Origin of the sequence: Isoptericola croceus (assembly GCF_029382255.1) — a bacterium.
GTDB lineage: Bacteria > Actinomycetota > Actinomycetes > Actinomycetales > Cellulomonadaceae > Isoptericola > Isoptericola croceus.
Window position 1 is genome coordinate 966246 of sequence record NZ_JARLLG010000001.1, and the last position, 57671, is coordinate 1023916.

Here is a 57671-nt window from a genome sequence, read left to right on the forward strand (position 1 = left end):
GGACGCGGTCGGCGTGGTTGAGGAGCGTCACCAGGATGTCGCCGACGACGACGGCGTCCAGGGCGGAGTAGACGTCCTCGATGATGCGCGGGGCGTCGCGCTGGATCGGCAGGTTGGCCTCGCCCGGGAAGCGGGTCTCGAGGTACCAGACGTTCCACTCGTCGAAGGAGATGGTGATCCTCTTGTCGGACCGACGCTCGGCGCCCACGGCGTCGGCGGAGGCCACGACGCGGTCGATGAACCGGTCCATCGCGGTGCCGGAGGCGAGGAAGGAGGCGCGGTCGCCGTCGTGCTCCTCGTAGTAGGCGTGCATGGAGATGTGGTCGACGATGTCGTAGGTGTACGACAGCACCGTGCGCTCCCACTCGCCGAACGTGGGCATCTGCATCGAGCTCGAGCCGCACACGACGAGCGAGATCGACGGGTCGACGAGCTTCATGGCCTTGCCGGCCTCGGCGGCGAGCTTGCCGTACTCGTGGGCGTCCTTGTGGCCGATCTGCCAGGGGCCGTCCATCTCGTTGCCGAGGCACCAGAGCTTGACGCCGTAGGGCTTCTCCCGCCCGTTGGCGATGCGCAGGTCGGCCCAGCGCGTGCCGGCCTCGCCGTTGCAGTACTCGAGGAGGGCTGCCGCGGCCACCACGCCGCGCGTACCGAGGTTGACGGCCATCATCGGCTCGATGCCCTCGCGCTCGGCCCACTGCAGGAACTCGTCGGTGCCCACGAGGTTCGGCTCGACGGTGCGCCACGCGAGGTCGAGGAACGGCTTGCGTTCCTCGACGGGGCCGACGGCGTCCTCCCAGACGTAGTTGGAGACGAAGTTTCCACCGGGGTAGCGCACCATCGGCACGCCGAGCTCGTGGATGAGATCGGCGACGTCGCGACGGAAGCCGTGCTCGTCGGCCTGCGGGTGCTCGGGCTCGAAGATGCCGGTGTAGACGGCACGGCCGAGGTGCTCGACGAACGAGCCGAACAGGCGGCGGTCCACGGCGCCGCGGCGGAAGTCGGGGTGCAAGGTGATACGGGCGTCAGCCATGTTCTCGGTGTTCCTCTGCGAACGGAGCGGGATGTGCCGTCGTTGGTTACAACGATGTAGAGTGAATCACGACACGGGTGTCCGGCACCAGTCGAGGGATCGTGACCTACGCTGTGTCCGACGACGAGGAGGTGTGCGCGTGGCAGTGACCATGCACGATGTCGCGGTCCGTGCCGGGGTGTCCATCAAGACGGTCTCGAACGTCGTCAACGCCTACCCCCACATCCGGCCTGAGACGCGTCAGCGCGTCCAGGAGGCGATCGACGAGCTCGGCTACCGGCTCAACACCACCGCGCGCAACCTGCGGACCCGGCGAACCGACATGATCACCCTCGCGGTCCCGGAGCTGTCGCTGCCGTACTTCGCCGAGCTGGCCGACCGGGTGATCCGTGCCGCGGAGGAGCAGTCGCTGACGGTGCTCATCGAGCAGACGGGCGGATCGCGCGAGCGGGAGGTCGACGTCCTGACGGGCAAACGCCGTCAGCTCACGGACGGTCTCATCTTCTCGCCGCTGGAGCTCTCCCAGGCGGACCTCGCCCTGTTCGACGTCGACTTCCCGCTCGTGATCCTCGGGGAGCGCGTCTTCGACGCCCCGGCGGACCACGTCACCATGAACAACGTCGCGGCCGCTCGCGCGGCCACCGTTCATCTCGCCTCGCTCGGTCGGCGGCGGATCGCGGTGGTCGGTGCCCACGAGGGGGAGGAGCTCGGTTCCGCGGCGCTGCGCACCGAGGGCTACAAGCAAGGGCTCGCCGAGGCCGGTCTGCCCTTCGACCCGGAGCTCGTGGGGGAGGCCGGCCTCTGGCACCGGTCGACGGGCTCGGAGACGATGGGCCGGATGCTGGACGCCGGGGTCCAGGTCGATGCGGTCTTCGCGCTCAACGACGCGATGGCGCTGGGCGCACTGCACGCCTTGCACGCCCGCAACCTCGACGTGCCGCGGGACGTCGCGCTCATCGGCTTCGACGACATCGACGACGTGCGCTACTCGGTGCCCACGATCAGCTCGGTCGACCCGGGCAGCGCGCAGATCGCTCGCACCGCCGTCGACCTCCTCGTGGAACGGATCGCGGGTCCCTCGGAGCGCGGCTACCGGCGGGTGGTCCCCGCGTCCCGGCTCGTCGGCCGCGAGTCGACGGGTGACGTGGCCGAGGGTGCGCCCGAGCAGATCGTCGCGGAGCTCGAGGGCGGTGTCGAGGAGGTCTCGACGCTCCTCGACAAGACCGCCTGACGTCCTGCTGGGCACTGCGCAACGGTTCGTGGCTCGCCCTGCCGTGCTTCGTCGCGCCCTGACTGTGGACTCGTGACTTCGTCTGCAACTTGCTGTACGTTTTCAACACGGCTTGCAGGCGTGGGTCTCAGCGCGCACCCGGGCCGTGAGCACCGCCCGGTGAGGACGCCGGGTGGCAGCAGGGCCGACGAGCGGCCCCCGACGAAGGAGCGCAGCAATGAAGCTCGCACCACCAGCATCCGTGGCCGGACGGTCACGACCCCGCCGAGCACTGGCCGGGCTGACCGCCGTGATCCTGGCCGGCACCGGGCTGCTCGGTGCGGCCGGGCCTGCTACCGCTGCGACACCGATGCCCTCCCCGATCGTGGACTCGAAGAACGGACGCGGCAACGTCATCCTCAACCTGTTCCAGTGGACGTGGGACTCCGTGGCCGCCGAGTGCACCAGCACCGTCGGCCCGGCCGGCTTCGGGTACGTGCAGGTCTCGCCGCCGCAGGAGCACATCCGCGGCACCGAGTGGTGGACCTCGTACCAGCCCGTCAGCTACCGGATCGAGTCCAAGCTCGGGACCCGCGTCGAGTTCCAGGAGATGGTCGACACCTGTGCCGAGGCCGGCGTCGGTGTGGTGGTGGACGCCGTCGTGAACCACACGACCGGGGCGAACGTCGGGTCTGGCGCCGGCGTCGCCGGCAGCTCGTTCGGTGTCGACTCCTTTCCGGGGATCTACTCCGCCCAGGACTTCAACGACTGCCGCTCGAACATCTCGAACTACGGTGACCGATACCAGGTGCAGAACTGCCGGCTGCTGTCGCTGCAAGACCTGCGGACCGGTTCCGAGCACGTCCGCAACACCATCGCCGCCTATCTCGACGACCTCCTCGGCATGGGGGTCGCCGGATTCCGCATCGACGCGTCCAAGCACATCCCGGCCGCCGACCTCGAGGCCGTCAAGGCCAAGCTCTCCGACCCGGACGTCTTCTGGGTGCACGAGGTGATCGGAGCGGCCGGCGAACCCATCCAGCCGGCCGAGTACCTGGGCAGCGGTGACTCGCACGAGTTCGACTATGCCCGCGAGCTCAGGTCACGGTTCGACGGGAGCATCAAGGACCTGCGCACGATCGGGGACGGCAAGCTGCCCTCCGGGAGCGCCGGCGTGTTCGTCGACAACCACGACACCGAGCGCAACGGCGAGACGATGAACTACCGGTGGGGTGCCAAGTACACGCTGGCCAACACGTTCATGCTCTCGTGGCCCTACGGGTCGCCGACCGTCTACTCCGGCTACGAGTGGGACGACAAGGAGGCCGGCGCGCCGGGGGCGACGGACACCACAGTCCCGGACGCCGACTGCACCGCGGGCTGGACCTGCACCCAGCGTTGGACCGAGATCGCCGGGATGGTGGGGTATCACAACGCTGTCGAGGGCATGCCGGTCACCGACTGGTGGGACGACGGCAGCAACCACATCGCCTACGGTCGCGGCCAGGTCGGCTACGTGACGATCAACAACAGCGGCTCGGCCGCCACCCGCACCTACCAGACGTCGCTGCCGGCCGGGACCTACTGCGACGTCGTCGCGTCGTCGGACTGCTCCTCGTCGTACGACGTCTCCTCCGCCGGCACCTTCACCGCGACGGTCCCCGCCTATGGTGCGCTCGCGCTGCTGTCCGGCGACCCCGAGGGCCCGGCCGGCCCGGAGGAGCCGGTCGAACCCGGCGACGACGCGACCACCGTGTACTACGCGACCGACGCCGGCTGGGAAGACCACAAGATCCACTACCGGGTCGGCGACGGGACCTGGACCCAGGCGCCGGGCGTCGACATGGACGCGGCGTGCACAGGCTGGGTCTCACGGCAGGTCGACCTCGGCGGTGGATCAGGCCTGACGGCGGCCTTCAACGACGGTGCGGGCACCTGGGACAACAACGGCGGGCAGGACTACGGGTTGTCCGGCGCGCACGTCGCCGTAGCCGCGGGCACGGTCGTCCCCGGCAACCCCTGCGAAGGGTCCGGTGGGGACGAGGTGACCGCCGCGGAGACGTCCTTCACCGTCGAGGCGACGACGACGTGGGGGCAGGACGTCTATGTCGTCGGCAGCATCCCCGCGCTCGGTTCATGGGACCCCGCTGCCGGGGTGCCGATGTCCGCCGACGCCTACCCCCTCTGGAGCGCTTCGCTCGAGGTCCCCGCCGGGACCACCTTCACGTACAAGTACGTCAAGGTCGACGGCGCGGGCGTCGTGGTCTGGGAGAGCGGCGCCGACCGTAGCGCGACGGTCGGAGAGGACGGAACCCTGGCCGTCAGCGACAGCTGGAGGTAGCGCGCCGTGCGGGAGGTCGCCGACCGTGCGGCCTCCCGCACGACCGCGACGTGTCAGCGCGGCTGGTCGGCGTCGAGCCGGTCCAGGCGGTCGCCGACGAGCCTGCCCGTCGCCCACAGCCCGAAGGACGCCCCGAGCAGCACGGCGGCGAGCGGCAGGAAGGTCCAGGCGATCCAGACCACGAGGACCACCACGAGCACCGCGGCCGTGGTGGCGGGCCCGAGCAACGGAGTGAGCAGCAGGAAGCGCCAGGTCTCGCCGAACCCCCGCTCGTAGCGCAGCACCACCCGAGGCCAGTACGTGAGGACGACGGTGGTCCACACCAGGGCGAGGACCAGCCCACCGAGGAGCACGGCGCGAACAGGGCCCGTCATGAGCGTGACCGCGACGCCGTCGAACCACAGCAGCACACCGACCACCCAGAACGGTGCGAACAGGGCGTTCCCGCGCCAGAACCCCGCGCGCCACACCCGCCAGAAGGTGCGCCACGGCGTCGGTTCGTCGGTCATCCGCGCCACGACGGCACTCCCGGCGCGCAGGGCCGGCCCGGCCCCGAGCAGGACGCCGCCGGCCAGGGTGCCGAGCAGCACCATGACGTTGACCTCGACGAGCAGGGTGACCCAGCGCAGCACGTACATCACGCCGCCGGCCCAGCCGGGCACCTCGGCGTCGGCGACCCGTTCGCTCGCCGTGGCGCGCGGGTCGTCGGCGGGTCGGTGCTCCTGGCTCACGCGGCTCCTTCGTCGAGGCGGGTGGCGAGCACCACCCGACCGGTGTCGTCGAGCGCGGTCAGGACGAGGGTCGACCGGCCGCGCACTGCGTCCCACCCAGGATGCACGACGGCGGCGACCTGCGCGCCGTCGTCGTCCCGCCAGGCGAAGCGACCCTCCCCGAGGGGGCGGACGTCGTGCCGTGCGGCGAGCTGCCGGACCGTGCCGGGCTGGACGCCGACGGGTTCGGTGCCCGGTTCGAGGACCTCCCACGTGCCGGCGAGCACCGCGGGATCGGAGGGCCAGCACGACGTGTCGTCGGTCTCCCTGGCGGCACCGGCCCACGGCTGCGGGCTGATCAGCGGCCAGCCGTCGTGGGTCCACACGAGTCGCCGCACCTGCAGGCGGTGCTCGGTGGGAGCGTCGGCGTCCCGGACGTGGTGCACGAACACCTGGCGGGTGCCGCCGTCGGGCAGCGTCTCGGTGAGCACCGAGCCGTGGCCGGGGGCGAGGAGGCCAGGCCCTCCGGCCAGCCGGTGACCGGCCAGCACCGGCACGCCGACGGACCACGGGGGAGCATCGACGTCGGTCATCGTCCGGCCGGTGCGGTCGTGGAAGGGGCCGTCGACGTGCGTGCCGACGGCGGCGCGCACGTGGTAGCTCGAGGCGAGCGAGTCGTAGGAGACCAGCAGTGCCCACCCACCGCCCGGGCGGGGGAGGACGAAGGCGCCCTCCACAGCGCCGTTGTCGACGTGCGGCGCACGCCGAGCCACGAGGGTGCCGGGGTGGTCGGTCAGCCCGCCGGGCGTCGCCGAGGCGGCTGTTCCGGCGGTGAGGAACCCGGTCGCCGGATCCAGCGGCAGCACGTGGATGCCACCGAAGAACGAGCCGTACACGAGCCACTGCCGGGCGCCGTCCGTGACCACGTTCGCGTCGATGGCGTTGGGGTGGCCCGTGCCGGCCGGGGGCGCATGGTGGGTGGAGGAGACCACCAGGCCCTCGTCGCGCCACGGACCTGCCGGGTGCGGCGCCGACGCGAGGCCGATGGCGGAGCGGCGCGAACCGAAGCTCGAGGCCGAGTAGTACATGCGCCAGCCGTCGCCCGACGGCGTACGCACGACGTCCGGTGCCCACAGGCCCTCCGCCCCGGCCCAGGCGGCGGCCGGCGCAGGGACCCCGTCGAGGGCCCAGCCGTGGAACGTCCAGGCCACCAGGTCGTCCGAGCGCCGCACCTGGACTCCGCCGCGGACGGGTCCGTCGTAGCGGGCGTCCGTGGAGAAGCACCAGTACGTGCCGTCGTCGTCGCGGACGACGGTGGGGTCGTGGACGTGTCGTCCGGCCCACGAGGCGGTCTCGGGTACGGGCCTGCCCGGCCCCCCGTCCGCCAGCTCGACGGGGGGCGTGCGGAGCTCGGTCATCTCAGCCCTTGGACCCGGTGAGCGCGATCGACTCGATGATCTGCCGCTGGAAGATCAGGAAGACGACGACGATGGGCAGCAGCGCGACGACGGACGCGCCCATGATGAGCGGGTAGTCGCGCTGGGTGGCGTACTGCACGTTCATGCTGGCGATGACCACCTGGAGGGTCTGCCGCTCCGGGGTGCGCAGGTACAGGATCGGCGCGAGGTAGTCGTTCCACACCGCCATGAACCACAGGATGAACTGTGCGGCGATGGCGGGTCGGATGATCGGGAAGATCATGCGCCAGAAGATCTGCCAGAACGACGCGCCGTCGATCTTCGCGGCCTCGATGAGCGAGTTGGGCACGCTCTCGAGGTACTGCCGCAGGAAGAAGATGACGATGATGTTGCCGAAGATCGCCGGGACGATCAGGGGCAGGAGCGTGTCGACCCAGCCGATCCGGGCGAAGATGACGAACTGCGGGATCATCAGGGTCGGGAACGGGATCATGATGCCGGTCAGCAGCCCGATGAAGATGGTGTTGCGGAACGGCAGGCGCATCTTGGCGATCGAGAAGGCCGCGAGCGAGCAGGTGAGCGTTCCCAGGATCGTCACCGAGAACGTGACGATCGCCGAGTTGGCGAAACCGGAGAGGATGTAGGAGTTGTCCCACATCCGCACGTAGGTGTCCCACTGGGGGACCTCCGGGATCCACACGGGCGGCAGTGCGAAGACCTCGAGCTGGGACTTCAGGGACGTGGAGAACATCCACAGCAGCGGGGCGAGCATGAAGATCGCGCCGCCGGCGAGGACGACCCACACGACGGTGTCGGCGATGCGTGTGCGCGCTGTGCGGCTCAGGTCCATCGTGGTCGTTGAGGTGCTCATGAAATGTCTCCCTGGCCTCAGTCGAGGACGAAGCTGCTGCGCTTGTTCAGCCGGAACTGGATGAGCGTGATGATGAAGATCAAGATGCCCAGGACGATCGCCATCGCTGTGGCGTAACCCATCTGCTGGTACTGGAACGCCTGCCGCCAGATGTGGAACACGGCCGACGCCGTCGAGTACTCGGGCCCACCGCCGGGCGTCATGATCTGGATCTCCGCGAAGATCTGCGCGCTGGCGATGATCTGGGTGACGACGAGGAAGAAGGTCACGGGGCGCACCATCGGCAGCGTGATGGCGCGGAACCGCTGCCAGGCGCCGGCGCCGTCGAGCTCGGCCGCCTCCATCAGCGACCGGGGCACGGCCTGGATGGCTGCCAGGTAGAGCAGCATGGAGTAGCCGAGGCCCTTCCACACCATCATCAGCGTGATGGCGGGCTTGGACCAGGTGGCGTCGGCGAGCCAGTTGGGGCCGTCGATGCCGAGCAGACCGAGGAACTGGTTCACCAGCCCGAAGTCACCGTTGTAGGCCCACTGCCACAGGATCGCGACCGCGGCGATCGAGCAGATCACCGGGATGTAGTAGATCGTGCGGAAGACCGTCAGGCCCACGAGGCGGCGGTTCATCGCCAGCGCGAGCGCCAGGGAGATGGCCAGGCCGATCGGGATGCCGACCAGGTAGAAGATCGTGTTCCACATCGACTGGTGGAACCGGTCGTCGGTCAGCAGGTTCGCGTAGTTCTGCAGCCCGATGAACTCCATCGCGCCCAGACCGTTCCAGCGGGTCAGGGAGGCGTAGAGCGCGAACAACACTGGGTACAGGATGAACAGCAGGTAGCCGAGCACGGGCAGCGCCACGAAACCGAGCGCCCACTTCTGCTCGTTGCGGTGGAGCCGCGACGTTCCCCCGCCGGGTGGGGCGCTCTTTCGTCGGGCGCCGGATCGGCGCGCGGCGGTGGCCAGCCCTGCGGTGGCCGGGGTTGCGGTGGAGGTCATCGCAGACTCCTTCGTCCAAGTCGTACGGATCGGGTGCGGCCGCCGCGCGGCGGCCGCACCCGGGGGCGTCAGTCGGTCTGCGCGTTCTGTTCCGCGGCGCGGGCGGCATCCTCGTTGGACTGGTCGAGGAGGGCCTGCATCCGCGGCTGCACCTCGGCGAGGTACTCGTCCGCGGGACGGACGCCGTCGACGACCGGCTGGATGTCTACCCACAGCTCGTCGTACCACGCCGCACCGTAGGTGAACGCCGCCGGCATGGCGCGGCCGTAGTCCTCGGCGATGTCGAGGAACTCCTGGCGGTTCGCGGGCTGCGCGTCGTCCGCGCCGGCCCACTCCTGGGCCGTGTCGATCCGGTTCGGGATCTGGATGTTGGCCTCGATCAGGGTCTCCTGGGCGGCCTCGTCCGTGGAGAGGTAGGTGACGAGCTGGACGGCCTCGTCCGGCATGTCGGACGTCGCGGAGACGCCGATGCCGAGCGAACCGACCCAGGCGGCAGTCTCGCCGGTGGTGCCGACGGGCCAGGGCATGAGGTCGTACTCGAAGTCGAGCTCGTTGTAGACGCTCATGTCCCAGGGGCCCACGGGGAAGAACCCGATCTCACCGGCCATGAAGCGCTGGTAGGTGTCGAGGGTCTGGGCCTGCTCCGGGTTCGGCGTGACGCCGTGCACGGTCGTGAGGTCGGTGAAGTACTGCAGCGCCTCGGCGAACTCCGGCGTGTCCACGGTGACCTGCGTGCGGTCCTCGTTCGTCCAGTCGCCGCCGTTGCTCCACACGAACGACTGCAGGTTCCACTGGACGTTGAGCCCTGTGCCCCACTGGTCGATCTCGCCGTCACCGTCGGTGTCGACGGTGATCTCCTGCAGGACCTCGAGCCAGTCGTCCCAGCTCAGCGGCACGTCCGGGTCGGGCCGCTCGACGCCGGCCTCCTCGAGCATGGTGGCGTTGTAGCCGAAGGCGAAGGGGCCGATGTCCTTCGGCAGGCCGTAGAGGCGGCCCTCGGGCGTGCCCTGGAGCGTGCCGTCGTAGCGGTAGGAGTCGACGCCGTACTCCCAGATGTTGTCGAGGTCGACGCCGAGCTCGGCCACCTGGTCGGTGATGTCCATGAGGATGCCCTCGTTGACGTACGACTGCAGGTTGGCCTGCTCGATGTAGAACACGTCGGGGACCTGGTTCCCGGCGATGGACGCCTGGAGCTGTGTGGCGTAGTTGTCCGGGTCGGACACGACGACGTCGACCTCGACCCCGGTGTCCTCGGTGAACCGGTCGATGGCGGCCTGGTAGGCGGCCTTCTCGTCGTCACCGCCTCGGAACATGAAGGTGAGGCCGTCGGACGAGCCGCCGCCACCGGAGCTGCACGCGGCAGTGCCGGCGACGATGAGCCCGGCGACTACGCCGGCGGTCAGGCGTGACTTCTTCATCACGGGTCCTCTCGTTGAGCCTTGACGCGTCCCGGGGCTGGTCGTGGTGCTGCGACTCCCGATCCGCTTTACATCGATGGAGAGCCACCGACGGGAGCAACGGTGACACGCGCCGCGCCCTTCGGTCAAGTGCGCTGGGTCACGGATGTACAACGATGAAGAGGGCGGTTTTGACCCGAGGGCCTTGACCGGGCACGATCCCTTCTACAACGATGTACCACGAGAGGACGCACCATGCCACGCAGCGACCGATCGGCCCGCCCGCCGATGGGCTGGAACTCCTGGGACTCCTACGGCACCACCGTGACCGAGGACGAGGTGCTCGCCAACGCCCGGTTCATGGCCGAGCACATGGCCCACGTCGGGTGGGACACCGTCGTCGTGGACATCCAGTGGTTCGAACCGACGGCACGGGCAGGCGGGTACAACGACGACGCACCGTTGTGCTTCGACCACCGTGGGTTCCTGCAGCCCGTGGTCGGGCGGTTCGCGTCCGCGGCCGACGGCGCGGGTTTCGCCCCGCTCGCCGCCGCGGTGCACGACCTCGGCCTGAAACTCGGTGTCCACCTGATGCGAGGCATCGCCCGCCGGGCGGTCGAGGCGGACCTGCCCGTCGACGGGACCTCGTACTCCACGAGCGACATCGCGGACACCGCGAGCACCTGCCCGTGGAACAGCGACAACTACGGGCTCGACCACTCCCACCCGGGTGCCCAGGTGTGGCTCGACGCCATGATCGACCACGTCGTCGGCTGGGGCGTCGACTTCCTCAAGGTCGACGACATGCTCGCGCCGTACCATGCCGACGCCGTCGAGGCGCTCGCGCTCGCCGTGCACAGAGCCGAGGAGAAGTACGGCCGCAAGGTCACCGTCTCCCTGTCTCCCGGCACCGACCTCTCACTCGCCCACCTCGAGCACCTGCGGGCGCACGCTGACATGTGGCGCATCTCCGACGACCTCTGGGACCGTTGGGAGGACGTCCACGACCAGCTCGGCCGCACGGCCCGCTGGGCGCCGCACGCCGGACCCGCCGGATGGCCCGACGCGGACATGCTCCCGCTCGGTCGCATCGGCCTGCGTGCCGAACGCGGCGAGCCGCGCGACTCGCGTCTCACCACCGACGAGCGGCGGACCATGCTCACGCTGTGGTGCCTGGCCCGCTCGCCGCTCATGGTCGGTGGTGATCTGCCCACCTCGGACCCGGACACGATCGCCGACCTCACCCACGCCGGCGTGCTGGAGGTGCTGCACCGCTCCACGGGCGGCCGCGAGCTCCTGCGCGAGGGGGACACCGTGCTCTGGGCGGCCGCCACCGAGGGGCACGCGCCGACGCGCTGGGCCGGCATCTTCAACACGGCACCGGACCCACGGCGCATCGAAATCCCCCTGACCTCGGTCGTGGCTGCGGCCGCTGGGGTGACCGACGTGTGGTCGGGTCAGCCCGTCGCCGTGCACGACGGCGTCATCGCCGTCGACGTCCCCGACCACGGCGTACGCCTGCTGCGCCTCGACCCCCGATGACCTCGCCGCACGATGATCTGGAGTGCCCCATGACCAGCCCGACCACCACCGCCGAGGCCCCCGCGCCGGTGCGCCACCGGCGTCGGCTCGTCGTCGCCGTCGTCGCGCTCGGTGTGCTCCTCGCCGGCACCGCGGTGACGCTCGGCGTGCTGCGGCCCTGGGAACCCGCGCCCGAGCCGTTCGCCCTCGACGGCGACCTCGGGACCCACGACCCGGCGATCGTCGTCGGTGGCGACGGCGAGGCCTGGTTCGTCTACTCCACCGGTGATCCACGCCGCGGCCTCGGTGCACCGATGGTGCACCGGTCCGACGACGACGGACTCACGTGGGAGCGCGTGGGGCCGGCCTGGTCGGCGGACGAGGACCCCCGGTGGGTACGTGAGTCGATCGACGGCGTCGAGCACTACTGGGCTCCCGAGCTGATCGAGCACGACGGCACCTGGTACCTCTACTACTCCGCCTCCACCTTCGGGTCGAACACGTCGGCGATCGGGCTGGCCACCGGGACCACGCTCGACCCGGCCGACCCCGACTACGGCTGGACCCACCAGGGCGCCGTCTGGCGCTCCGAGGCGGGCGCGACGAACTACAACGCGATCGACCCCGGGGTCGTCGAGGACGCCGACGGCGCGCCCTGGCTGTTCTTCGGGTCCTTCTGGGGCGGGATCCAGGTGCTGCCGCTCGAGTGGCCGTCCGGCATGCCGTCCGCGGGTGCCGAGCCGGTCATGGTCGCCACCCGCGCGGGGGTGCCGGAGAACCAGGTCGAGGCCCCGTACGTCATGGAGCGGGACGGCTGGTACTACCTGTTCGTCTCGTGGGGCAAGTGCTGCTCCGGCGCCGACTCGACCTACTCGATCCACGTGGGGCGCTCGCAGGACGTGACGGGACCCTTCCTCGACGCCGAGGGCAAGGACATGGCGCGTGGCGGCGGCACCCTCGTGCTCGCCACCGAGGGGCCCATGATCGGGCCGGGCGGGCAGTCGCTCGACGAGGGGCACCTCGCCTACCACTTCTACGACGGGGACTCCGGCGGTGCCTTCCGTCTCGCGATCCAGCGGCTCGCGTGGGCGGACGGCTGGCCGGTGGCGACCGCGGAGGTCCCGGAGCCGTGACGCGACGAGCCGGACCGGACTGGACCAGGCTGCTGCCGGGCGGGTGGATCGGTTAGGATCGCCACGTCGCGACTGGCGTACAGGTGGATCACCACCGGGGAGCGACGCGCTGTGCTGACGACGGGTCGGTCGCCTGGGCCCGGTCGTTCACCGAGACACGAGTTCGTCCGACACAGCAGGAGACGCCGCCATGAGCACGCCCGACCCCACGTTCAACGCCCCTCTGTCCGAGGTGGACCCGGAGATCGCCGCCGTCCTCGACGGTGAGCTGGCCCGCCAGCGCGACACCCTCGAGATGATCGCGTCGGAGAACTTCGTGCCGCGCGCCGTCCTGCAGGCCCAGGGCTCGGTCCTGACCAACAAGTACGCCGAGGGTTACCCGGGGCGGCGCTACTACGGCGGCTGCGAGCAGGTCGACATCGCCGAGAACCTCGCCATCGCCCGCGCCAAGGAGCTGTTCGGTGCCGAGTACGCGAACGTCCAGCCGCACTCCGGCGCGCAGGCCAACGCGGCCGTGCTGCACGCGCTGATCAACCCGGGCGACAAGATCCTCGGTCTTGAGCTGGCCCACGGCGGCCACCTCACGCACGGCATGAAGATCAACTTCTCCGGCAAGCTGTACGACGTCGGGGGCTACGGCGTCGACCCGCAGACGCACCGCATCGAGATGGACGAGGTGCGCAAGCGCGCCCTGGAGCACCGCCCGGACGTCATCATCGCCGGCTGGTCCGCCTACCCGCGCCAGCTCGACTTCCCCGCGTTCCGCGAGATCGCGGACGAGGTCGGCGCCAAGCTCTGGGTGGACATGGCGCACTTCGCGGGCCTGGTGGCCGCCGGGCTGCACCCGTCCCCGGTCCCGCACGCCGACGTCGTCTCCTCCACGGTGCACAAGACGATCGGCGGCCCGCGCTCGGGCTTCATCCTGGCCAAGGAGGAGTACGCGAAGAAGCTGAACTCCGCCGTGTTCCCCGGCCAGCAGGGCGGGCCCCTGATGCACGTCATCGCGGGCAAGGCCGTGGCGTTCAAGCTGGCGGCGTCGGAGGCCTTCAAGGAGCGTCAGGAGCGCACCCTGCGCGGCGCCCGCATCATCGCCGAGCGGCTGTCCCAGGCGGACGTCGCCGGCACCGGCGTGTCGGTGCTGACGGGTGGTACCGACGTCCACCTGACGCTGGTCGACCTGCGGAACTCCGCGATGGACGGCCAGCAGGCCGAGGATCTCCTGCACTCGGTCGGCATCACCGTCAACCGCAACGCCGTCCCGTTCGACCCGCGCCCGCCGCGCGTCACCTCGGGCCTGCGCATCGGCACCCCGGCACTCGCCACGCGCGGGTTCGGCGACGCCGAGTTCACCGAGGTCGCGGACATCATCGCGGCCGCACTGCGCGACGGCGAGAGCGCGGACACCGAGTCCCTCACGGCTCGGGTCGCGAAGCTCACCGCGGACTTCCCGCTGTACCCGGAGCTGGCTCAGTGACGGCACAGAAGCTGGACGGCAAGGCGACCGCCACCACCATCAAGGACGACCTGCGCCGGCGTGTGGCGACCCTGCGCGAGCGGGGCATCGTGCCCGGGCTGGGCACGCTCCTGGTCGGTGACGACCCGGGCTCGCAGTGGTACGTCGCGGGCAAGCACCGCGACTGCGCCGAGGTGGGCATCGAGTCCATCCGCGAGGACCTGCCTGCCGACGCCACGCAGGCGGACATCGAGGCCGCGGTGGCGCGTCTCAACGCCGACCCGGCGTGCACCGGCTACATCGTGCAGCTCCCGCTGCCCGCCGGCATCGACACGAACCGGGTGCTCGAGCTGGTGGACCCGGCCAAGGACGCCGACGGCCTGCACCCGACCAACCTCGGGCGGCTCGTGCTGCGCGTGGGCGAGGAGATCGACTCGCCGCTGCCCTGCACGCCGCGGGGCATCGTCGAGCTCGTCGAGCGGCACGGCGTCGACTGGGCCGGCAAGGAGGTCGTCGTGCTGGGCCGCGGCGTGACCGTGGGCCGGCCGATCGGGCTGCTGCTGACCCGTAAGGCCGTCAACGCCACCGTCACGCTGACCCACACGGGGACGAGCGACCTGCCGGCGCTGGTGCGGCGTGCGGACGTCGTGGTGGCCGCCGCCGGGGTCGAGGGCCTCGTCACGGCCGAGATGGTCAAGCCCGGCGCCGTGCTCATCGACGTGGGCGTCTCGCGCCGGACGGACCCGGAGACCGGGAAGTCGCGCGTGGTCGGCGACATCGCCCCGGAGGCCCGGGAGCGGGCGTCGTGGTACTCGCCGAACCCTGGCGGCGTGGGTCCGATGACCCGCGCGATGCTGCTCGCCAACGTCGTCGAGACGGCGGAGCGTCAGGCCGGCTGACCGCCGTCGTCACCCGTCGTCGTCGGCCGCGCCCCGTGCGCCGGTGCCGACGACGACGGGTGGTCCCCTCTGCCATGATGTCCTGATGACCGCGACGAGCCAGCACGGGTGGATCGCTGACCCCGGAGAGCTGCTCAGAGTGAGGAAGGGCTTCCGGCTGGCCGACGTCGACCCGGACGCCACACCCGGCTATGACGGGCGCAAGAAGCACGGCCGTGCCGACCTGCGTGCGGGCACGGACGAGCTCGCCGCCCTGCAGGAGCGCCTGTTCGCCCAGAGTCGGGTCGACCCGTCGACCCCGGCTGTGCTCCTGGTCCTGCAGGCGATGGACTCCGCGGGCAAGGGCGGGATCGTGCGTCACGTCATCGGGGCCACCGACCCGCAGGGCATCCACCTCAAGGCGTTCAAGAAGCCGACGCCCGAGGAGCTGGGGCACGACTTCCTGTGGCGCGTGGAGAAGGAGGTGCCCGCGGCCGGGTTCATCGGTGTCTTCGACCGCTCGCACTACGAGGACGTCCTCATCGGTGCCGTGCGAGAGCTCGCGCCACCTGCGGAGATCGAGCGCCGTTACGACGCGATCGACGGCTTCGAGAATCGGCTGAGGGACTCCGGCACCCGGGTGCTCAAGGTGATGCTCCACCTCTCGTACGCCGAGCAGAGGTCGCGCCTCATGGAGCGGCTCGACCGGCCCGACAAGCACTGGAAGTACAACCCGGGGGACGTGGACGAGCGTCAGCTCTGGCCCCGCTACATGGACGCGTTCCAGACGGTGTTCGACCGCACCTCGACCGAGCACGCTCCCTGGTACGTCGTGCCTGCGAACGCGAAGTGGTACGCGAGGCTCGCGGTCCAGACGTTGCTGGTGGGGGTCCTGGAGGACATCGACCCGCAGTGGCCCTCGGCGACGTACGACGTGGAGGCGGAGAAGCGGCGTCTGGCTGCGACGTGACCTGCCGATGAGTTCGCCCGGTGCGCGGCGTCATACCTCTCGAGACCCCCGACCCGCGGGGGCGAAGGAGGCAACGACATGGTCACCCTGCGACCCCACCTGTGGTTCGCCGACAACAACGCCCACGAGGCCGCGACGTTCTACGCCGAGCACGTCCCGGACTCCCGCGTGCAGAAGGTCGTCACGGCGCCGGAAGGCATCCCGGGCACCACGGCCGGCGAGCCGTTCATCGTCGAGTTCACGGTGTGCGGGCTCGACGTCGTCGGGCTCAACGCCGGACCCGACCTCCGGCTGGACGAGGCCTTCAGCTTCTACCTGCTGTGCGACGGCCAGGACGAGGTGGACCACTACTGGGACGTCTTCACCACGAACGGCGGCAAGCCCGGGCCGTGCGGATGGTGCACCGACCGCTTCGGCGTGAGCTGGCAGGTCATCCCGCGACAGCTCGAGGAGCTCTGCGGGGACTACACGACCGCGGCGAACCAGCGGACCGCGCAGGCGATGCTGAAGATGTCCAAGATCGACGTGCCCGCGCTGGAGGCGGCGTACGCGGGTGAGTGAGGCCCCTGCCGGGTGACGTGCGCCGCTGACAGCTGTCAGCGGCGTGTGGTGGTATTGCCCGCGTGCTGACCATCGCCACCGCCAACGTCAACGGGATCCGCGCCGCGTTCCGCCGCGGCATGCACGACTGGATCTCCCGCCGCTCACCCGACGTCCTCCTGCTGCAGGAGGTCCGCGCCCCGGACGCGCTCGTGCGTGACTACCTCGAGGGCTGGCACGTCGCGCACCTGCCGTCCGAGCTCAAGGGGCGTGCCGGTGTCGCCGTCGCCTCGCGCCTGCCGCTCGCCGCGGTGCGCGGAGGACTCGGTGCGGCCGACGGCGGCGCCGAGCCTGCCGTCGACACCGGACGCTGGCTCGAGGCGGACCTCACGCTGCCCGACGGCGGGATGCTCACCGTGGTCTCGGCCTACCTGCACTCGGGGTCGACCAACCCGGGCCAGGAGCACACCATGGCCGCCAAGTACGCCCACCTGGACAAGGTGACCGGCCGGCTGACGGAGCTCGCGTCGGGGCCGGTGCCGGCCCTGGTGGCGGGTGACCTCAACATCGCCCACCGCGAGGTCGACATCGCCAACTTCCAGGGCAACCGCAAGAGCGCCGGGTTCCTGCCCGAGGAGCGGGCCTACGTCGACCGCTGGCTCGGTGCAGGCTGGACCGACCTCGGCCGCGCCCACGGCGGCGACGGCCCCGGCCCCTACACGTGGTGGACCTGGCGCGGCAAGGCCTACGAGAACGACCGGGGCTGGCGCATCGACTACCAGCTGGCCAACACCGCTCTCGCCGACCGTGCGGTGAAGGTCGAGGTCGACCGGGCGCCGACGTACGACGAGCGCTGGAGCGACCACGCGGCGGTGGTCGCGACGTACGCCCTGCCGCTGTAGCGGGGGTGTGAGGTGAACGTGTGATGCACGAGACGGTGCGTGTTCATCTTCTGTTCACCTGGGGTCCGTGGTGACGTCATCCTGTCCTGGTTCTCTCAGAGAGTGATGACGAGTAGTGGCCGCCGGAAGGGCGGGTACCTCACCTCGACGGGAGACTCCATGACCGACGTCCTGCCGCAGGCGTCCGTTGCCTCCGCCGTACCGGCCGAGACCTCGCAACGTGAGACGCGGCTGGTCAGCCCGTTCGAACGCCTGGGCCTCTCCGGTCGCGCGCTCCGGACGGCCAACTGGCTCGGCGTGGTCGCCGGGGTCTACGTCCTGATCACGTCGGTCAACCTCATCGGGTCCGGCTTCAAGGCCGCGACGGGCGACTCGGCGGAGGCGCTGTTCGCGTTCGCCTCCAACCCGTTCGTGGCGCTGATGGTGGGGGTGCTGTTCACCGCGGCGACGCAGTCCAGCTCGACGACGACGTCGGTGACGGTCGGCCTGGTGGCCGGTGGGCTGCCGATCTCGATCGCGATCCCCATGCTCCTCGGGGCGAACATCGGCACGACGCTGACGAACACCCTGGTCAGCCTCGGGATGGTCCGGGACTCCGAGAGCTTCCGCCGCGCGTTCTCCGCGGCGACGGTCCACGACTTCTTCAACCTCATCGCGGTGGCGGTCTTCCTGCCGCTGGAACTGATGTTCGGGCTGCTCGCCCGGACCTCCGCCGCGCTGGCCGACGCGAGCTCCGGGTCCGACGGCGGCATCGTCGCCGCGGTGTTCGGCGGGCTCGGCGACACTGTCAAGGCCGGCACCAAGCCGCTGTCGAACCTGCTGACCGACGCGACTGCCTTCCTGCCGGGCGTGTGGCACGGCATCGTGATGATCGCGCTGGGGATCGGTCTGATCCTGCTGGTCATCAACTGGCTCGGCCGACTGCTCAAGGTCCTCATGGTCGGTCGCGCGGCCGAGGTGCTGCACGCCTCGGTGGGGCGCGGTCCGCTCACCGGCATCGCCAGCGGCGCCGCGATGACGGTCATGGTGCAGTCGTCGTCGACCACCACCAGCCTCATGATCCCGCTGGCCGGGTCGGGCACGTTCTCCCTCAAGCAGATCTACCCGTTCACGGTGGGCGCCAACATCGGCACCACGGTCACCGCCCTGATCGCCGCCTTCGCCTTCACCGGTGCGGAAGGGACGCTCGCCCTGCAGGCGGCCTACGTGCACCTGCTGTTCAACGTCTTCGCGGCTCTCGTGATCTTCGGTCTGCCGCTCCTGCGCCAGCTCCCGCTGCGTGGCGCGACCTGGCTCGGTAACGTCGCTGCTACCAACAAGCTGTGGGCGGCGGCGTGGGTGCTCGGCGTGTTCGTCGGGATCCCGCTGGCGCTCATCGGTATCACGCTGCTGTGAGCCTGCACGGGTGGGGAGGGAACCCCATGACGAGCGAGAAGCCGGAGGACGCGGCCGCGGTCGAGCGTGAGCTGGAGCGCATCGTGGCGGAGGCCGAGGCCAAGCTGGCCGAGGTGCGCCGCGAGCTCACCGAGCGGCGCCGGCAGGACGCTCAGCACGCCGAGATCGACCGGCTCGAGGAGCACCTCGCGAACGCCACCGTGCGGTGGGAAGAGGTGCGCTCCTTCTTCGACGACGTGCTCACCCAGCTCCGTCGTCGCGAGGATCGCGAGGACCGTGGCGATCTGCCCGAATGATCCGATGACCCGCTAGGCTGCAGCGTCGAGAACGCGTCGTCGCGAGGAGCACCGTGGGTATCACCCGGCAGTACGTCTTCCCTGCCCTGAGGATCGTCATCTGGGCCATCATCGCCGCCGCGCTGGTGAAGCTCGCCTTCGCGGGCACCGAGCTCGATGCGCCGGACGCGCTCCAGCCCACGGGTGAGGTCACCGACTCGGTCATCGAGGTGGCCACCGGATCGGTCACCAACGCCGTGACGGTGCCCGCCTCGGTGCTGGCCGACCCGCCCGTCGAGGTGCGGTCCACCGCGCTCGGCCAGGTCTCCGAGATCCTCGTCGAGGGCGGCACCGTCGACAAGGGCGACGACATCCTGAGGGTCCGGCTCGAGGAGCCCCGTGATCCCGTGGTTACGGTCGACCCCGAGTCCGGCGAGGAGACCGTGCGGGAACAGCTGCCCAAGGTCACGATCACCACCGTCGAGGCCCCTCGCGCCGGCAAGCTCGAGCTGACCGTGCTGAAGGACCAGGAGGTCTCCGTCGGTGAGGAGATCGGCACGGTCTCGCCCGGCACGCTGTCCGTGCAGGGCATCCTCACCGCTGAGCAGCAGTACCGGCTGATCGGGTCCTCCGACGACGCCGAGGTGACTCTCAAGGGCGGCCCGGCACCGTTCACGTGCAAGAAGGTGACGATCGGTGCGGCCGCAGCGGGCGCCGACCTCGCCGAACCGGCAGCCGACGCCACCGGGACGGTGACCTGCCGGATCCCGAACAAGATCACGGCGTTCGCCGGCCAGGGCGCCGAGATCGTGCTGACGAACGGCGACGCGCAGGACGTCGTCGTCGCCCCGATCAGCGCCGTGCTCGGCACCACGCAGTCCGGGAAGGTGTGGCTGGTCGACGGTGCCGCCGAGCCCGCCGAGCAGGAGGTCGCGCTCGGGCTCACCGACGGGGTGCACATCGAGATCACCGACGGCCTGACGGCCGGCGACCAGATCCTGGAGTTCACCCCGGTCGAGGACGGGACCGAGGGCGGCGTCGACTGCGACGACATGAGGGCGTACGACGAGGCGATGATGTCCGACGACACGGCAGCCCTGACGGCCTACGAAGAGGCGTGCTTCGGATGACCGACACGCTGGTCGACCTGCGCGGAGTCGTCCGCGACATCGTCCTGCCGGACGGGCGTGTGCTGCCGATCCTGCGCGGCCTCGACCTGAGCGTCGGGGCAGGGGAGCACGTCGCCGTCGTCGGGCGCTCCGGGACGGGCAAGTCGACCCTGCTGAACATCCTCGGGCTGCTGGACTCGCCGACGGCGGGGGAGTACCTGCTGGACGGCAGCTCCGTCGAGTCGCTCGGCCAGCGTGCGCGCGCCCGGCGACGCGGCGAGGACTTCGGGTTCGTGTTCCAGCAGTTCAACCTGCTGCCGGGCCGGACGGCGCTGGCCAACGTCGCCGCACCCCTGCTGTACGCACGGGGCAAGGACTTCTGGACGCGCCGCCGGCGTGCCCTGGACATGCTGGAGCGGGTCGGGCTGGGTGACCGGTGGGAGACCATGCCGGACAAGCTCTCCGGCGGGGAGCAGCAGCGGGTGGCCATCGCCCGCGCGCTCGTGCGGACGCCGAGAGTCATCCTCGCCGACGAGCCCACGGGTGCCCTCGACGTCGACACCGGCCGGGCCGTGATGAGCCTGCTCGAGGAGGCCGCGACCTCGACCGGAGCCGCGCTGGTGACCATCACCCACGACCTGGCGATCGCCGCCCGTGCGGACCGGCAGTTCCGGCTGGACGCCGGCGTGCTCGCCCCGATCGTGCTCGAGGCGGCCGCGGTCGTCGAGCACGCGCTCGGTGTTCCCGTACCGGCACCGACGAGCGCCGAGGCCGTCGCATGACCGGAATCGTCGGGGCCGTCGTCGAGGCGTGGGACGAGCTGCGGATCCACAGGGTCCGCGTGCTGCTGGCGCTGATCGGCGTCGCGGTGGCCGTCACGGCGATCACCGCCGTGACTGCTGCGGTGACGATGCTCAGCCAGGCGATGGCCGAGCAGAGCGAGCGCTGGATGGGTCGCGACACCACGCTCAGCGCCTGGTCGACGGGCATGTCGGGCGGTCTCCAGGACGCCGCCGAGATCGATGCCGTCGTCGACGAGGTGGCCGAACGCTACGACATCAGCTACCACACGATCGAGACCTGGGCGTCGCTGTCGGTCCAGGGGCCCGCGTCGTCCGGCCTGGACGTCACGGTGGTCGACCCGGACTACGGGACGATCCTGCGTCGCCAGGTCGACGACGGCCGCTGGTTCACCGACCAGGACACCGAGCGCCTCGCACCCGTCCTCGTGGTGAACCAGCCCTTCCTCGACGCCTACGCCGGCGGTGCCAGCGTCGCGTCCCGCCCCGTCGTGACCCTGCAGGGCGCGACGTCCGTGGTCACCTCGGTCGTCGGCCGCGTGCCGGTCGAGTACTCGGAGGAAGGGCCGCGCGCCTATGTCCTGTTCGACCATGTGGCGCGCTGGTTCCCCGACGCCGCATCAGCCGACTCCTACCGGTTCTGGGTTCCGCCGGAGTCCGCCACCGAGCTGGCCGGCGTGCTCACCCGGGACCTGGCCGCAGCAGGGGTGCCCATCTCGGTGGAGCCGCCGTACGACGAAGCGTTCGCGCTCGACGGCGCCGCGCAGTGGGTGGCCCTCGGCGTGGGCGCGTTCGCGCTGCTCCTCGGCGGTCTCGGGCTCGTGAACATCGCGCTGGTGACCGTGCGATACCGGATCCGCGAGATCGGCATCCGGCGGTCCTTCGGCGCGACCGGCGGGCGGGTGTTCTTCGGGGTGCTGATGGAGTCGGTGGTCGCCACCACCGTGGCGGGAGTGGTGGGTGTCGTGCTGGCGGTGGCGTTCGTCAAGTGGATGCCGGTCGAGAGGATCTTCGGCGCCGCTCTCCAGGACGAGCTGCCGTTCCCGCTGAGCGCCGCCCTGGTCGGCATGGCGAGCGCGGTGGGGATCGGCGCGCTCGCGGGGCTCGTCCCGGCGGTCTACGCCGTGCGGGTGCGTCCGATCGACGCGATCCGGTACTGACGACCGGCCCGGTGCGTGCTGCACCGGGCCGGGCACCGGGAGCGTCAGCCGTTCAGTGCGCGGGGTCCGACGGCGGCGCGAGGAGGAAGCCCGGTGCCGTGAGTCCGGCGTCGTCGAACGCTGCCTGCACGGCCGTGGTGACGACGTCGACGTCCTCGGCTCGCACGAGGGCGATGGCCGAGCCGCCGAACCCGCCGCCGGTCATCCGGGCGCCGAGCGCCCCCGCGCCGAGCGCCGCCTCGACCACGAGGTCGAGCTCGCGCGCCGAGACCTCGTAGTCGTCCCGCAGCGACGCGTGGGAGGCGTTCATGAGCGGGCCCACCTCGGTGACGCGCCCGGCCCGCACCAGGTCGGCGAACTCCGCCGTCCGGGCGATCTCGGTGACGACGTGCCGGACGCGGCGCCGCAGGACGTCGCCGTCGTCCTCGCCGGTCGCGAGCTCCGTGAGCTTGTCCAGGGCGACCTCGAGCCCGTCCGGGGAGATCTCACGCAGCGAGCCGACACCGAGGATCTCCGCGGCGCGCTCGCACGTCGCGCGGCGCTGTGCGTACTGCCCGTCGACCAGCGCGTGCTCGGCCCGGGTGTCCACGACCAGGAGCGTGAGCCCGGCGGCAGCCAGGTCGAACGGCACCCGGTCGGCAGACTCCAACGCGGACAGGCCGGGACGGCAGTCGAGCAGGAGGGCGTGCCCGGCGGAGCAGCGCAGCGAGGCCGCCTGGTCCATGCCGCCCGTGGGTGCCCCCGCGATCTCGTTCTCGGCCCGGACGCACGCCGCCACGAGGTCCGCCCGTCCGGCGTCGTCGCCGGCCAGTCCCAGCGAGTGCACGGAGTCCAGCGCGACGGCGACCGCGCACTCCAGCGAGGCGGAGGAGGACAGGCCGGCGCCGAACGGCACGCAGGAGTCGACGACGGCGTCGAACCCGGAGACCTCGTGGCCCGCCTCGCGCAGGGCCCACGCCACGCCGGCCACGTAGGCGCCCCACCCGCGGGTGGTACCGGGCGCGACCTCGTCGAGCGGGGTCTGCCACCGCTCGTCGGGTGCCTGAGCCGAGACGAGGCGCACGAGGCCGTCGTCGCGGGACCGCAGCGCCACGTACGTGCGGTGGGGGAGCGCCACGGGCAGGGCCAGCCCGGCGTTGTAGTCGGTGTGCTCACCGATGAGGTTCACACGGCCGGGTGCCGACCACACGCCGTCGGGGTCCCCGTCGTCGCCGAAGGCCTCGGCGAACAGGGCGCGGACGCGCGCGGCGCCGTCGTCGGCGGACCAGGATTCGAGCCATGCGGGAGTCGTCATGGCGCCCAGTATGGCCGACCTGTGCACGCTCCCGGGAGCCGTCCCGTCAGGCGGGCGCGCCCGCCTGACCGGCCTTGAGGAAGTCCGCGCAGCGCTCGCCGATCATCATCACGGTGATGTTCGGGTTCACCGTGGTGATCTCCGGCATGACGGACGCGTCCGCGACGCGCAGACCGGTGACGCCCTTGACCCGGAGCTCCGGGTCGAGGGGCGAGGCGTCGTCGTTCGGCGCACCCATCCGCACCGACCCGGTCGGGTGGTAGACGGTGTTGTGCGTCGTGCGGACGTACGCCGCGATCTCCTCGTCGGACTGCACGCCCGGGCCGGGGAACAGCTCGCGACCCGCCCAGTCGGCCATCGCCGGCTGGGCGACGATCTCGCGGGCGCGCTTGATGCCCTCGACCATGACCTGCATGTCGTGCGGGTCGGAGAAGTACCGCGGGTCGACCTTCGGCTTGTCCCGGAAGTCGCGTGAGCGCAGCCGCACGGTGCCGCGCGACCGGGCGTGCGTGACGTTCGGCGTCAGGCAGAACACGTTCTCCGCCGTCGGGTAGCCCTGGCGGGCGGTGTGCATGTCGAACGGCACGGACCCGTAGTGGAACATCAGGTCCGGGCGGTCGTCGCCCCGCTCCACCGCGGCCGGTGTGCGCGTGAAGATGCCGAGCTCCCACCACTGCGTGGAGGTGGTGGTCATCGGCTGCTTCGCCTCCCACGAGATCACGCCCTCGGGGTGGTCCTGCATGTTCTCGCCGACGCCGGGGGAGTCGACCAGCACGTCGACGCCCACCTCGCGCAGGTGCTCCGCGGGGCCGATGCCGGAGAGCATGAGCAGCTTGGGGGTGTCGATCGCGCCAGCGGACAGCACGACCTCGCGCCGGGCGGCCACGTGGCGGGTGTGGATCAGGTCGGGGTCGAGGAAGTCGACACCGGTGGCCCGCCGATCGGCGTCGAAGGTGACCCTCTTGACCCGGTGGTCCGTGAGGATCGTCAGGTTCGGCCGGTCCAGCACCGGGTGCAGATAGCTGACCGACGACGACGAGCGCACGCCGTCCTCGCGGGCGTTGATCTGGAAGAAGTTCGCGCCCTCGACGACGGTGACCCCGTCGTTGAACTGCACCCGAGGGATACCGGCCTGCTCGCAGGCGTCCAGGAGCGCGACGCCGCACGGGTCCGACGGCGGCACCTGCCGGATGCGGACGGGCCCGTCGTGGCCGTGGTGGTCCCCCGGCTGGTCGTTGTTCTCGAGCTTGCGGAAGTAGGGCCGGGACTCCGCGTCCTGCCAGCCCGTCGCGCCCATCTCGGCCCACTGGTCGAGGTCCTCGGCCGGGGCGTGGAACGCGATGCACGAGTTGTGCGACGAGCAACCGCCGAGCACGCGGGCGCGTGCCTGGCGCATGAACGAGTTGCCGTTCGCCTGCGGCTCGACGAGGTAGTCCCAGTCATAGCCGGACTCGAGCAGGCCCATCCAGCGGTCGAGGCGCAGGATGGCGTCGTCGCCGACGTCGGACGGCCCGGCCTCCAGCAGGGCGACGGTGACGTCCGGGTCCTCCGAGAGCCGGGCGGCGACGGCCGCACCGGCAGAGCCGCCGCCGATGACGAGGTAGTCGTAGGTGTCGGTCGTCGTGGGGGTCACCGGTCGGCTCCTTCGTCCTCGTCGGAGTGGTCGGGGAACCAGCGCGTGACGGCCGGGCGCAGGTTCTGGTAGACGTGCTTCGGCTCGGTGTACTCGCCGAGACCCGTGGGGCCGAGCTCGCGGCCGATGCCCGACTGCCCGAACCCGCCCCACTCGGCCTGCGGCAGGTACGGGTGGAAGTCGTTGATCCAGACGGTGCCGTGACGCAGCGCGTTCGCGACCCGCTGGGCCTTCCCCGCGTCCTGCGTCCACACCGCGCCGGCCAGGCCGTACACGGTGTCGTTGGCGATCTCGACGGCCTCGTCCTCGCTCGTGAAGGTCTCCACCGTGACGACGGGGCCGAACGCCTCGTCGACGACGGCGGCCGCACCGCGGGCGACACCGTCGAGCACCGTGGGCCGGAAGTAGAAGCCCTTCTCGAGCTCGCCGTCGCCCCAGGTCCCGCCGCAGCGGAGCGTGGCGCCGTCGGCGACCGCCTGCTCGACGTACGCGGTGACCTTGTCGCGGTGGGCGGCCGAGATGAGTGGACCGGTCTCCGCGGCGTCGTCGAACGGGCCGCCCATCCGGATCCGCTCCGCGCGGCGCACGAGCTCGTCGACGAACCGGTCGTGGATGCTCGCCTCGACGATCAGGCGCGCCCCGGCGGAGCACACCTGGCCGGAGTGGACGAACGCCGCGTTGAGGGCGTTGTCCACGGCGGCCTCGAAGTCGGCGTCGGCGAAGACGACGTTCGGGTTCTTGCCGCCGAGCTCGAGCGCCACCTTCTTGACCGTGGCAGCCGCGTTCGCCGCGATGACGCGCCCCGTGACGAGGCCGCCCGTGAAGGAGACCAGGTCGACGTCGGGGTGCTCGGAGAGCGGCCCGCCGGCGGTCGGGCCGGAGCCCAGCACGAGGTTGGCCACGCCCGCGGGGACCCCGGCGTCGGTCAGCAGGTCCATGAGGAGGATCGCGGTGTGCGGCGTCAGCTCGGAGGGCTTGAGCACGAACGTGTTGCCCGCTGCCAGGCAGGGCGCCACCTTCCACGCGGTCTGCAGCAGCGGGTAGTTCCATGGGGTGATGAGCCCGCACACGCCCACCGGCTCGTGCTGGATCCGGCTGAGCACGTCCGGGCTGCCGGCGTCGACGATCCGGCCGGCCTCCGAGCCCGCGAGCTTGCCGTAGTACCGCAGGCAGGCGGTGACGTCGTCCATGTCGATGCGGGACTCGACGAGGCGCTTGCCCGTGTCGAGCGACTCGGCGCGGGCGAACTCCTCCTTGCGTTCGACGAGCAGGTCGGCGGCCCGCAGGAGGAGGTCGCCGCGCTCGGGCGCGGTCGTGCCGCGCCACGGCCCGGCGTCGAACGCACGCCGGGCGGCTGCGATGGCGCGCTCGGTGTCCGCGGGAGCGGCCTCGCTGACGGCGGCGACGAGCGTGCCGTCGGCAGGGCAGCGGATCTCGCGGGTGCCGCCGTCGGCCGCGGCCTCCCAGCGTCCGTCGATGTACAGGGTGGTGACGTCGTCTGTCATGGGATCCTCCGGTCAGACGTCGGTGTGGTCGATGGACACCGCGGGGGCGGCCGAGGACTCCTTGAACACGACGTGTCGCTCGAACTGGTCGAGCACGTCGCCGATCAGCTGTTCCTTCGTCCACCCGGTGACCTCGTAGCCCTGCGAGCCCTCGGTGAGGTAGACCTCGACCCGCAGGTAGGTGGCCTCTGACTGCGGCTTCGCGGCGAAGGAGGGCATCTCGGCCTCGACCGGGTAGAGCCGGTAGCGGAACGGCTCGTCGTCGTCGTGGACGACGGCGAGGGTCAGGATCGGCAGGCCCTGCGGCCCGTCGTCGGACCGGTCGCAGCGGGCGGTGACGCCCCGGTCGCGCAGCTCGGCCGCGACCTCGTCGAGCGCCGGTGAGCAGACCTCCTCGAGGAAGCGCGCGATCGGCTTGTGCCCCGGATAGGAGACGAGGCGGTGCAGCCGGTGGCGCCACGCACCGCTCTCGGCGTGGGTGCGGCCGGAGAGCGTCGCGGGCAGGGCGTTCTGCGCCGAGTCCAGCTTCTGCCCCTCGGCGTGCAGCGTGCGGTACAGGGACACCATGACCAGCAGCAGGACGAACGAGAACGGCAGCCCCATGATCATCGTCGCACCCTGCAGGGTGCCCAGACCGCCGGCGGTCAGCATGCCGAGGGTGATCATGCCGATCAGGACGGCCCAGACGACCCGCAGCCAGGGCACGGCGTCGTCCTTCGGGGAGCGCGGGTCCGTCGAGAACTTGGCGAGCACGAGGGCGCCGGAGTCGGCCGAGGTGACGAAGAACAGCAGCCCCACGAAGATCGCGACGGAGATCATCAGGCCCGCGGCGGGGAACTGCTGGAGCAACCCGAACAGGCCCCCGGCGGGGTCGTCCATCGCGGTCTGGATGAAGGCCGCACCCTCCTCGGTGCCGTCACGGCCGAGCTGGAGGGTCGTGTTGCCGAAGACGGACACCCACACCAGGACGAAGCCGAACGGGATCGTCATGGTGCCGAGCACGAACTGGCGGATGGTGCGCCCACGGGAGATGCGGGCCAGGAACAGCCCGACGAACGGCGCCCAGGCGACCCACCAGGCCCAGAAGAAGAGCGTCCAGGCGTTCATCCACTCGGTCGGGGCCTCGAACGCCATGGTGTCGAGCGTGAGTACCGGCAGCTGGGCGATGTAGTCGCCGGCGTTCATCACCAGGCCGTTGAGCAGGAACGCGGTGTCGCCGGTGAACAGCACGAAGGCGAGGAGCACGAAGGCGAGGACGGCCTGGATCTCGGACAGGCGCCGCACACCGCGCGCCACACCCGAGATCGTCGAGACGATCGACATGATCACGGCCACGACGATGAGGCAGATCTGGACGAGGAGCCCGTCGTCGACCCCGGTGAGCTCGTGGAGGCCGCGGCTGAGCATCGAGACGCCGATGCCGAGGGTCGCGGCGAGGCCGAAGACGGTGCCCATCACGGCGGCGATGTCGATGAGATGACCTGCGCGGCCCCACACCCGGTCCCCGAAGAGCGGCTGCAGCACGGATCGCAGCGAGAGCGGCAGACCGCGGCGGTAGTGGAAGTACGCGAGGGCCATACCGAGCAGGGCGTACATGGCCCAGCCGATGAGGCCGTAGTGGAAGAGCGTCCACACGATCGCCTCACGGGCGGCGGCGGACGTACCACCCTCGATGAGCGGCGGGGCGAGGTACTGCGCGGCCGGTTCGGCCACGGAGAAGAACATCAGGTCTGTGCCGATGCCCGCGGCGAAGAGCATGGCCGCCCAGGTGAAGATGTTGAACTGCGGCTTCGACTCCTCCGGGCCGAGCTTGACGCGCCCCGCGCGGCTGATCCCGACGACGAGGACGAAGACGAGGATGGCCGCCGCCAGCAGGAAGTACCACCACCCGAACCAGGTCGAGATCCAGCCGACGAGGACGAAGATCGCGTTCTCCGCGTCGCCCGGGCGGACCATGGCCCACACGGCGAGCGCCAGGATGACGGCCGCCGACCCGATCAGGACGACAGGGTTGATCTTTCGGGCGTTCCCGATCTCGGTGTCGGTATGGTCCTCGGTCGCGGACACGCTGCTGTCGGCGGTGGTCATGGGTTCCTCCCTGCTGGTCACGCTCGCCGGGGAACGATCGGCGCGCACCGCGATTGCCGTGGGGCCACGGAAGTCGACGCCGCGCATCTTCGGACGCGCGTTGGTGGGCGGGCGTGTGCCCGTCACGGTAGCGCGACCGGTCCGGCTTGGGAACCTTGGGACATTTCGCTGGGCGAGACCCTCGGCGCTGCGCCTCCGCCTCAGCCGGTGTCTTCTGGTCGGCCGAGTCTGCGGCTGCGCGCCGTGCGCGTACCTCGTTCCTCGGTCCGCACTCTTCGCTGCGCCTCCGCCTCAGCCGGTGTCTTCTGGTCGGCCGAGTCTGCGGCTGCGCGCCGTGCGCGTACCTCGTTCCTCGGTCCGCACTCTTCGCTGCGCCTCCGCCTCAGCCTCAGCCGACGGGCGTGACGCCGAGCTGCCTGCCGGCCAGGCCGCGCGCACGCCGGGCCAGACGGCGGGCGACGTCCCGCAGCACCTGGGCGCCGGGGGACTCCGGGTCGGTCAGCACCACCGGGGTGCCGTCGTCGCCACCCTCGCGGACGGCGACGTCCAGCGGTATCTGGCCGAGGAGCGGGACGTCGGTGCCGACGGTCTCGGTGAGCCGCCGGGCGACGGCCGACCCGCCGCCCGAGCCGAAGAGCTCCAGGCGTGTGCCGTCGGTCTGGACCAACCACGACATGTTCTCGACCACGCCGACGAGGCCCTGGGACGTCTGGATGGCGACGGACCCGGCGCGCTCGGCCACCTCGGCGGCGGCGACCTGCGGCGTCGTGACGACGAGGATCTCGCTGCCCGGCAGGAGCTGGGCCACGGAGATCGCGATGTCCCCGGTGCCGGGGGGCAGGTCGAGCAGCAGCACGTCGAGGTCGCCCCAGTAGACGTCGGCGAGGAACTGCTCCAGGGCTCGGTGCAGCATCGGGCCTCGCCACACGACCGGCTGGCCGGCGGGGACGAACATACCGATCGAGACGACCTTGACCCCGTGCGCGATCGGCGGCAGGAGCATCGAGTCGACCCGGGTGGGCTGGCGGTCCACGCCGAGCATCCGGGGGATCGAGAAGCCGTAGATGTCGGCGTCGATCACGCCGACGCTGAGCCCGTCGGCCGCCATCGCGGCGGCCAGGTTCGCCGTCACGGACGACTTGCCGACACCGCCCTTGCCGGACGCGACGGCGAAGACCTTCGTCAGCGAGCCCTTCTGCGCGAACGGGATGATCGGGTCGCCCACGCCACCGCGGAGCCGCGAGCGCAGCGCCTTGCGCTGCTCGGGGGTCATCACGCCGAGCTCGACGTCCACGGTGCCGACGCCGTCGACCGCCGAGGTCGCGGCCGTCACGTCGCGCACCAGCGTCGACTTCATGGGGCACCCGGCGATGGTGAGGTCGACGCCGACCGTGACGTGCGCGCCGGCCGCTCCGTCGCCGGTCGCCGCGTCCGGTGCGCTCACGGTGACCGAGCGGATCATGTCCAGCTCGGTCAGGGGGCGGCGGATCTCGGGGTCGACGACGGCGGACAGCGCGTCGCGGACGCGTGCCTCGAGGTCGGGGGTGGGTGAAGCCATGGTCCGATCCTACGGACCGGGCGGCATGAACCTGCCACGGTGTGGCCCGCTCGGCGCCACGTACGGGATACTGGCCAGATGAGCTTGAACCGCCAGAACGTCGTGCCCCGTGTGCCGACCCTGCCCAAGGGAGAGGAGATCGCCGCCTACGACTCCTACCTGGAGGCGCAGAAGGCGGTCGACTACCTCTCGGACGAGAAGTTCGCCGTCCAGCACGTCACCATCGTGGGCACCGACCTGCGCATGGTCGAACGCGTCACCGGCAGGCTGACCTACGGGCGGGTGGCGCTCGCCGGCGCCCTGTCGGGTGCCTGGTTCGGTTTCTTCGTCGGGCTTCTGCTCACCTTGTTCGCGGGTGGGGCCACGAGCGTGTTGATCGTCGCCCTGGGGCTCGGTGCAGGTTTCGGGCTGATGTTCTCCGTGCTGTCCTACGCGTTCACCGGCGGCCGGCGGGACTTCACCTCGCAGTCGCAGATCGTCGCCTCGACGTACGCGATCCTGTGCGCGACCGAGCAGGCCGGGGAAGCGCGGCGCATGCTCGCGGCGTCACCCAGCGGCCTCGGCAAGCAGCGCACCCCGCAGCGCCCCGCGGCCTCGGTCGCCCCGTCCGCGCCGGACCCTCGGTGGACCATGCCCGACGGCGCCCCGCGCTACGGGGCCATGCGACCCGGCGGCTCCGAGGGATCGGGCGGATCCTCGACCTCGTCCGTGGCGGGCGGCGAAGGGCCGTCGCACCCGCAGCCACCTGCCGGCACCGAGCTGCCCCAGGACTCCACGAGGACGGACCCGCAGCCGCCGACCCCCTCGACGTCGGCGGCGCCTGAGTCGACGGTGGACCCGGACGACCCGTACGCGCCGCCGCGGAACCGATAGCCGGGGCGCGCCGCCGCTTCATCTGATCTGTTCGGCACGACGAGGCCGGGTCGGTACTCCTGTGTACCGACCCGGCCGCGTCGTACCGACCTGACGGTGGCTCGACGTGATCAGACGTCGTCCACCGGCCGACGCCTTCCACAGCACGTCGGGTGCTCGTTGCCCGGGGTGGGCACGGCGCACCAGCCTGGCGGTCATGATCGGACCTGGAGACCTCGTTCTCGCACGTGACCATGACCGCAAGGAGCTGCACCGCGCACTGCAGGGTGGCGTGGCGACACGGCTCCGGGTGGGCGCCTACCTCGGGGTCGACGCCGACGATGGTCGTTCGGCGCAGGGCGCACGTCGGGCGAAGATACTGATGCGCGCGGTGCACCGACAACTGCGTGCCGCGCACACGTTCAGCCACCAGAGCGCAGCGCTGTGGTGGGGTTGCTCGCTGTGGAAGCACCCCGACCAGACGCACCTCGTCCAGGACTATCGGGCCTCGGGACGCGCGGCGAAGGATCTGAAGCGGCACCGCGGCACCGTGCCGGACGACCAGCGGGCCCTGGAACGAGGGCTGCCGGTCACCACGTTGGCCCGCACGGTCGTCGACTGTGCCCTGACCATGCACCCGATGGAGGCGCTCGTCATCGCGGACTCCGCGCTCCGCCTCCAGCCTGCTCTCGACCTGGACGAGGCCCGGTCGATCCTCGACGGGGTCCTGCGCCGCAACGGGCGGGTCCGCGCGCGGTGGGTGCTGGACCATGCGGACGGCGGTGCGGACTCGCCGTGGGAGACGTGGACACGCTATCTCTGCCTGCGGGTTTCCCTGCCTCGTCCGCTCACCCAGGCGCCGGTCGTCACACGGCTCGGCACCTTCCACCGCGACCTGGGGTGGCCCGACCACGGTGTCTACGTCGAGTTCGACGGGCGGGTGAAGTACCTCGACGACGGCGTCCGGCGTGGCCACGACGCCCGCGAGGAGCTGCTCCGGGAGAAGCGCCGGACCGACGCGCTGCACGAGGCAGGTGTGCTTCCGGTGCGGGTCATGGCCGGTGACGCCAGACCGGCTCCCGGCACGGAGACGGTGCTGCAGCGGATCGCCCGCCGCTTCCCGGCACAGGTGCGGCGACAGCTCCGGGTGGTGCCCTTCCTCCCGCCGCCGGTGGTCTGACCCGATCGACCCACAGGATGAGTTCGGCAGGACGCGGCCGGGTCGGCACCCATGAGTGCCGACCCGGCCGCGTCGTACCGAACTGACGGGCGCACCCGGCGCGCCCGAGAGAGTCTCAGCCGTGCAGCCGCGCCATCCAGGCCTCGACGTCCTCCGGGCGGCGGGGGAGCGCCGCCGACAGGTTCTCGTTCCCGTCGGCGGTGACGAGCACGTCGTCCTCGATCCGCACACCGATGCCGCGGTACTCCGCCGGCACGGCGAGGTCGTCGGCCTTGAAGTACAACCCCGGCTCGATGGTGAAGATCATGCCCGGTTCCAGCACGCCGTCGAGGTACATCTCGCGGCGGGCCTGCGCGCAGTCGTGCACGTCCAGACCGAGGTGGTGAGAGGTGCCGTGCACCATCCACCGGCGGTGCTGCTGCCCCTCGGGGGTCAGTGCCTCCTCGGCCGGGACCGGCAGCAGCCCCCACTCCTCGAGCCGTGCCGCGATGACCCCCATGGCCGCCGCGTGCACGTCGCGGAACTTCGCCCCGGGCTTGGCCACGGCGAACGCGGCGTCGGCGGCGTCGAGCACGGCGGTGTAGATGCGGCGCTGCACGTCGGTGTACTCGCCGTCGACCGGCAGGGTGCGGGTGACGTCGGCGGTGTAGAGCTCGTCGACCTCGACACCGCCGTCGAGCAGGACCATCTCGCCGGACCGGACGGCGCCGTCGTTGGTGATCCAGTGCAGCGTCGTGGCGTGCTCGCCGGCAGCGGCGATCGTCTCGTAGCCCACCGTGTTGCCCTCGAGACGCGCGTGAGCGTCGAACGTGGTCTCGATGACCCGCTCGCCGCGGCGGTGCTCGAGGGCGCGAGGCAGGGCGCGCACCACGGCCTCGAAGCCCGCGATCGTGTGGTCGACGGCGGCGCGCATCAGCTCGATCTCGAGCTCGTCCTTGACCAGGCGCAGCTCGGAGACGGCCTCGGCCAGCGCCTCGTCGGACGCAGCTTCCTCGGTGCCGGCCTCGGTGCGGATCGCCTCGACCAGGGCCGCGATCTCGTCGTCGGCCTCGGTGATCACCAGCACCTGCACGCCGTCGGCGTCGACGTCCTTGGCGAGCGACTCGCGCAGCTCGTCCACGTGCCGCGCCTCGATGCCCGTCAGCGTGGTGACGTCGTCGAGGCTCGGCCGGGCGCCCACCCAGAACTCCCCGTAGCGGGCGTCGGCGTAGAACTCCTCGGTGTTGCGCGGAGCCAGCGGGCGCACGTAGAGCACCGCGTGGTGGTTCGAGCCGGTGCCGTCCGCGCCGGGGTCGCCCTCGCCCTCCGCGACGGGGTGCAGCACGAGCACGGCGTCGGGCTCCTGGTCGGTGCCCAGCCCGGTGAGGTGGGCGAAGGCGGAGTGCGGCCGGAACCGGTAGTCCGTGTCGTTGGACCGTTGCTTGAGGGGACCGGCGGGGAGCACGAGCCGCGTGCCCGGGAAGCGCGCGGACAGCTTCGACCGTCGCTCGGCGGTGAACGGCGCGGCGCGGCCCGGCGTCACGCCGAGGTCGGGGCGCGGTCCCCACTGCGAGGTGATGAAGTCCTTGAACGCCTGCGAGTCGGGGCGGTGGGAACGGTTGCTCCCGCGATCCTCGGCGGCCTCGTCGGTGGTCTGGTCGACCGGGGTGGTGTCGCTCATGCCGTCCAGTGTCCCACCCACCGGACGGCCGGTCGAAAGGTCCTGGTGCGTCACCGGCGCGTGATCTCGTGGAGCGCCCGGGTCAGGGCGTCGTTGAACGCCGAGGGTGCGTCGGTGTTGACGTCGTGCCCCGCCTGCGGGATCACGACGAGCGCGCCGCGGTGGGCCGCCGCCAGGTGGCGGGACTCCTCGAGGCGCATCCGGTCACGTGCGCCGTTGACGAGCCAGACGGGCACGCGGATGGCGCGCAGGTCGGCGACCGTGGAGCGGCCGGCGAGACCGGTGAGGGCATCGGTCACGACGTCCCATCCGGGCCGGTACGCGCCGTCCGCCCGGGGTGTGCCGGTGAGCAGCTCCGCCACGGCGGTCCCGCCCGGTCGGCTGCGGCCCGTCAGCAGCGCGCTGCGCCAGGCACGGGTGGCCGTGCGCCGCGCCGACATCGTCCCCGAGACGGCGAGCCGTGCGGCGTCGCGGAACAGCGCGACCGGCTTGCCGCGGGGATCGGCGGTGCACGCTGCGGCGACCACGCCGGCGAGCGGTGCTGCGGCGTCGGCGCCCGGCGCGACCAGAGCGCGGTGGGCAGCCCAGGCGAGCGAGGTGTACCCGCCGAGGGACAGCCCGACGACGACCACGGGGGTGCCGGAGGGAAACGAACCCGTCGCGGAGTCGATCACCTCGAACGCGCGGCCCATCGAGAAGCGCTCACCGTGGCGTGCGCCGTGGGCGGGCAGGTCGACAGCGACCGCCTCGTGCCCCGAGCCGCGCACGTGGTCGAGCTGTGCCCGCCAGATCGCCGACGACGTGCGCATGCCGTGGACGAAGACGACTCCGGGCCGCGCGGTCGCGGGCGGGACCGCGCGATGCGGGGTATCGGTCTGTTGGTTCATCTCCTCGATCGTCCCGCGCTGCCGGGGGCGCTGGCGGTGGGCACGGTGGAGACGTTGTGAGCATCGGCGTCCGTACACTTGCCGGGTGATCGACCTCCATACGCACTCGCGGGCGTCCGACGGCACGGACACGCCTCGTCAGGTCATGGAGGTCGCTGCCGCTGCGGGCCTGACCGTCGTGGCGCTCACCGACCACGACACCACCAGTGGGTGGGCGGAGGCCGGCGCGTCCGTCGAGGGCACGGGCGTCGCCCTGGTGCGGGGCACGGAGATCTCCACGCGGACCGCGGTGCCTGACGGCGGTATCAGCGTCCACCTCCTCGCGTACCTGCACGACCCGGCACACCCGGACCTGGTCGGCGAGCTCGCACGCACCCGCCAGGACCGGCTCACCCGGGCCCGCCGGATGGTCGACCGGCTGGCCGAGGACTTCCCGGTCACCTGGGACGACGTGGTCGCGCAGACGCACGACGGCGCCACCGTCGGCCGTCCGCACCTCGCCGACGCGCTCGTCGCAGCTGGCGTGGTGGCCGATCGTGACGAGGCGTTCGCGACGATGCTGCACGCCGGCGCCCCGTACTACGTGCCGCACTACGCACCGGACACCGCGGACGCCGTCCGCGCGGTGCTGGCGGCCGGAGGCGTGCCGGTGATGGCCCACCCGCGCGCCGGCACGCGCGGACGGTTGGTCGACGAGGACACCATCGCGGCGCTCGCGGACGCCGGGCTGGCCGGGGTCGAGGTGGACCACCGTGACCACGACGAGGCCGACCGGGTCCGGCTGCGCGAGCTCGCCACCGAGCTGGGGCTGCTGGTCACCGGTTCGAGCGACTATCACGGCAGCGGCAAGCTCAACCGGATCGGCGAGCACACGACGGACCCCGCCGTGCTGGCAGAGGTCGAGCGACGGGGGCGGCTGGAGGTGCTGTGGCCGTGAGCCAGGTGATCGACCTGACCCTGTTCACCCAGGCGTTCGTGACGCTCTGGGTCATCATGGACCCGCCCGGCACCATCCCGGTGTTCCTCGCGCTGACGTCCACGATGGGTTCCAAGCAGCGCAGCCGCGCGGCCCTGCAGGCGGTGGCGGTGGCGTTCGGCGTCATCGTGACGTTCGCCCTGTTCGGTCAGCAGCTGCTGCAGTACATGGGCATCTCCTTGGCGGCGCTGCAGGCGTCGGGGGGCCTGCTGCTGCTCATCGTCGCCATGCAGCTGCTCACGGGGAAGTTCGACTCCGGTGAGGCGACGGCCGCCACGCCGGGCGCGAACGTTGCCCTGGTGCCGCTCGGTACCCCGCTGCTGGCGGGCCCCGGCGCCATCGTGGCGACGATGGTGTTCGTCCAGCAGGCGCGCACCGAGGACGAGGGCGTCCCGGCGATCGTCGCGATCTCGGTCGCGATCGTGCTGGTCCACGTCAGCCTCTACCTCGCGATGCGCTTCGCCGACGTGCTGCACCGCGTCCTCAAGGACTCCGGGGTCACGCTCATCACCCGGATCGCCGGCATCCTGCTCGCGGCGATCGCGGTGCAGCAGATCGCCGACGCCATCGTCGAGTTCGTGCGGACGTCGTAGCGCAGCCTCGGGAGGCTGGCGGGCGCCGCCGCACCTCGAGCGCCCGTCAGACGTCGATCGTCTCGAGCGTGACGCGCACCGGGGCGTCGGCGTCGAGCCCTTCGGCGCGGCGGACGGCCTTCTTCATCGGCAGCACGTAGCCGTTCTGGTCCTTGGACGGGAAGACCGACGTGCGCCACGTGGTCGCACCGACCGTGACGTGCACCCGGATCGAGCCGAAGCCCCGTGGCGGGAGCGGCAGGTCCGCGAGCAGGTCGGACTCGTCGGGCGGCACGGTGACGAACCACCACGCGTCGTCCTGCCGGGCGTCCCACCGCCACAGCGGTGCGGTGAACGTGAGCTGCATGCTGCGCACGCTAGGCGGCGCCACCGACATCTCGTCTGCCTCGGACACGACGCCGGCCCCGTGCTCCTCGCGGAGCACGGGGCCGGTCGCCTGCTCGGTCCGGCAGGTCGGTGCGGGTGGTCAGGCCTCCTGGGGGGCGGACGTCGCAGCGCCGCCCTGCTGGCCCTCGCCGGGCCCGCTGCGGGTACGGCGGCGACGGCGGCGACGGCGCTGGCCCTCGCCGGAGCCCTCACCGGCGGCAGGCTTCTCCTCCGACCGGGAGCCGCCGTCGGGCCGGGAACCGCCCGAGCGCGGGGTGTCGCCGCTGCGACCGCCGCTGCTCTGACCACCGCGGCCCTGACCGCCCCGGCCTTGACCGCCCCGGCCCTGCCCACGGCCGTGACCGCCGTCGCGGCCGCCGCTGCCGGCGGTGCGCTTGCCGGTCTCACCGAGGTCCTCGAGCTCCTCCGCGTCGAGCCCGCCGAGCCGCTGGGCGCCCTTCGGCAGGCGGCCCTTGGTGCCCTCGGGGATGCCGAGGTCGGAGAAGAGGTGCGGCGAGGACGAGTAGGTCTCGACCGGCTCGGGGTAGCCGAGGTCCAGCGTGCGGTCGATCATCTGCCAGCGCGGGACGTCGTCCCAGTCGACGAACGTGATCGCGGTGCCCTTGTTGCCGGCGCGGCCTGTGCGGCCGATGCGGTGCAGGTAGGTGCGCTCGTCCTCGGGGCACTGGTAGTTGATCACGTGGGTGACGTCGGTGACGTCGATGCCGCGGGCCGCGACGTCGGTCGCGACGAGGACGTCGATGTTGCCGTGCCGCAGGGCTCGCAGCGCCTGCTCACGGGCGCCCTGGCCGAGGTCGCCGTGGATCGCGCCGGCGGCGAACCCGCGGGTGCGCAGCTCGTCGGAGACCTTCGCCGCGGTGCGCTTGGTGCGGGCGAACACGATGGTCCGTTCGCGGCCCTCGGCCTGCAGGATGCGGGCGAGGACTTCGACCTTGTCCAGCGCGTGGGCGCGGTAGACCACCTGGCGGGTGTTCTTGACGGTCGCGCCGTCGTCGTCGGGCTCGGCCGCACGGATGTGCGTCGGCTGCGACATGTAGCGGCGGGCCATGGAGACGACCGGGCCGGGCATGGTCGCGGAGAAGAGCATCGTGTGCCGCACGGCGGGCGTGCGGGACAGGATCTTCTCGACGTCCGGCAGGAACCCGAGGTCGAGCATCTCGTCGGCCTCGTCGAGCACGACGGTCGCGGCGCGGGTGAGGTTCAGGTGGCCCTGGTTGAGCAGGTCGACCATGCGGCCCGGCGTGCCGACGACGACCTCGACGCCGGTGTTCAGCGTCTCGATCTGCGGCTCGTACGCACGGCCGCCGTAGATCTGCACGATCCGGACGCTGCGGTGCTTCGACGCAGTCTCGAGGTCACGGGCGACCTGCGAGGCGAGCTCACGGGTCGGTGCGACGACGAGCGCCTGCGGCTTGCCCGGGGCGGGCAGCTCGTCGAACCCGGGCTCGCCCGGCGCGACGACGCGGTGCAGCAGCGGCACGCCGAACCCGAGGGTCTTGCCCGTACCGGTCTTGGCCTGGCCGATGATGTCGTGGCCCTGCAGCGCGACCGGCAGCGTCATCGCCTGGATCGGGAAGGGGTGCGTGATGCCGGAGTCGGCCAGCGCCCGCACGATCTCCTCGCGGACGCCGAAGTCGGCGAAGCTCACGTCCTGGGCCTGGATGGCCGCGGCGGACGAGAAGTCGAGCTGGTCGGATGGCTGGGTGGTGCCGGCGGCAACCGCCGCGGCGCCGTCCGGGGTGATGTCTGTGGTGGTCACTGGTGCCTTCGCATGTCGTCGGCGCAACGGACCACGAGGCTGGCCGAAGGGCTTGCCGCGGGTCGCACGCAGCGCCGAGGTGGTCGGCAGCCGATCGCGGAAGTACATCGCGCGGTGAGCGCGGCGGGTCAGCATCGAGACGACCGGGCAACCGAAGTACCACACCATGGTATCGGAACGCACACCGTTCGGCGGGAGGCGTCCGTCACGCCGCCTATCCTGGTCCGGTGATGAGCTCCCGTACCGCCGCCGGCGTCGACCCCACCGCCCCTGCACCGGTCGTCGAGCTCGTGGGGCTCGCCGCCTACACCGAGCTCGCGGAGTTCGGCCTGCTGGCCGCGCGCTCCGTAGACGCACCCGACCTCGCGACCCGGCAGGCCCTGGCCGACGGTGCCGACCGGGCGCTGGCCCGTCAACGGGCGCTCTTCGCCCTGGTGAGCGCCGACGACGGTGTCGTGCCGGGCGTGGTCGGAGCGACTGTCATGGCTCCCTTCGAGCATGCGCTCGCAGACTTCGACGCGCGGACGGACACGGACGACTGGGCGGAAGGTCTGCTCAAGGGGGTGGTGGGTCACGGCGTCGCGCAGGACTTCTGCCGCATCCTCGCCGGTGGTCTCGCCGGCGCGAGCGGGCGTGCCGTGCGCAAGGTGCTGGAGCGACCCGCGCCGGGACCGGAGGCGGGGGCCGACGCCGGGGCGGACGCCGAGGCGATCTGGCTGCTCGCCCGCATGGCCGCGGCCGACGACGTGCTGGCCTCCCGGCTGGCCCTGTGGGGCCGGCGCGTGGTCGGCGAGGCGCTCGGCGTGGTGACGGCGCTGCTCGGCCGGCACCCGGAGCTGGTCGCGCTCACCGCCGAGGCTGCCACCCGGCTCGGGGCCGAGCTGCCTGCGGGCCAGGACCCCGAGAGCACCGTGCGGCCGTGGCTGGTCGCGCGGCTCACGGGGGAGCACACCCGCCGCATGGACCGTATGCGGCTCGCGGCGTAACGGTGCGTCCCGGGCGCGGTCAGAGGCTCCCGAAGCCGACCGGACGCTGTTCGCCGCTGCCGATCTCGACGTAGCCGATGGTGGCCGTCGGGACGATGATCTGGCGGCCCTTGGTGTCGGTCAGCTCGAGCGCGGATCCGCCGTCGAGGGCCTTGCGGACCGCCTTGGCGACGGCGTCGGCGGTCTGGTCGGTCTCGACCACCAGCTCGCGGCTCAGGTTCTGCACACCGATCGTGATCTCCACGTTGACTCCTTCGCGCGTGGCGCCGCGACCTGCGACGCCGGATGGACGGACTGCCTCGATCCTATGCACGGCGGTACGCCGGGGGTGGCGGCGTCCGCGCAGGGTGAACGCCCGGTGGTCGTGGCGTCGGCCGTCGCTCCGGTTGTCGGGGGCTCGTGGTCGAATCACACCCGTGACAGCCACCGCGACCGTCCGCCTCGTGCCGCCGGCCCCCGCGCAGACCGCCGGGGCCGCCGTCGTGCTGGACGAGACGCAGGAGACGGCGGTGGCGACGGCGCTCGCCGGTCCGGCCACGCTCGTCGTGGGCGCTCCGGGAACCGGCAAGACGACGGTGGCGCGCGAGGTCGCGGTACGGGCGATCACGTCGGGCACCGATCCGTCGCGGGTGCTGGTGCTCGCTGCCACGCGCCGTTCTGCGGCGCGGCTGCGTGACGAGGTCGCGGCCGGCGCAGCGCGCACGATCGGCGCGCCGATGGTGCGGACGGCCGCCTCCGCCGCGTTCTCCGTCCTGCGCACCCGGGCCGCGGCCCTCGGTGAACCGCCGCCCACGCTGGTCTCGGGCCCGGAGCAGGACCTGGTGCTCGCCGAGCTCCTGGCCGGGCACCTGGCGGGCGAGGGGACGCCCCTGCCTCTTCCGCCGGGGTTGCCCGAGGAGTCGCTCGGGCTGCGCGGTCTGCGTCAGGAGCTGCGCGACCTGCTCATGCGCGCCGCCGAGCGTGGTCTGACGCCCGTCGAGCTGGACGAGCTGGGCCGTCGGCACGAGCGGCCCGAGTGGCAGCTGGCCGCACGCCTCTACGAGGAATACCTCGACGTCACCGCGCTGCGGCTCGGCACCCCGGACGCAGGCTCGCGCTACGACCCCGCCGTGGTGGTCGACGAGGCCGCGCACGCGCTCGCCGCGTGGGACGTACCTGGCGTGGCCGCGCCGACCTGGGACCTGGTGGTCGTGGACGATCACCAGGAGTCGACGGTCGCGACCGCCCGCTTGTTGGGCGCGCTGCACGACGCCGGGGCGCGGCTCGTGCTGCTCGCGGATCCTGACGCCGCCGTCCAGGGGTTCCGCGGCGCCGCGCCGGGCCTGGTCGGGCGAGCCGCCGCGCGCCCCGGCGAGGTCGGCGCCTTCGACGCCCGGACGGTGGTGCTGGGCTCGGCGTGGCGCCAGCCGGAGCTGTTGCGGGAGGTCACGCGCGCGATCACGTCGCGCGTCGCCACCGTCTCCGGAGCGCTGCACCGCGTCGCGGCACCACGCCCGGACCTGGCGGCCGACGACGGCGCCCCGACCGACGGTACGGCCGTGGCGGGCCGTGCGGCGCAGGTCGACGTGGCGGTCCTGGCAGGGGCCGCCCAGGAGGCCGCGTACATCGCCCGCGAGCTGCGCGCCGAGCACCTGCTGCACGGCACGCCGTGGGAGCGCATGGTGGTGCTGGCCCGCAGCGGTGACCGGCTCGCCGCGCTGCGCCGCGACCTCGTCGCCGCCTCGGTGCCCGTGGCGTTGCTCGGCTCGGACGTCCCGCTGCGCGACGAGCCCGCAGTCGTCCCGCTGCTCGCCGCGCTGCGCGTGTGCGCCGGGCCGGGCGGGCTGGACCGGATGCTGGCCGAGCTGCGGCCCGCGGCGTCCCCGGACGACGGCGTCGCGTCCGGCGACGCCGCGACGGAGGACGCCGGGCTCGCTGACGGCGTGCCCTCGCCGGTCGGGCCAGACCCCTTGCCCGCGCTCGATGCCGAGACCGCTGCGCTGCTGCTCACCTCGCCGGTCGGCGGCCTCGACGCGGTGTCCTTGCGTCGCTTGCGCCGCGCGCTGCGCGCCGAGGAGCTGTCGGGCGGCGGGGGGCGCTCCTCGGACGCCCTGCTCGTCGAGGTGCTGGGCGACCCTGCTCGCGCGGCGACCTTGCCGCCGGCCGTTCGTCGCGGCCCGGTGGCCGTCGCCCGCGTGCTCGCCGCCGGGCGCGCGGCGGCCGCCGTCGACGGCGCCACCGCCCAGACGGTGCTGTGGGCCGTCTGGGCGGCCACCGGCCTGGCGGACCGATGGCGTGACACGGCCTTGTCCGGCGGCCCGGCCGGCGTTCGTGCGGACCGTGACCTCGACGCCGTGCTCGCGCTGTTCCGCGCGGCCGAGACGTACGTCGAGCGCATGCCGGGGGCGCCCGTGGCGGCGTTCGTCGACTACGTCACCTCGCAGGACCTGCCCGCAGACTCACTCGCCGCCGCGGCCACCGGTGCCCGGGCGGTCGAGGCGCTGACCCCGGCCGGCGCCGCCGGGCGCGAGTGGGACGTCGTGGTGGTGGCCGGGGTGCAGGACGGCGTCTGGCCGGACCTGCGGCTGCGTGACTCGCTGCTCGGGTCCCAGGCCCTCGTCGAGCTGCTCGCCGGCCGTGCGCAGGACGCCCACGGGGTCGGCAAGGAGGCCCGCGCCCAGGTGCTCGCCGACGAGCTGCGCGCGTTCGCCGTCGCCATCTCGCGGGCACGGCGACGCCTGCTCGTCACGGCCGTCGAGGACGCCGAGGACAGCCCGTCGGTCTTCTGCGACCTGGTCTCGCCGCGCGACGGGGGCGACACGGAGCGCCCCGACCCGCGCCGCGTCCCGGTCGGGCCGCCGCTCGACCTGCGCGGCGTCGTGGCCGCCGCGCGGGCGGAGCTCGTGCGCTCGGCGACGGCTCGCCTCGCCGCGCAGACCGAGCACCCGACCGGTGGCGACGCAGGTCTTCCCGTGGACGACGGCGGGACGGACCCGCGCGCCGAGACCGCCGCCGCGCTGCTGGCCCGGCTCGCCGACGCGGGGGTCCCGGAGGCGGATCCGCGCACCTGGTACGGCGTGGCGCAGGCCTCCAGCGACGCGCCGCTGTGGGGCCCGCAGGACGAGGTGGTCGTCTCGCCGTCCAAGGTCGACACCGTCACCACCTGCGCGCTGCGGTGGGCCTTCGAGTCGGCCGGGGGGACAGCCCCCGACGCGACCCACCAGACCCTGGGCACCCTGGTGCACAGCATCGCGGAGGAGCATCCGGCTGCCTCCCTGAGCGTGCTCCGCGGCGAGCTCGACCGGCGCTGGCCCGAGCTCGCCCTGCCGGAGGGCTGGCCGAGCCGCCAGCTGCGCCGTCGGGCCGAGGAGATGCTGGCGCGCCTGGCCGAGTACTACCAGGACTCCGGGGAGCCGGTGCTCATCGAACCGTCCTTCGACCTGACGCTGGGCCGGGCGCGCCTGCGCGGGAAGATCGACCGCGTCGAGGCCGACGGCGAGGACGCCGTCACCGTCGCCGACCTCAAGACGGGGCGCAGCGCGCCGTCGAGGGACAAGGCGGCGGAGAACCCGCAGCTCGGCGCCTACCAGCTCGCCGTCACCGACGGTGCGCTCGACCTGCCGGAGGGGACGCGGAGCGCCGGTGCGCGGCTGGTGTTCGTCGGCACCCCGACCAAGGGGCCGTCCGTGCGCGACCAGCAGGCCCTGGAGCCCGGCCCGGACGGCTCGAGCTGGGCGCGGTCCCTGGTCGAGGAGGCAGCGGACACGATGGCGGCCTCGGCGTTCGCCGCCCGGGAGAACGACCTGTGCAGCATGTGCCCCGTGCGGCGCAGCTGCCCCGTGCAGACCGAGGGACGGAGCGTGATCTCGTGACGACCCCGCACGCCTCGGAGCCAGGGGGGAGCGACGCCGCCGAGCAGCTCGGCGGCATCGACTGGGCCGCCCTCGGCGCCGAGCACCGCAGCGTCGAGCTGGGATTCCCCGAGCTGGACGACCCGGGGGCGGTCCCCGGTCCGAGCGCCGACCCGGCCGGGGATGTCCGTCCCCGGCTCTCCGCGCGGGACATCGCCGACCTGCTGGGACGGCCCTCCCCGACGGACGAGCAGGTCGCCGTCATCGAGGCGCCGCTCGAGCCGGTGCTCGTCGTCGCCGGTGCAGGGTCGGGCAAGACCGAGACCATGGCGGCGCGCGTCGTCTGGCTCATCGCCAACGACCTGGTGGAGCCGGAGGAGGTCCTCGGGCTGACGTTCACGCGCAAGGCCGCCGGAGAGCTCTCCTCGCGCGTGCAGTCGCGCCTGGGGCAGCTCGCGCGCGCGCAGGGCCGGTCGGCCGCCGACCTGGACCTGCTGGCCCGCCCCACGATCGCCACCTACAACGCCTACGCCGCCTCGTTGGTGGCGGACCACGGTCTGCGCCTCGGCGTCGAGCCCGGGTCCCGGCTGCTCGGGGAGGCCAACCAGTGGCAGCTCGCGGCCGAGGTCGTCGAGTCCTGGGACGGCGATCTCGGCACGGACAAGGCCGTGAGCACCGTGGTCGGCGCGGTGCTGTCGCTGTCCGGCGCGCTCGGTGAGCACCTGCTCGGTGTGGACACGGCCCGCACCGCGCTGGACGACGTCGTCGAACGGCTCGACGCGCTGCCGCTCGGCCCGAGGCAGCGCGCCCGCACCAAGGAGGTCGACCAGCTCATCGGCTCCGTGGCCGAACGGTCGCGGCTGCTGGGACTGGTCGCCGAGTACCGGCGGCGCAAGCGGCACAGCGACTCGCTGGACTTCGGCGACCAGGTGGCTCTCGCCGCGGAGCTCGCCCGGACGGTCCCGGCGGTGGGCGCCGCCGAGCGCGCCCGGTACCGGGTGGTGCTGCTCGACGAGTACCAGGACACGTCGTTCGCGCAGGTCGAGCTGCTCGCCGGGCTGTTCTGCGACGGCCACGCCGTCACCGCCGTGGGCGACCCGCACCAGTCGATCTACGGCTGGCGCGGCGCCTCGGCCTCGGGGCTGGCGCGGTTCCCGCAGCGGTTCGCCCACGCCGACGGTGCCGACGCCTCCGTGCGCTACCTCAGCACGTCGTGGCGCAACGACGCCGCGGTGCTGGCCGCCGCCAACGTCGCCTCGGGCCCGCTCCGCGAGGAGACAGGGGCGACGGCATCGGTCCGGGTGCCGCCGCTCGACCTGCGGCCGGGCGCGGGCACCGGCCGGGTGGCGGCCCACGTGGCCGCCACCCTGGAGGAGGAGGCGGAGTCCGTCGCGGACTTCGTGGCAGCCCGGTGGCGGCGCGCCACCCGACCCGACGCCTCCGACCGGGTCACCGCCGCCGTGCTGTGCCGCGCTCGCTCCCAGTTCGCCGCTCTCGAGACGGCCCTGCGCCGACGCGGGCTGCCGGTGGAGGTCGTGGGGCTCGGCGGCCTGCTCACCACCCCGGAGGTCGTGGACGTGGTCGCGCTGCTCGAGGCGGTGCACGACCCGTCCCGCGGTGACTCCCTGCTGCGGCTGCTCACCGGTCCGCGCGTGAACCTCGGTGCCGCCGACCTGCACGCGCTCGGCTCGTGGGCCGCCGACCTCGCGCGGCGGGACGCGCCCCGTCCGAGACCCTCTGCCGATGTCGAGCCGGCGAGGGCCGGCGAGGACGCCGCTGACGACGAGCACTCGACGGTCGTCGAGGGCGACGTCGTCGACCACCGGTCCATCGTCGACGCGCTCGACGCCCTGCCCGAGCCGGGCCGGCCCGCCCGGGACGGCCGCGTCCTGACCTCTGACGGCCACGCCCGGCTAACCGCGCTCGCCCGCCTGCTGCGCGAGCTGCGCTCGCTGACCTACCTGTCGCTACCGGAGCTGGTCGTCGCCGCCGAGCGCGCGCTCGGCCTCGACGTCGAGGTCGCCACCGCCGAGGTGCTCGCGAGCACCTACGCGGCCGGCCCGGGTGGCCCACCGGCCGCCGAGGGGATCAGCCGCCGCGGTCGCGAGCACCTCGACGCCTTCCGGGACGTCGCCGCGAGCTTCGCGCAGTCGGCCGACGTCGCGACTCTCGGAGCGTTCCTCGCCTGGCTGGGTGTCGCCGGCGACCAGGAGCGCGGCCTCGACATGCCTGTCCGCGAACCCGACCCGGATGCCGTGCAGGTCATCACCGCGCACGCCGCCAAGGGCCTGGAGTGGGACGTCGTCGCTGTGCCGGGCCTGGTCGACGGCATCTTCCCCACCCAGGCCGAGTCCTCGAAGGGCCGGACCAGCAGCGGCTGGCTGACCGGCCTGGGCGAGCTGCCTTACCACCTGCGCGGCGACGCCGACGACCTGCCGACCTTCCGGTTCCACGACGCCGCCGACACCAAGGAGCTCGTCGCCCGGCGCGACGAGTTCCGGCTCGACTGCGGTGCGCACCAGCTCACCGAGGAGCGGCGCCTCGCCTACGTGGCGTTCACCCGCGCCCGGCGCGAGCTCTTCTGCACCGCGCACTGGTGGGGGACGGGCTCCCGGCCGCGCCGTGTCTCGCCGTTCCTGGCCGAGCTGGCCGAGGCCGGCCTCGTCGACGCCGCGGGCTGGGTGCCCGCGCCGGAGGCGGAGACGTCCAACCCGCGGGACGACGTCGAGCGGACGGACGTGTGGCCGGCGCGGGAGCCCGCGCCCGCCGGCGCGGACCAGGGACGAGGAGGGACCCCGCGCGAGGTGCTGCGCGAGACCGCGGAGCAGGTGGCCGTCGCCGCCCGTTCCGGCGCGGCCCCCGCGGACGGTGTGCTGCTCGACGGCGCCGAGCACGACCTGGTCGAGCTCGGCCGCATCCTGCTCGCCGAGCGCGGTGAGCGTGACGAGCCGTCCGTGGAGATGCCCGCGCACGTCTCGGCGTCGGGGCTGGTGCGCCTGGCCCGCGACCGGGGCGAGTTCGCCCGGCAGCTCCGCCGCCCCGTGCCGAACGAGCCGACGGTGCACGCCCGGCGCGGCACCCTGTTCCACGCCTGGGTCGAGCAGTTCTTCTCGTCGGCCTCGCTCATGGACGTCGAGGACCTGCCCGGCGCGGACGAGCTCGACGTCGCGACCGACCTGGCCCTGGAGGACCTGCGCACGTGCTTCGAGCGGACGCCCTGGGCCGCGCTCACGCCGGTCGCCGTCGAGCAGGACGTCGAGACACCGATCGCCGGGGTGATGGTCCGCTCGCGCATGGACGCAGTGTTCGTCGACCCCGACGCGCCGCCACCGGCGCCGGGCGAGCCGCCCGCTGTCGTCGTCGTGGACTGGAAGACGGGCCGCGAACCGCGGGACCCGGCCGACCGCGCCCAGCGCGAGGTGCAGCTCGCCGCCTACCGGCTGGCCTGGGCCCGCTGGTCCGGCCTGCCCGTGGAGAAGGTGAGTGCCGCGTTCGTGTACGTCGCCTCCGGGACGACGGTGCGACCGGCCGAGCTGCTCGACGAGGAGGGCCTGGAGGCCCTGGTCCGGGGCTCGTCGGCGCAAATGTTATTCGCACATGACATCTCTGCTAGTGTTAATCAGCGATGACATTGATACGAATGTCATCGCTGGATGACATCGGTGGAGGTGGCGATCATGCTCGTCTCGACGGCAGAAGATCTGGGGCGGCTGCTGCGTGAAGCCAGGAAGCGGGCAGGCATGACGCAAGCAGAGCTCGCCGGCCGCATCGCTACGTCGCGCCAGTGGGTCATCTCGGCCGAGGCCGGGTCCCCGACCTCTCGACTGGATCTGATGCTCGACGCGCTGCGGACGGTCGACCTTCTCGTGGACGTCAGCCCCGACGAGGGCGAGCCCGACCTGGATCTGGTCCTGGGCGCCACGCATGGCTGATCACCTTGCCGTCTGGCTGAACGGGCTGCGTGCCGGCACGCTCGAGCGCCGCCGTGACGGCAGTATCGAGTTCCGCTACACGTCCGAGTACCGGCACCGACGGGCGGCTCCGGCGCTGAGCGTGTCGATGCCCCGCACGCAGGAGTACCACGGCAGCGATGCCGCCGGCCCGTGGTTCGACAACCTCCTTCCTGACAACGACGATGTCCGGCAGCGCTGGGCCGCCGACCTGGAGCTGCGGCGCCCGACCGTCTTCGGGCTGCTGGAGCGGATGGGAGCCGACTGCGCCGGAGCGGTCCAAGTGCTGCCCGAGGGCGAGGATCCTGCCGCGGAGGGTGCGGTCGTGGCGCTGAACGAGGCGGACATCGCCCGACACTTGCGCACCCTGCACGCAGACGACAGCGCCTGGACGTTCGACGAACACGGCGGGCGCTTCTCCCTCGGTGGCCAGCAGGGCAAGTTCGCACTGACGCGCGTCGACGGGTCCTGGCACCAGCCGACGGGGCGCATGCCGAGCACGCACATCGTCAAGGTGGGTATCGCAGGTCTCGAGGGCAGCGACCTGGCTGAACACGTGACGATGCGTGCCGCGCAGCAGCTCGGTCTGCGTGTCGCCGAGACCCACCTCGAGACCTTTGACGAGCAGGCGGCGGTCATCGTGCGTCGATTCGACCGCATCGTGCGAGACGACGGCACCATCAGCCGCCTGCACCAGGAGGACATGTGTCAGGCGCGAGGCCTGTGGCGCGCAACCAAGTACGAGGCCGACGGTGGTCCCTCGGTCCGTGAGCTGGCCGACACGCTCGACACCGCGGTCGACCGACGCCGACTGGCCGACGCGCGCGAACAGTTCGCGTCCGCCGTCGCCTTCAACTGGGTGGCGGCGGGCACGGACGCTCACGCGAAGAACTTCGCCCTGCTGCATGCCGGGTCCTCAACAGCATTCGCGCCTCTGTACGACCTGATCAGCGCCGCGCTCCTGCTGGATCCGCAGGAGGTGCGGTTCAAGAGCAGACTGGCGATGAAGCTGGGAGGCGAGTACCGGCTCCGGGCGATCGGAGCGAGGCACCTCGTGCGAGCGGCCGCGGACCTGGGTGTCGAGGCGGACTGGTTCATCGAGCGGGCCCGGGCGTTGGCCCAAGATCTGCCGGATGCCGTGCACGACGCCGTCGGCGGTGCGCGAAGGGTGGTGGGAGCATCTGCTGGTGACGGGTTCGTCGACCGCGCTGCGACCCGAAGCGCTGACGTGCTCCGGGACCTGGGCACCCTGGCGCCCGGGGACCGGAAGCAAGACGATCCGGACGGGAGGACGTGGGTCGAGGGACATCATCGCGGGGAACGGTACGTGCCGGGCTTCTGGAGGTCTCGCCCAGGGCGCCGGTGAGGCAGCGCCTCAGGCGGGGGTGTCCTCGCGGGTGGCCTCGTCCAGGTCCGCCAGCATCGACTCGGCGTCGGCCACGACGTCGGGCAGCTTGCGGCGCACGCCGTGCATGAGCCACCGGGCCAGCGCGAGCTCGCTGACCAGCAGCGCGCGGTCCACGAGACGAGGGTCGGTCAGCTCGGTGCGCCGCAGCTGGTAGGCCTCCATGATCGCGTCCACGCACTCCGGCGGCGCGGCGGCGAGCAGCCAGGCCAGGTCGTCGGCAGGGTCCGCCACGCGAGCGTCCGACCAACCACTGATGCTGGTCACCCGGTTGCCCGAGACGAGCACCTGGTCGGGGGCGAGGTCACCGTGCACGACGGCCGGCTGGAACCGCCACAGGCTCACGTCCTCCAGCGCGGTCTCCCACCGTCGCAGCAGGTTGCTCGGGACCCGCCGTGTCGACGCCGCCTCGTCGAGCTCCACGAGCCGGCGCTCGCGGTACTCGGCCGAGGTGTAGGACGGCAGGCCGCACGCCTCGACGACGGCCGCGGGCAGCTCGTGCACGGCGGCGAGCGTCCGCCCGAGGTCCGCCGCGAGCCCCGGCCCCGGGCGCAGCGCCGAGATGTCCAGCGGTGCGCCACCCAGCCGCTGGTGGACGACGGCGCGTCCGCCCTCGGGCAGCAACGCCGACCCTGCGACGCGCGGCACCGCGAACGGCAGGACGCCGGCATCGACGTAGAGGTGGAGCGACTCGAGCAGCTCGATCTCGGCCTCGAGGGCCGCACCGGCCAGCGCGGTGGCGGGTGCGCGGACCATCCACTCGTCGCCCGACCCGGTGGTCACGATCGCGACGTCGTAGTCCCCGGGCACGTCCTCGCGCCGCACGGTCCGGGCGTCGAGGCCGGGGACGGCGGCCGTCGACAACGCGGCGAGGGCGAGCTGGCTGCGGGGCACCTGCCCACCGTAGTGCGGCCGCGGGGCCGTGCCGGGCTGCGTGGCCGGGCGTGTCCTGGCGTACGGTCGCTGCCGTGCACCCACTCGAGCTCCCGTTCTCCCGCTCGGCCCACGATCGCGCCGCCCACCGTCGCGACGAGCCCGGCCTGGTGGAGCGGCTCCGGGCCGACCCGACCACCCGGGCGCTGGTGCTGCACCGGGGACGGCTCGCCGTCGTCGGGCAGGAGGCTCCCCGGGCCGCTCTGCTCCCGGCCGCACCCCTCCTGTCCGACACCGGGCGGGGCGACGGCCTGTGGATGTTCCTGGGGGAGTCCGACGGCGGAGCCCACCTCGCGTTCGTCCTGCCCGACGGCGACGACGTCGCACCACCGGCCGGTGCCGACGCCTGGCTCGGGCTCCGCGACGTCACGCAAGGCCAGGCCGGCGCGCTCGCCGCCGGAGACCCCGACGTGGTGCTGACCCACGGGTTGTCGGTGGAGGCGGTCGCCCTGGCGGGGTGGCACGGCACCCACCGGCAGTGCGGACGCTGCGGCGGGCCGACCGCCGTCGTCCAGGCCGGGTGGGCGCGCCACTGCCCGGCGGATGCCCGGGAGACGTACCCGCGCACCGATCCGGCGGTCATCATGGCCGTCGTCGACGACGCGGACCGGCTGCTGCTGGGTCACGCCGCGACCTGGCCCGAGGGGCGGTTCTCGACGCTCGCGGGGTTCGTCGAGGCAGGCGAGGCACTGGAGGACACCGTGCGCCGCGAGGTGGCGGAGGAGTCAGGTGTGCTCGTCGGCACCGCACCCGGCGACGTCGTCTACCGGGGCAGCCAGGCGTGGCCGTTCCCCGCCTCGCTCATGCTCGGGTTCCGCGCGCGGGCCGTGACGACCGCGGTGCACACCGACGACGAAGAGGTGACGGACGCGCGGTGGTTCACCCGGGCCGAGCTGGCGGCGGCCACGGCGTCGGGTGAGGTCGGTCTGCCGGGGCGGCACTCGATCGCGCGGGCGCTGATCGAGGAGTGGTACGGCGAGGAGCTGCCGGGCTCTTGACGGGCTCCTGACAAGCTCCCGACGAGCTCGGTCAGCGGTCGAGCACGGCCTTGACGTCTGCCAGGGAGGGGTTGGTCGCCGCCGAGCCGTCCGGGTACACGATGGTCGGGACGGTGCGGTTGCCGCCGTTGACCTGCTCGACGTACTCGGCGGTCCCCGGCTGCTCCTCGATGTCGATCACCGTATAGCCGATGCCCGCGGAGTCCAGCTGCGTGCGCAACCGACGGCAGTAGCCGCACCAGGCGGTCGAGTACATGGTGACGGTGCCGAGGTCCGGCAGGGCGGGGCGGGCGGTCATCGAGCCTCCTGTGGATACGGGTGTGCGTGTCGTGGACGCCTGCGACAATCGCAGACGATGTCAGCTCTGACCAACTCCCCGGGCGCGCCGCTTCATCCCGACGCGATCCTCGACGCGCTCGACCCCGAGCAGCGCGACGTCGCGCTGGCCCTGGCCGGGCCGGTCTGCGTGCTCGCGGGAGCGGGAACCGGCAAGACCCGTGCGATCACCCACCGCATCGCCTACGGCGTGCGGACGGGTGCGTACCCGCCGACGTCGGTGCTCGCCGTGACGTTCACGGCACGCGCGGCGGGGGAGATGCGCACCCGCCTGCGCGAGCTGGGCGTCGCCGGGGTGCAGGCGCGGACCTTCCACGCCGCCGCGCTGCGTCAGCTCGGCTACTTCTGGCCACGGGTGGTGGGTGGCGCACCTCCGCAGATCCTCGAGCACAAGGCGCCCGCGGTGGCGGAGGCGTCGCGTCGCATCGGGGCGAGCGTCGACAGGGTCGCCGTGCGCGACCTGTCGAGCGAGGTCGAGTGGGCCAAGGTCTCCCTCGTGACGGCGGAGGACTACGTGAAGGCCGCCGCCGCGGACGACCGGCCCGCGCCGTCGGGGTACGACCACCAGACGGTGGCCCGGCTCATCGCCGCGTACGAGGACGTCAAGACCGAGCGGGGCGTCATCGACTTCGAGGACGTGCTGCTGATGCTGGCCGACATGCTCGGCTCGCACCCGCAGATCGCCGACCAGGTGCGCTCGCAGTACCGGCACTTCGTGGTGGACGAGTTCCAGGACGTCTCGCCGCTGCAACAGTTCCTCCTCGACCAGTGGCTCGGTGGCCGCAAGGAGCTCTGCGTCGTGGGAGACCCCTCGCAGACCATCTACTCCTTCACCGGCGCGACACCGCACTACCTGCTGGACTTCACGCGCACCTACCGCGACGCCCAGGTCGTGCGGCTGGTCCGGGACTACCGCTCCACCCCGCAGGTGGTGCACCTCGCCAACGACGTGCTGCGCCGCGGCCGGGTGACCGGTGCGCTCGAGCTGGTGGCGCAGCGACCGGCCGGTCCGCCGGTGGGCTTCACAACGTACGACGACGACGAGGCCGAGGCCGTGGGGATCGCCACCCGGGCGGCGCGGCTCGTCGCCGACGGAGTGCGGGCCAGCGAGATCGCCGTGCTGTACCGCACCAACGCCCAGTCGGCAGCGTTCGAGACGGCTCTGTCGGACGCCGGTGTGAGCTACCAGGTGCGCGGCGGCGCCCGCTTCTTCCAGCGCCGGGACGTGCGTGACGCCATCGTGCTGCTGCGAGGGGCCGCGCGGTCCTCCGACCCGGACCAGCCGATGCCGGAGCAGGTCCGCGACGTCCTGCTCTCCGCGGGCTGGGCGGAGAAGTCGCCCGCCGCGCGAGGAGCCACGCGCGAGCGCTGGGAGGCGATGCAGGCGCTCGTGGGCCTCGCCGACGACCTGGCCGCCGCCGCGCCCGAGGACGCTCCCGCCACCCTGCAGAGCCTGGTCGACGAGCTCTCCGAGCGTGCCGCGGCCCAGCACGCACCGACGGTCGACGGTGTCACCCTGGCATCGCTGCACGCGGCGAAGGGCCTGGAGTGGGACGCGGTCTTCCTCGCCGGCATGAGCGAAGGTCTGATGCCGATCTCCCTCGCCGAGACGGACGAGGGTGTCGCGGAGGAGCGCCGGCTGCTCTATGTCGGCATCACCCGGGCACGCGAGCACCTGGACATCTCGTACGCGCGATCACGGAACCCCGGCGGTCGCGCGACCCGTAAGCGGACCCGGTTCCTCGACGGGATCTGGCCCGACGACGGGCGCGGCAACGCTCGCTCCCGCGCGCAGCGTGGTCAGGTGCGTGCGCGGTTGACGGGACAGGCCGACCTCGAGCTCTTCGACGCGCTGCGCGACTGGCGGCTGTCCGTGGCCCGTGAGACGGACAAGCCTGCGTACACGGTGCTCGGCGACGCGACGCTCGCGGCGATCGCCGAGCTGCGACCCACCTCGACGGCGCAGCTGGCGCGGATCAACGGCATCGGTCCGGCCAAGATCGACCGCTACGGCCAGACCCTGATCACCCTGGTGGGCGGTGCTCCGCAGGCGGGCTGACGGGTCCGAAAAAATCGGTCGAAAAATATCCCGAAAAAGAAGTGGCGAGTCCGGCACAGCCGTCTATGCTCGTCATGACCGAGTTGGAGCGGTGCCTGCCGAGAGGTGGGTGCCCGAGATGACGAAGGAGGTGGGCACGAGATGGACATCATCACGACGCAGCAGATGGGCGGCACGTTCATCGAGGCGGGGGACAACTCTGCCCTGAGCATGATCGCGCCGGCCTTCTGCACTCGTAAGCGTCACGGCGCTGGGGCAGCCCTCGTCGATCTCGCACCCGACTCCGCACCTGACTCCGCACCTCGGAGACATCCGGTCCACTGACCGGTCCAGGCCGCGGAGTCCACCGGGACCCGCGGCCTTCGTCTTTCCTCACCGGGATTCGGCCATCTTCGGCCGGACGATCCGGTCCTCTGACAACCAGAGGGCCGTCCGCAGGTCCTGAACACCGACGTTCACACCACACCCAGGACCTGACGGAGGAACATCGTGCGTCTCGCACAGCTGTTGGACGAGCGGCTGCTCGACGCTGCCCCCGCCGGTGGCACCAGTCGCTGGACCCCCCATCAACCGGTGGCGCAGACCCCCGAGGAGGCCGCCGAGCTCGAGCGGCAGTTCGCGGCTCTCCTGCCCTGCCGCACCAACGACCCCGAGCTCTGGTTCGCCGAGCACACCGACCAGGTGGAGCGTGCGAAGGCGCTCTGCCGGGCCTGCCCGCTGCAGTCCGGCTGCCTGGCCGGTGCCCTCGAGCGTTCCGAGCCGTGGGGCGTCTGGGGCGGCGAGGTGTTCGTCGACGGCGTCGTCGTCGCTCGTAAGCGGGGTCGGGGCCGTCCCCGCAAGTCGGACCAGGCCGCGGCCTGACCGGATGCCGATGCCCCGTGAGGTGCTCCACCTCACGGGGCATCTCGCTGCCTCCGCGCGAGCAGTGCTCTCCCGACCGTCCCGCCGGTGCGGCGCTATCGCGGCAGGTCGGTGCAGGGGCAGGCAGGGTGCCGCTCCACGGGCCTGAGGCGGGGGAGCGCCTCGGGCAGCATCACCTCGAGCACGGCCCCGGCAGCGGCAGGCCGGGCACCGTCGAGGTGCGCCAGGACCTGTCCGGTCACCAGCGCTGCTGCCGTCGTGGACAGGACCGTCTCCTGCCCCGGGCTGCCCGGAAGGTCCGCCAGCTGGGCGACGAGCTCCGGCCAGCGCTCGTCGACGTCCGTGGCGTGCTGGTGCCAGCAGGCCGTGCAGGCCGTGGTCCCAGGGAGGACGAAGGGCCCGAGCGACACGCCTGCCTCGCCCACCACGACCGCCAGGTGCGCGATGCCAGCACTCATCAGCAGCGCGAACGATTCCGGGTGTGCCACCCGGTCACGTACTGCCACGACGACGTCGGGCAGGGCATCGGCGTGCCAAGCCCGGGTCACCGTCGTCCGTGGGTACCGGGCACCCAGCACCTCCCGGAGCCGATCCGCGCGCCGGCGGCCGACGTCGGTCTGCTGGTAGGTGCCTGTGCCGAGGTCGGTGAGCTGGACCGGGGAGTCGTCGTCGAGCACGAGCGTGCCGACGCCCGCGGTGGCCAGGTGGGTGGCGACCAGCGAGCCGATCCGGCCGAGGCCGCTGACGCCCACTCTCCGCACGGCTCGTCGGGCCAGCGTGACCATCCCGCCGCCGTCGGGCAGCAGCGCCCCCAGCGCGGGCGCGTCGGCTGAACCGCCAGCCGTCGCGAGGACGTCCGGGATGCTGCGTGACCCGGGCACCAGGAAGCCGCATCCGGCGAGCAGCGCGCCGATCGCCTCCCGGCGCTCGTCGTCCACACGGAAGCGCGCCGCGATGCGGGCGAGCGACGCGTGCTGCGTGGCGGCAGCAGCGGCGAGCCAGCGCGCCTCGGCCTCGGCGAGCCCGGACAGCACGACCGACCACCGCTCGTCGGTGCCGAGCTGGACCTCGCCCGGGCCGCGGCCGAGCACAGGAGCGCCGGGTCGCAGCCGGAGGTCGGCCGTGTCGGAGGTCGCTCGGGTGGTCATGGCCGCACGATGACACGGACCCAGCGGGCGGCGCGGCTGTTCTCCACAGGGTGTGGAAACTCTGGCGATCGTGACGGCCAGGGTGTCCGGTCACACGCTCTTGACGCAATCCCGGTATGGTCATGGTGTGGCCCACGACACCATGCCGACCGTCGAGGTCCGGCGTAGCCGTCGTCGGACCGCAACCGTCAGCGCCTACCGCGACGGCGACCGCACCGTCGTGGCCATCCCCGCGCGCTTCTCCCGCGCCCAGGAGCGCGAGTGGGTCGAGAAGATGATCGCGCGCCTCGAGGACAAGGAACGCCGCCGCCGCCCGTCCGACGCGGAGCTGGTCGAGCGGGCGCACGACCTCTCCGCCAAGTACCTCGACGGCCGTGCCAAGGCGACCAGCGTGCGGTGGGTCACGAACCAGGAGCGCCGGTGGGGGTCGTGCACCCTCGTGGACGGCTCGATCCGGCTCTCGACCCGCCTGCAGGGCATGCCGGAGTGGGTCATCGACTACGTCCTGCTGCACGAGCTCGCACACCTGCTGCACGCCGGGCACGGTCCGGACTTCTGGAAGCTGCTCGAGACCTATCCACGGACCGACCGGGCGCGCGGGTTCCTCGAGGGAGTGGCTTTCAGCACCGACGGGTCGCGCGACGACGACGCCGACTCCGGGTCGTCCGCCTCCTGACGGTCACCTATCCCTGGTCGTCGGACGGCGACCCCTCGTCCGACGACTCCGAGAAGATCTGCGCGAGCGCCGCGTCCACGTCCGAATGCTCGGCATCCTGCGCCGCCCGGCGGTCGGCGTAGCCGGACGGGTCGTCCAGGTCCTCGGTACCCGGCAGCAGGTCGGGGTGGTCCCAGACGGCGTCGCGCGCTGCAGGACCACCGGTGGTGAGCAGATGAGCGAACAGCGCCGCAGCGTCGCGCGAACGGCGGGGGCGCAGCTCGAGCCCGACCAGGGACCTGAACGTGTGCTCCGCGGGCCCCCCGGCGGCCCGGCGCCGACGGATCATCTCCCGCAGGGGCACCGAGTGCGGCAGGTGCGGCAGCGATGCGGTGGCCGCGACCTCGGAGACCCAACCTTCGACGAGAGCGAGAGCCGTCTCCAGCCGCAGCAGCGTCGCCTGCTGCTCGGGGGTGTTGTGCAGGCCGAACACGTCGCCCGACAGCGCCCCGCGCAACGCCTCCGGGTCGGACATGTCGATGTCACGGACCTGCGACTCGAGCGCGTCGAGGTCGATCGTGATGCCTCGGGCGTACTGCTCGACGAGCCCGTGCAGGTGGGCCTGGAGCCACGGGACGTGCACGAACAGGCGTGCGTGGGCGGCCTCTCGCACCGCCATGTAGAGCTGGACCTCTTCGAACGGCGAGTCGAGACCGTCGGCGAAGGCCCGCACGTTGGTGGGCACGAGCACGGTGGCAGGCTCACCGAGCAGGGGCACGCCGACGTCGGTCGCACCGAAGACCTCCCGCGACAGGGTGCCCGCCGCCTGCCCGACCTGCATGCCGTAGACCGCCGAGCCGAGGCTGCGCATCATGGCGGCAGGGTCCAGGTCCCCGAGGCTGCCGCCGGGGAACACGGGCAGCCCGGGCATCCCGGGGCCGGTCATGTCGCCGTCCCCGAGCTGGTCGCCGAGCTGTTCACCGAGCACCGTGGCCAGCGCGTCGGCCGCCGAGGCGGCCACGGGTGAGACGAGTCGCTGCCAGGCCGGCAGGGTCGCCTCGACCCACTCGCTGCGGCTCCAGGCGCGGGCGGGACCGCCCGACGGCGGCAGGTCGGTCGCGGCGTCGAGCCAGAGCTCGGCGACGCTCAGGGCCTCCTGGGCGGACCGTGCCTGGGCACCCGTCAGCGACGGGTCCCCCTCGGCGACCGCCACCTGGCGTGCCAGGTCGTGCGCCACCTCGGTGTTCACCGGTCCGTCGCTGGAGGTGAAGAGTCGTTGCAGCTGGTTCATCAGGTGCTGCATCGTCGCGGGGTCGGGAGCGGCGCCGCCCATGAGGGCGGCCGGGTCGAGGCCCTGCGCACGCATCTGTCCGAGCACCTCGTCGGTCCGGTCACCGAAGATGCCGCGCAGGGCGTCGCGGAGCGCGCGCTCGCGCTCGTCGGGGTCGTCGGGCAGGTCGCTCATCGCAGTCCTCGGCTCCTTCCGGTGCGGCATCCACCGCACGCTCACGGTATCCATGACCGACGACGGCGCGTGGCACCGAGTTCCGCCGTTCGCTCACGGCGCACCACCGATCGGCGATGATGGGGCGGTGAGCTTCGATCGCAGCCATCAACCGGCCGAGCTGTACTGGCACGCGCAGGCGTACCCGGCACCTGAGGACCTGGCCGGCAGGGAGGCCCACGGAGGGGACCCACGGCTCCGGCGAGGCGCCACGAGCCCTCGTGCGGTGACGCTGGTGGTGTCGCTGCTGGCGACCGCCGTCATCGCCGCGGTGCTCCTCGTGCTTCCCACGCCGTACGCGGTCCGTACGCCGGGGCCGACGGAGGACACTCTCGGGGCACGGGGGCAGAGCGCCACGGAGATGCCCCTGATCGAGATCGCCGGTGCCGAGACGTTCCCGGCCTCCGGCGAGCTGCGCCTCACCACGGTGTCGGTGTACGGCGGGCCGGGCGGTGACGTGCTGATCGGTGACGTGCTGTGGGGGTGGACCTCGCCGGAACGTTCGGTGCAGCCGGTCGAGCTGGTC

At 72.3% G+C, this 57671-nt stretch carries 49 protein-coding genes and 1 riboswitch (2 of these 50 cut by a window edge); of the genes, 29 read left to right on the forward strand and 20 right to left on the reverse strand.

Annotation, left to right across the window (positions count from 1 at the left end):
• On the reverse strand, nt 1-1033 hold the 5' portion of the coding sequence (arfA, locus tag PZC42_RS04490) for an arabinosylfuranosidase ArfA (protein WP_277208796.1). The gene continues 497 nt to the left of window position 1, outside the view; 1033 of the gene's 1530 nt are visible here — the first part of the coding sequence; it begins with the start codon at nt 1031-1033; its stop codon lies beyond the left edge, outside the window.
• Between the two features lie 139 nt (nt 1034-1172).
• Between arfA and PZC42_RS04495 the strand changes: the two genes are divergently transcribed.
• Both PZC42_RS04495 and PZC42_RS04500 read left to right on the forward strand, forming a co-directional pair.
• The gene (locus tag PZC42_RS04495) at nt 1173-2264 is read left to right on the forward strand and encodes a LacI family DNA-binding transcriptional regulator (protein ID WP_277208797.1); all 1092 of its coding nucleotides are present in this window, start codon (nt 1173-1175) and stop codon (nt 2262-2264) included.
• Nucleotides 2265-2481: 217 nt separating this feature from the next.
• Entirely contained in the window at nt 2482-4584 is a 2103-nt protein-coding gene (locus PZC42_RS04500; RefSeq protein ID WP_277208798.1) for a carbohydrate-binding module family 20 domain-containing protein, read from the forward strand.
• Between the two features lie 53 nt (nt 4585-4637).
• Here the strand turns inward: PZC42_RS04500 and PZC42_RS04505 are convergent, their stop codons facing one another.
• The 5 genes from PZC42_RS04505 to PZC42_RS04525 all read right to left on the reverse strand — a co-directional run bounded on the left by PZC42_RS04505 (nt 4638) and on the right by PZC42_RS04525 (nt 9993).
• A complete protein-coding gene (locus PZC42_RS04505) occupies nt 4638-5315 on the reverse strand; it encodes a YesL family protein (RefSeq protein WP_277208799.1) in 678 nt (225 codons plus the stop codon).
• On the reverse strand, nt 5312-6712 hold the full coding sequence (locus PZC42_RS04510; RefSeq protein ID WP_277208800.1) for an arabinan endo-1,5-alpha-L-arabinosidase: 1401 nt from the start codon (nt 6710-6712) through the stop codon (nt 5312-5314). Before PZC42_RS04510 ends, PZC42_RS04505 begins: the two co-directional genes overlap by 4 nt.
• Nucleotide 6713: 1 nt before the next feature.
• Nucleotides 6714-7583, reverse strand: coding sequence for a carbohydrate ABC transporter permease (locus PZC42_RS04515; protein ID WP_277208801.1), 870 nt, complete (start codon nt 7581-7583; stop codon nt 6714-6716).
• A gap of 17 nt (nt 7584-7600) precedes the next feature.
• Nucleotides 7601-8575 carry a carbohydrate ABC transporter permease gene (locus PZC42_RS04520; protein WP_277208802.1) on the reverse strand — a complete coding sequence of 325 codons (975 nt, stop codon included), beginning with the start codon at nt 8573-8575 and terminating at the stop codon, nt 7601-7603.
• 68 nt (nt 8576-8643) lie between these two features.
• The gene (locus PZC42_RS04525; protein ID WP_277208803.1) at nt 8644-9993 is read right to left on the reverse strand and encodes an ABC transporter substrate-binding protein; all 1350 of its coding nucleotides are present in this window, start codon (nt 9991-9993) and stop codon (nt 8644-8646) included.
• 234 nt (nt 9994-10227) lie between these two features.
• Between PZC42_RS04525 and PZC42_RS04530 the strand changes: the two genes are divergently transcribed.
• From PZC42_RS04530 to PZC42_RS04585, 12 genes are all read left to right on the forward strand, one after another.
• Nucleotides 10228-11514, forward strand: a complete 1287-nt coding sequence (locus PZC42_RS04530) for an alpha-galactosidase (protein WP_277208804.1) — start codon at nt 10228-10230, stop codon at nt 11512-11514.
• Between the two features lie 29 nt (nt 11515-11543).
• The gene (locus tag PZC42_RS04535; protein ID WP_277208805.1) at nt 11544-12626 is read left to right on the forward strand and encodes an arabinan endo-1,5-alpha-L-arabinosidase; all 1083 of its coding nucleotides are present in this window, start codon (nt 11544-11546) and stop codon (nt 12624-12626) included.
• A 58-nt stretch (nt 12627-12684) separates the two neighbouring features.
• Nucleotides 12685-12772: riboswitch (ZMP/ZTP riboswitch) on the forward strand.
• 44 nt (nt 12773-12816) lie between these two features.
• Complete coding sequence (gene glyA, locus PZC42_RS04540) at nt 12817-14100, forward strand: serine hydroxymethyltransferase (protein WP_277208806.1); 1284 nt, start codon at nt 12817-12819, stop codon at nt 14098-14100.
• Nucleotides 14097-14978 carry a bifunctional methylenetetrahydrofolate dehydrogenase/methenyltetrahydrofolate cyclohydrolase gene (locus tag PZC42_RS04545; RefSeq protein WP_277208807.1) on the forward strand — a complete coding sequence of 294 codons (882 nt, stop codon included), beginning with the start codon at nt 14097-14099 and terminating at the stop codon, nt 14976-14978. Before glyA ends, PZC42_RS04545 begins: the two co-directional genes overlap by 4 nt.
• 85 nt (nt 14979-15063) lie before the next feature.
• On the forward strand, nt 15064-15927 hold the full coding sequence (locus PZC42_RS04550) for a PPK2 family polyphosphate kinase (protein WP_277208808.1): 864 nt from the start codon (nt 15064-15066) through the stop codon (nt 15925-15927).
• Between the two features lie 78 nt (nt 15928-16005).
• Nucleotides 16006-16488 (forward strand): VOC family protein, encoded by a 483-nt coding sequence (locus PZC42_RS04555; RefSeq protein WP_277208809.1) that lies wholly within the window; start codon nt 16006-16008, stop codon nt 16486-16488.
• A gap of 62 nt (nt 16489-16550) precedes the next feature.
• The gene (locus PZC42_RS04560; RefSeq protein WP_277208810.1) at nt 16551-17369 is read left to right on the forward strand and encodes an exodeoxyribonuclease III; all 819 of its coding nucleotides are present in this window, start codon (nt 16551-16553) and stop codon (nt 17367-17369) included.
• A gap of 159 nt (nt 17370-17528) precedes the next feature.
• Nucleotides 17529-18764, forward strand: coding sequence for a Na/Pi symporter (locus PZC42_RS04565; RefSeq protein WP_277208812.1), 1236 nt, complete (start codon nt 17529-17531; stop codon nt 18762-18764).
• 26 nt (nt 18765-18790) lie between these two features.
• Nucleotides 18791-19060, forward strand: a complete 270-nt coding sequence (locus PZC42_RS04570) for a hypothetical protein (RefSeq protein ID WP_277208814.1) — start codon at nt 18791-18793, stop codon at nt 19058-19060.
• Nucleotides 19061-19113: 53 nt separating this feature from the next.
• On the forward strand, nt 19114-20169 hold the full coding sequence (locus PZC42_RS04575) for a permuted SH3 domain-containing protein (protein ID WP_277208816.1): 1056 nt from the start codon (nt 19114-19116) through the stop codon (nt 20167-20169).
• Complete coding sequence (locus PZC42_RS04580) at nt 20166-20930, forward strand: ABC transporter ATP-binding protein (protein ID WP_277208818.1); 765 nt, start codon at nt 20166-20168, stop codon at nt 20928-20930. Before PZC42_RS04575 ends, PZC42_RS04580 begins: the two co-directional genes overlap by 4 nt.
• Nucleotides 20927-22108: an ABC transporter permease gene (locus PZC42_RS04585; RefSeq protein ID WP_277208820.1), complete on the forward strand. Its 1182-nt coding sequence runs from the start codon at nt 20927-20929 to the stop codon at nt 22106-22108. Before PZC42_RS04580 ends, PZC42_RS04585 begins: the two co-directional genes overlap by 4 nt.
• A gap of 52 nt (nt 22109-22160) precedes the next feature.
• Here PZC42_RS04585 and galK read toward each other — a convergent pair whose 3' ends face one another.
• The 5 genes from galK to PZC42_RS04610 form a co-directional block, all read right to left on the reverse strand.
• Nucleotides 22161-23402, reverse strand: coding sequence for a galactokinase (galK, locus tag PZC42_RS04590; protein ID WP_277208822.1), 1242 nt, complete (start codon nt 23400-23402; stop codon nt 22161-22163).
• Between the two features lie 46 nt (nt 23403-23448).
• Complete coding sequence (locus PZC42_RS04595; protein WP_277208823.1) at nt 23449-25035, reverse strand: GMC family oxidoreductase; 1587 nt, start codon at nt 25033-25035, stop codon at nt 23449-23451.
• Nucleotides 25032-26540 (reverse strand): aldehyde dehydrogenase family protein, encoded by a 1509-nt coding sequence (locus tag PZC42_RS04600; protein WP_277208825.1) that lies wholly within the window; start codon nt 26538-26540, stop codon nt 25032-25034. Before PZC42_RS04600 ends, PZC42_RS04595 begins: the two co-directional genes overlap by 4 nt.
• A gap of 12 nt (nt 26541-26552) precedes the next feature.
• A complete protein-coding gene (gene betT / locus PZC42_RS04605; protein WP_277208827.1) occupies nt 26553-28628 on the reverse strand; it encodes a choline BCCT transporter BetT in 2076 nt (691 codons plus the stop codon).
• A gap of 388 nt (nt 28629-29016) precedes the next feature.
• Nucleotides 29017-30186, reverse strand: a complete 1170-nt coding sequence (locus PZC42_RS04610; RefSeq protein ID WP_277208829.1) for a P-loop NTPase — start codon at nt 30184-30186, stop codon at nt 29017-29019.
• A 78-nt stretch (nt 30187-30264) separates the two neighbouring features.
• Here PZC42_RS04610 and PZC42_RS04615 point away from each other — a divergent pair, with 78 nt between their 5' ends.
• Both PZC42_RS04615 and PZC42_RS04620 read left to right on the forward strand, forming a co-directional pair.
• On the forward strand, nt 30265-31059 hold the full coding sequence (locus PZC42_RS04615; RefSeq protein WP_277208830.1) for a YflT domain-containing protein: 795 nt from the start codon (nt 30265-30267) through the stop codon (nt 31057-31059).
• 196 nt (nt 31060-31255) lie between these two features.
• Complete coding sequence (locus tag PZC42_RS04620; protein ID WP_277208831.1) at nt 31256-32218, forward strand: hypothetical protein; 963 nt, start codon at nt 31256-31258, stop codon at nt 32216-32218.
• A 115-nt stretch (nt 32219-32333) separates the two neighbouring features.
• On the opposite strand, the gene PZC42_RS04625 is transcribed toward PZC42_RS04620, so the two are convergent.
• Nucleotides 32334-33878: an aminopeptidase P family protein gene (locus PZC42_RS04625; protein WP_277208833.1), complete on the reverse strand. Its 1545-nt coding sequence runs from the start codon at nt 33876-33878 to the stop codon at nt 32334-32336.
• A 50-nt stretch (nt 33879-33928) separates the two neighbouring features.
• Nucleotides 33929-34765: an alpha/beta fold hydrolase gene (locus PZC42_RS04630; protein WP_277208834.1), complete on the reverse strand. Its 837-nt coding sequence runs from the start codon at nt 34763-34765 to the stop codon at nt 33929-33931.
• Between the two features lie 85 nt (nt 34766-34850).
• On the opposite strand from PZC42_RS04630, the gene PZC42_RS04635 reads away from it, so the two are divergent.
• Both PZC42_RS04635 and PZC42_RS04640 read left to right on the forward strand, forming a co-directional pair.
• Nucleotides 34851-35702 (forward strand): PHP domain-containing protein, encoded by an 852-nt coding sequence (locus tag PZC42_RS04635; RefSeq protein ID WP_277208836.1) that lies wholly within the window; start codon nt 34851-34853, stop codon nt 35700-35702.
• A complete protein-coding gene (locus PZC42_RS04640) occupies nt 35699-36334 on the forward strand; it encodes a MarC family protein (protein ID WP_277208838.1) in 636 nt (211 codons plus the stop codon). The genes PZC42_RS04635 and PZC42_RS04640 overlap by 4 nt, the downstream gene beginning before the upstream one ends.
• Before the next feature lie 46 nt (nt 36335-36380).
• On the opposite strand, the gene PZC42_RS04645 is transcribed toward PZC42_RS04640, so the two are convergent.
• Together PZC42_RS04645 and PZC42_RS04650 are read right to left on the reverse strand one after the other, a co-directional pair.
• Complete coding sequence (locus PZC42_RS04645) at nt 36381-36680, reverse strand: DUF1905 domain-containing protein (RefSeq protein WP_277208840.1); 300 nt, start codon at nt 36678-36680, stop codon at nt 36381-36383.
• A gap of 120 nt (nt 36681-36800) precedes the next feature.
• Entirely contained in the window at nt 36801-38480 is a 1680-nt protein-coding gene (locus PZC42_RS04650; protein ID WP_438802920.1) for a DEAD/DEAH box helicase, read from the reverse strand.
• A gap of 230 nt (nt 38481-38710) precedes the next feature.
• On the opposite strand from PZC42_RS04650, the gene PZC42_RS04655 reads away from it, so the two are divergent.
• Nucleotides 38711-39466: a ferritin-like fold-containing protein gene (locus PZC42_RS04655; RefSeq protein WP_277208843.1), complete on the forward strand. Its 756-nt coding sequence runs from the start codon at nt 38711-38713 to the stop codon at nt 39464-39466.
• A gap of 19 nt (nt 39467-39485) precedes the next feature.
• On the opposite strand, the gene PZC42_RS04660 is transcribed toward PZC42_RS04655, so the two are convergent.
• Entirely contained in the window at nt 39486-39710 is a 225-nt protein-coding gene (locus tag PZC42_RS04660) for a DUF3107 domain-containing protein (protein WP_277208845.1), read from the reverse strand.
• A 172-nt stretch (nt 39711-39882) separates the two neighbouring features.
• Here PZC42_RS04660 and PZC42_RS04665 point away from each other — a divergent pair, with 172 nt between their 5' ends.
• From PZC42_RS04665 to PZC42_RS04680, 4 genes are read left to right on the forward strand one after another with little or no spacing between them, the layout of a single operon-like run.
• Nucleotides 39883-43317, forward strand: coding sequence for a PD-(D/E)XK nuclease family protein (locus tag PZC42_RS04665; RefSeq protein WP_277208847.1), 3435 nt, complete (start codon nt 39883-39885; stop codon nt 43315-43317).
• Complete coding sequence (locus PZC42_RS04670) at nt 43314-46925, forward strand: ATP-dependent helicase (RefSeq protein WP_277208849.1); 3612 nt, start codon at nt 43314-43316, stop codon at nt 46923-46925. Before PZC42_RS04665 ends, PZC42_RS04670 begins: the two co-directional genes overlap by 4 nt.
• 48 nt (nt 46926-46973) lie before the next feature.
• Nucleotides 46974-47228, forward strand: coding sequence for a helix-turn-helix transcriptional regulator (locus PZC42_RS04675; RefSeq protein WP_277208851.1), 255 nt, complete (start codon nt 46974-46976; stop codon nt 47226-47228).
• Complete coding sequence (locus PZC42_RS04680; protein ID WP_277208853.1) at nt 47221-48612, forward strand: type II toxin-antitoxin system HipA family toxin; 1392 nt, start codon at nt 47221-47223, stop codon at nt 48610-48612. Before PZC42_RS04675 ends, PZC42_RS04680 begins: the two co-directional genes overlap by 8 nt.
• A gap of 9 nt (nt 48613-48621) precedes the next feature.
• Here the strand turns inward: PZC42_RS04680 and PZC42_RS04685 are convergent, their stop codons facing one another.
• The gene (locus PZC42_RS04685; protein WP_277208855.1) at nt 48622-49545 is read right to left on the reverse strand and encodes a phosphotransferase; all 924 of its coding nucleotides are present in this window, start codon (nt 49543-49545) and stop codon (nt 48622-48624) included.
• A gap of 74 nt (nt 49546-49619) precedes the next feature.
• Between PZC42_RS04685 and nudC the strand changes: the two genes are divergently transcribed.
• Complete coding sequence (gene nudC, locus PZC42_RS04690) at nt 49620-50582, forward strand: NAD(+) diphosphatase (RefSeq protein ID WP_277208858.1); 963 nt, start codon at nt 49620-49622, stop codon at nt 50580-50582.
• Between the two features lie 31 nt (nt 50583-50613).
• Here nudC and PZC42_RS04695 read toward each other — a convergent pair whose 3' ends face one another.
• Nucleotides 50614-50880 carry a mycoredoxin gene (locus PZC42_RS04695; protein WP_277208860.1) on the reverse strand — a complete coding sequence of 89 codons (267 nt, stop codon included), beginning with the start codon at nt 50878-50880 and terminating at the stop codon, nt 50614-50616.
• Between the two features lie 57 nt (nt 50881-50937).
• On the opposite strand from PZC42_RS04695, the gene PZC42_RS04700 reads away from it, so the two are divergent.
• The 3 genes from PZC42_RS04700 to PZC42_RS04710 all read left to right on the forward strand — a co-directional run bounded on the left by PZC42_RS04700 (nt 50938) and on the right by PZC42_RS04710 (nt 53838).
• A complete protein-coding gene (locus tag PZC42_RS04700) occupies nt 50938-52977 on the forward strand; it encodes an ATP-dependent helicase (RefSeq protein WP_277208863.1) in 2040 nt (679 codons plus the stop codon).
• Between the two features lie 141 nt (nt 52978-53118).
• Nucleotides 53119-53301 carry a hypothetical protein gene (locus PZC42_RS04705; RefSeq protein ID WP_277208865.1) on the forward strand — a complete coding sequence of 61 codons (183 nt, stop codon included), beginning with the start codon at nt 53119-53121 and terminating at the stop codon, nt 53299-53301.
• Nucleotides 53302-53466: 165 nt separating this feature from the next.
• Nucleotides 53467-53838, forward strand: a complete 372-nt coding sequence (locus PZC42_RS04710) for a WhiB family transcriptional regulator (protein ID WP_277208867.1) — start codon at nt 53467-53469, stop codon at nt 53836-53838.
• A gap of 95 nt (nt 53839-53933) precedes the next feature.
• Here PZC42_RS04710 and PZC42_RS04715 read toward each other — a convergent pair whose 3' ends face one another.
• A complete protein-coding gene (locus PZC42_RS04715) occupies nt 53934-54986 on the reverse strand; it encodes a ThiF family adenylyltransferase (protein ID WP_277208869.1) in 1053 nt (350 codons plus the stop codon).
• Between the two features lie 127 nt (nt 54987-55113).
• Here PZC42_RS04715 and PZC42_RS04720 point away from each other — a divergent pair, with 127 nt between their 5' ends.
• Complete coding sequence (locus PZC42_RS04720; protein ID WP_438802905.1) at nt 55114-55662, forward strand: SprT-like domain-containing protein; 549 nt, start codon at nt 55114-55116, stop codon at nt 55660-55662.
• Between the two features lie 7 nt (nt 55663-55669).
• On the opposite strand, the gene PZC42_RS04725 is transcribed toward PZC42_RS04720, so the two are convergent.
• A complete protein-coding gene (locus PZC42_RS04725) occupies nt 55670-57106 on the reverse strand; it encodes a zinc-dependent metalloprotease (protein ID WP_277208871.1) in 1437 nt (478 codons plus the stop codon).
• A gap of 127 nt (nt 57107-57233) precedes the next feature.
• Here PZC42_RS04725 and PZC42_RS04730 point away from each other — a divergent pair, with 127 nt between their 5' ends.
• On the forward strand, nt 57234-57671 hold the beginning of the coding sequence (locus PZC42_RS04730; protein WP_277208873.1) for a YlbL family protein. The gene runs 738 nt beyond the window's last position; the window shows 438 of its 1176 coding nt (coding positions 1-438); its start codon is at nt 57234-57236; its stop codon lies off the right edge, out of view.

Coding starts and splice junctions, on each gene's coding strand:
- PZC42_RS04500 (WP_277208798.1), top strand. CDS start 2,482: ATGAAGCTCGCACCACCAGCATCCGTGGCCGGACGGTCACGACCCCGC.
- PZC42_RS04510 (WP_277208800.1), bottom strand. CDS start 6,712: ATGACCGAGCTCCGCACGCCCCCCGTCGAGCTGGCGGACGGGGGGCCG.
- PZC42_RS04515 (WP_277208801.1), bottom strand. CDS start 7,583: ATGAGCACCTCAACGACCACGATGGACCTGAGCCGCACAGCGCGCACA.
- PZC42_RS04520 (WP_277208802.1), bottom strand. CDS start 8,575: ATGACCTCCACCGCAACCCCGGCCACCGCAGGGCTGGCCACCGCCGCG.
- PZC42_RS04525 (WP_277208803.1), bottom strand. CDS start 9,993: ATGAAGAAGTCACGCCTGACCGCCGGCGTAGTCGCCGGGCTCATCGTC.
- PZC42_RS04530 (WP_277208804.1), top strand. CDS start 10,228: ATGCCACGCAGCGACCGATCGGCCCGCCCGCCGATGGGCTGGAACTCC.
- PZC42_RS04535 (WP_277208805.1), top strand. CDS start 11,544: ATGACCAGCCCGACCACCACCGCCGAGGCCCCCGCGCCGGTGCGCCAC.
- glyA (WP_277208806.1), top strand. CDS start 12,817: ATGAGCACGCCCGACCCCACGTTCAACGCCCCTCTGTCCGAGGTGGAC.
- PZC42_RS04550 (WP_277208808.1), top strand. CDS start 15,064: ATGACCGCGACGAGCCAGCACGGGTGGATCGCTGACCCCGGAGAGCTG.
- PZC42_RS04555 (WP_277208809.1), top strand. CDS start 16,006: ATGGTCACCCTGCGACCCCACCTGTGGTTCGCCGACAACAACGCCCAC.
- PZC42_RS04565 (WP_277208812.1), top strand. CDS start 17,529: ATGACCGACGTCCTGCCGCAGGCGTCCGTTGCCTCCGCCGTACCGGCC.
- PZC42_RS04570 (WP_277208814.1), top strand. CDS start 18,791: ATGACGAGCGAGAAGCCGGAGGACGCGGCCGCGGTCGAGCGTGAGCTG.
- PZC42_RS04580 (WP_277208818.1), top strand. CDS start 20,166: ATGACCGACACGCTGGTCGACCTGCGCGGAGTCGTCCGCGACATCGTC.
- PZC42_RS04585 (WP_277208820.1), top strand. CDS start 20,927: ATGACCGGAATCGTCGGGGCCGTCGTCGAGGCGTGGGACGAGCTGCGG.
- galK (WP_277208822.1), bottom strand. CDS start 23,402: ATGACGACTCCCGCATGGCTCGAATCCTGGTCCGCCGACGACGGCGCC.
- PZC42_RS04600 (WP_277208825.1), bottom strand. CDS start 26,540: ATGACAGACGACGTCACCACCCTGTACATCGACGGACGCTGGGAGGCC.
- betT (WP_277208827.1), bottom strand. CDS start 28,628: ATGACCACCGCCGACAGCAGCGTGTCCGCGACCGAGGACCATACCGAC.
- PZC42_RS04610 (WP_277208829.1), bottom strand. CDS start 30,186: ATGGCTTCACCCACCCCCGACCTCGAGGCACGCGTCCGCGACGCGCTG.
- PZC42_RS04615 (WP_277208830.1), top strand. CDS start 30,265: ATGAGCTTGAACCGCCAGAACGTCGTGCCCCGTGTGCCGACCCTGCCC.
- PZC42_RS04620 (WP_277208831.1), top strand. CDS start 31,256: ATGATCGGACCTGGAGACCTCGTTCTCGCACGTGACCATGACCGCAAG.
- PZC42_RS04625 (WP_277208833.1), bottom strand. CDS start 33,878: ATGAGCGACACCACCCCGGTCGACCAGACCACCGACGAGGCCGCCGAG.
- PZC42_RS04630 (WP_277208834.1), bottom strand. CDS start 34,765: ATGAACCAACAGACCGATACCCCGCATCGCGCGGTCCCGCCCGCGACC.
- PZC42_RS04645 (WP_277208840.1), bottom strand. CDS start 36,680: ATGCAGCTCACGTTCACCGCACCGCTGTGGCGGTGGGACGCCCGGCAG.
- PZC42_RS04655 (WP_277208843.1), top strand. CDS start 38,711: ATGAGCTCCCGTACCGCCGCCGGCGTCGACCCCACCGCCCCTGCACCG.
- PZC42_RS04675 (WP_277208851.1), top strand. CDS start 46,974: ATGCTCGTCTCGACGGCAGAAGATCTGGGGCGGCTGCTGCGTGAAGCC.
- PZC42_RS04680 (WP_277208853.1), top strand. CDS start 47,221: ATGGCTGATCACCTTGCCGTCTGGCTGAACGGGCTGCGTGCCGGCACG.
- PZC42_RS04695 (WP_277208860.1), bottom strand. CDS start 50,880: ATGACCGCCCGCCCCGCCCTGCCGGACCTCGGCACCGTCACCATGTAC.
- PZC42_RS04700 (WP_277208863.1), top strand. CDS start 50,938: ATGTCAGCTCTGACCAACTCCCCGGGCGCGCCGCTTCATCCCGACGCG.
- PZC42_RS04705 (WP_277208865.1), top strand. CDS start 53,119: ATGGACATCATCACGACGCAGCAGATGGGCGGCACGTTCATCGAGGCG.
- PZC42_RS04715 (WP_277208869.1), bottom strand. CDS start 54,986: ATGACCACCCGAGCGACCTCCGACACGGCCGACCTCCGGCTGCGACCC.
- PZC42_RS04725 (WP_277208871.1), bottom strand. CDS start 57,106: ATGAGCGACCTGCCCGACGACCCCGACGAGCGCGAGCGCGCGCTCCGC.